Below are 57,671 nucleotides of genomic sequence, written 5' to 3' on the forward strand. Positions count from 1 at the left end.
CCTGGTCATCAACGCCATGACCCTCGGCAACGCCGGCGGCACCGTCAACGCCCAGCATGCCCTGAGCTTCACCGGCACCACTCTGGACAACACCGACGGCCAGCTGATTGGCAACGCCGCCGTGACCCTCGACCTGCTCGGCGCCCTCACCAACACCAACGGCAAGATCGCCAGCGTCGGCCCGCTGCGGGTCGAGCGTGCCACACAGATCACCAACCAGGGCGGCCAGATCGCCAGCCAGGGCCTGCTGACCCTGCTCACCGCCGGCCTGGACAACCGCAACCGCGGCACTGTCGCGGCCAATGATCAACTTGTCCTGACCGCTACAGGCACGGTGCAGAACGACGCCGATGGCCTGATCTACAGCCAGAACAGCGGCGTGCAGATCGACGCCGCCAGCCTCACCAATGGCAAAGGCACCGTGCAGAGCCAGGGCGCCATGACCCTGACCGTCGCCAACGACCTCGACAACCAGAGCGGCCGCCTCCAGGCCAAGGCCGCTGACCTGATGGTCGTTGCCCGCAACCTGGACAACCGTGGCGGCGTACTCGCCAGCCTGCAGGGTCTGCTGACCACCCAACTGAGCGGCGTGCTGAAAAACGGCTACGACCTGAACAACAACCACCAGGGCGGCATCACCCAGGCCCAGCGCCTGAACCTGATCGCCCTGGGCGGTATCGACAACTACGGCGGGCGCATCTCGGCCCAGACCGGCGACGCCACCGTCACCACCCGCAACTTCGACAACCGCAACGGCGGGCTGTATGCCAAGGGCAAGGTCAGCGTTACCGGCAACGATTTCGATAACAGCGGCGACAACGACGGTCAGATTGCCGGTAGCCAGATCGATCTGGATTTGACCGGGGCATTGAACAACCGGCTGGGCATCATCGAGAGTGACAGCACCCTGGCGATCAAGGCAGCGAGTCTGGATAACCAGACGGGGCAGTTGCGGGCATTGGGTAGTAGTGGCAAGACCGAGTTTCAGATTGGTGGGTTGTTTGACAACCGCAACGGTACTCTGGAAACCGCCAACACTGATCTGACGCTTGGTGCTGCCAGTTTCCTCAACACCGGTGGCAGCCTGCTGCACGTAGGCACCGGGCTTTTCGACATTTCCACCGCCAACGTCACCGGCGCTGGCGGCACGCTCGTCACCCGTGGCGGCCTGACCATCAGCACCGACACGTGGAGCAACAGCGGCGTCATCCAGGCCGGGCGCCTGAACGTCAACGTCAACAACTTCACCCAGACCGCCAGCGGTCAACTGTTGGCCTCCGACAGTTTCACCGGCAGCGGCGTCAACTGGTTCAACGAAGGCCTGCTTGCCAGTAATGGCAGCGTCAACATCGGCCTGAGCGGCGCCTACTGGGGCGCTGGTCGCCTGAGCAGCCAGGGCACCCTGGTACTTGGCGCTGCGCAAGTGAGCCTCAACAGCGTCAATTCCAGCATCGCCGGCGGCGGCAACACCACCCTCAATGTCAGCGGTCAACTGGACAACGCCGGCCGGCTGACCTCCGCCGCCAACCTGGTGGTCAACGCCGGTGGGATAAACAATTTCGGGACGTTGGGCAGCGCTCAGGGGCTGACCGTCACGACCGGTTTGCTGACGAACAATCAAGGGTTGATCTTCAGCGGTGCCGACATGGGCCTGCGGGTCGACACACTGAACAACCTCGACGCCAATATTTACAGCCTCGGCAACCTCAGCGTTGATCGCAACGGCCAGGGCGCGCTGGCGAGCAGCATCCTCAACCGGTCCGGCTCGATCCAGAGCGACGCCAGTATGAGCCTGGCGGCCAGCACGATTCAGAACATCCGCACCTTGTTGACCGTGGGCAACGGCGGTATTTATACCGCCAAAATCTACGAAATCGCTTGTATCGAGGGCTATAACGCCGGGGATTGCAGCGGCAAGCAGAACCATGTCTGGGAGTTGCTGCAACGCGAGAAAACCGAAGTCACTGCAGCCAGCGCGGCTTCCAGCATTACAGCGGGTGGCAACCTGACCCTGCGTGGCGGCAATCTGCTGAACCAGAGCAGCACCATTGCCAGCGGCGGCAACCTGAGCGCGTCCCTGGCCAACCTGACCAACAGCGGCGTCGAAACGGGTGAAACCGAAACCTCGCGGACTTACATGTCCGAACGGACCCGAAATGCAGGTGGCTGGTACAGCGCGGCGAGCAACTTCAACAACCAGTACTGGTTCGAAAGCGCGGGTTACAACGCCAACAACCTGGGCGGCATCGAAGGGGGCATCGCTAATTTCATCGGCATGACCGAAACGGAGCTTGGGCAATTTCGCAAGACCACCCAACTCGCCGGCGGCGACCAAAGCTACGCAGCCGTAATCCAGGCCGGTGGCGCGGTCAACATCTCGACCCAGAACAACATCGACAACAGCGTCGTACGCCCGGGCTACAGCTACATTGGTAGCGGCCCACGCACCAGCACGGCGGCGGCAGGCAGCCAATACTCGACCCGCATCACCCTCAACCAGCAACTGCCCCCCAACCTGGCGCAACAGCAGGTCAACCCGGTCGCCTTGCCCGGTTTCAGCCTGCCCACCGGCCAAAATGGCTTGTTCCGCCTGAGCGGACAGGATGGCAGCGCTCCGGCCAGCAGCGGTCCACAAAGCTGGACCCTGGGCACCGTAAGCCTGACTCCGGCCCAGAGTCAGCAGACACCGCCCACTGGCCAGGCGAGCACCTTCGACACCAGCGCTACCGTGGCAGGGACCTTGCCCGGCCGTAGCGCCGACTTCACGCTCAACCGCGTCCAGGGGCTGCCTACCAGCACCGTGGCGGCCAACCCGCACAAATACCTGATCGAAACCAATCCGGTGCTTACCGACCTCAAGCAGTTCATGAGTTCGGACTACCTGCTCCAAAACCTCGGCTACGACCCGGACCAGAGCGCCAAGCGCCTGGGCGACGGCCTCTATGAGCAGACCCTGATCCAGCAAGCCGTGGTCGCCCGCACCGGCCAGCGTTTCATCGACGGCCAGACCTCCAACGAGGACATGTTCAAGTACCTGATGAACAACGCCATCGCCAGCAAACAGGAACTCGGCCTGTCGCTGGGCGTGAGCCTCTCCTCCGAACAAGTCGCGGCCCTGACCCATGACATCGTCTGGATGGAAAACGTCGAGGTTAACGGCGAGCAAGTGCTGGTGCCGGTGCTGTACCTGGCCAACGCCAACAACCGCCTGGCCGCCAATGGCGCGTTAATCCAGGGCGCCGACGTCACCCTGATCGCCGGCAAGGACCTGAGCAATGCCGGCACCCTGCGCGCCAGCAACAACCTGTCGGCCAAGGCCACCAACGACCTGGTCAACAGCGGTCTGGTGGAAGCCGGCAACCGCCTCGACCTGCTGGCGAGCAACAACCTCGTCAACAAGGCCGGCGGCATCATCGTCGGACGCGACGTCACGCTTACCGCCACCAACGGCGACGTGATCAACGAACGCACCGTCACCACCCACGAAAGCGACAGCGGCTACCGCAGCGAACGCACCGACTTCATCGACAGCGCCGCCCGCATCGAAGCCGCCAACAACCTGACCCTCAACGCCGGGCGTGACATCAACAACGTCGGTGGGGTACTGAAAAGCGGTGCCGACACGGCCCTGAGCGCCACCCGCGACATCAACCTCACCTCGGCCGAACGCATCGCCGGCGGAACGCGCGGGCTGCATCGCGACGAAACCATCATCCAATATGGCTCCAGTCTGGACATCGGTCGCGACCTGACGGTCAAGGCTGGGCGTGATCTGACGGCGGTTGCGAGTCAGATCGAAGCCAAGCGCGATGTCAGCATGAGTGCGGTGGGTGATCTGACGTTGGCGTCGGCGGCGGATGAGCAGCATTCGTATGGGAAGACCAAGAAGGTTACCAGTCAGGAAGACCACGCCCAGCAGGTAGCGACAACGGTCAACGCCGGAGGGGACGTGACGCTCAGTGCGGGCAAGGACCTGGGACTGATCGCCAGCAAGGTCAATGCTGGGGACGAGGCGTACCTGAGCGCTGCCGCGAACCTGGTGCTGCAATCGGCTGAAGATTCGGACTACAGCTTCTACAGCAAGACCAAGAAGTCGTCTTCTGGTAAGAAGTTTCGGCTGGATGAGACCAGTTCTGTTACCAACGTGGCTAGTTCGGTTACCAGTGGAACGAAAAGCACCTTGCTAGCGGGGCAGGACCTGGCGATTGAAGGAAGTGCGGTCAGTTCCGAGAAAGGTGGCGTGACGCTGGCAGCCGGTAACGACATACAGATTACTGCCGCTACCGACTCCACCAGTGCCCGTCACGAACGTAGCCAAAGCAAGAGCAGTTGGGGGGGCCTGAAGTCGAGCAAGGTTCAGGACAAGGTTGCTGAAACCCAAACCACGGCGGTGGGCAGCATCATCTCGGGAAATACCGTGGATGTGGCGTCGCGTCGTGATGTAACCGTAACCGGTTCGTCATTGGTCAGCACCCGGGATCTGAGCGTTCAGGCAGGACGCGACCTGAAGATCGACGCGGCTGAAAACATCTTTACCCGTGACGAAATGCACAAGCAGAAGAGCCATGATCTGACCGGTGTGTTGACGGGCAACAACCTCGGCATGGATGACATCACCGGTAACCAGCACCTGTCGATCAGTAAGGGAAACCATACAGGCAAAGCAACTCAGACAACGTTGACCGGCAGTACCGTAGGTTCAAGCGAGGGCAGCATCAATCTGTCTGCCGGCCGCGAACTGAGCGTAATAGCCAGTGACCTTGTCAGCACCAAGAACACCAACCTCTCGGGCTCCAACGTTACCTTGGTTGCCGGTATGGAAAGTGCCAGCCAGAGCAGCACGGACAAGTCCAGCAGCCTCGCCGTAGGACGCGTGGTGGGTGGAGCGATTGTCGATACGGTGAAGAGCATCCGGGACAACGCCAAGGCTGCGCAGAACGCCGATGATGGTCGTCTCAAGGCCGTGAAGGGTGCACAGGCCTTGATGGCGCTCAACGGCATGGGCGATCGGGTTGACGATCTTGCGGCGGCCGCCAGCGGCAGCCCAAATAGCAGCGGTGCCGTGTTCAAGATCGGGACGGAGCTGGCCAGTACCCACAGCAAGAGCACTACGCAGTACGAAAGCACCACTGCCAAGCAGACCACCGTCAACAGCGGCGGGAACCTGCTGATCGTTGCGTCGGGCCAGGCTGCCGGCACTGCCGGGGGTATCCATGTTGTCGGCAGTCAGCTGAAGGCGGCCGATACGCTGCTGCTGGCTAAGAACGACATCACGTTCGAGAGTGCACAGAACACCGAAGATCGTGAGAACCATAGCAGCAACAACAAGACCGCCATCGGCGCCAGCTTCAACATTGGCTCGCAGAACGGTTTCACCCTCGACCTCGGAGCCCAGCTCGCCAAAGGCAAGGGGAGCGGTCATGACGTCACGCAGGTCAACAGCACCCTGGATACGGGCTCGCTGAAACTGCAGAGCGGAAACGACACGACCCTGGCTGGGGCACAGATTCATGCCGACAACATCCTGGCCTTGGTGGGTGGCGACCTGAACATCGCCTCGCGACAGGACACGTCCGAACACAAGAACAAGCAAACCAGCGGCGGCTTTGGTGCCAGCATCTGCATTCCGCCGTTCTGTTACGGCGAAACGGTGACGGCAACCGCCAACATCGCCGCCAGCAACATGAACAGCAAGTACGAGGCGGTGACGGATCAAAGCGGTCTGTTCGCCGGCAAGGACGGCTACAACATCACCGTGGGCAAGAACACCGTACTGCAAGGTTCGGTGATTGCCAGCGAGGCCACGGCCGACAAGAACAGCCTGAGTACGGACAGGCTGATCGTCAGCGACATCAAGAACGTCAGTGAGATCAAGAGCCAGTCCGCAGGCTTCAACGCTTCTTATGGCAGTGGTTATGGCGAGTTGAAGCCAGGTACCACCTTTGGTGGCAGCGTTCCGCTGTCGCTCAAGGATTCCGACCACAGCACCACGCGCAGCGCTGTCAGCGAAGGCACGATCACCGTCCGTAATGCGGCCGGGGCCAATGACCTTGTGGGACTGAGCCGGGATACCGACAACGCCAATTCCCGGTTGGACCGTCCAGATGAAAAAGCGATGGAGGAGCGGATCGAGCTGATCCAAAGCACCGTTGCTTTATCCAAGACGGTCATCTCCGAGGTCGCCAGCGCGCAGCAACAGGCTGCCAATGAAAGGGCTCGAACTGCGTCGACCGAGCAAGAGCGCAACGCTGCGATTGCCGATGCCAAGAGCTGGGACGTGGGCGGTGACAAACGTTTCATGGCTGATATCGCTGCCGGCTTGATTGCGGCGGGTCTGGGCGGCGTTGGGGGCAGTACGGCGGTGGGGTTGGTGGCTAACACCACGGCGGCCGACACGTACAAGAAAATTGGTGATTACGCTGATCAGCAGTTGGCAGAAGCCACACGGCAGAAAGATAAGACGCTTCAGGCCGCCTGGGGCGAGGGCGGTGCAGCGCGCGTCTTGCTCCATAGCTTGGCCGGCGCTGCGCAAGGCTTGTCCAGCGGCATCGCCGCAGGGGGCGCGCTGAGCGCAGGAGCTTCGGCCGCCATCATGCCGGCCCTGGATAAGGTGCTTAAAGACAGCGGTGTAGGTGTCGACAGCCGAGATGCTTTCGATGTCTTGCTGGCAGCAGGTCTGGGGGCGGCGGTAGGCAAGGGCGGCATCGCACAGGCGAGCGGCGCGACTATTGCGAGCAACGTAGAAAGATATAACCGCCAGGTCCATCCCACCGAAGCGCGCTTGATCGAGCAGGAAGCGCCAATGCTGGCTGCCCGGCTTGGCATCAGTCAGGCCGAGGCCGAGCAGCGGATGGCGCGGGCGTTTGCGTTTTATACCGATGCGGACTGGAACAAGACGATTGGTGGGACAGACGGCCAGTTTGATGCTGTGACATTGGAGTACCTGGGGAAGGCGTTGGCGCCGTTGGCTGAGCGGTATGACACCACTGTCGGAGCTCTGGAGAACGATAACAAGGGTTACACCTCCAGCGAAACGCTGGCCCTGATAAAGAACTACAACAAGACGCACTCATCGGAATTCAAGAATGCAGATATCAATATTGCTTACCTCGGTGACCCGGACTCTTATGGCACCACTGATCTGGTTAATTTCTACAAACTGAATCTTGATTTCAGCGGCAGAAAAAATGGCGCGTTTGACGGAGCCAAGGGATCGTTAGCCGGTTTGGGTGGAAGCGTTTGGTCCACGGTTCAATCAATGGCTTCGATGGGGAACGACCTTCTTTCGGGCCACGTGCTGGAAGTTGCGAACAACGCGCTGGACCCGTTTATAGAGCCACAGGACTTCGTTGGTGGCTGGATGGTCACTCAGGATGGCCAGGACTTTGTCCTCAAGCTGCAAAACAATAGCTATGGTCAGGCGCTGCAAACGACGAAGAACGCTGTTGACCTTGCTACGTTGATTTTGCCTGGGCCTGGTGAGGTGGGGGCGGCTGGGAAGGTCAGTGAGCTGGGGCAGTTTGAGGCCAAGCTTGCGCAGCAGTTGGAGGCTCTGACTCCGGCTACTTCCGCTATAATACGGATCGGACTACGGGAAGACCTTGCGGCACAAGCCGGGATTCCACGGAATATGGTGGAAGCCCCGGCGAATGTCTGGGGGAAATCCATTGATGATATTCAGCAGTCGTTCCAGATGGATGGTGCTAAGCTAATTTATGAACCACCCAGAGCTGGGTCATCGGGCAATGCTCAGGTCTATAGGGTTGAAGGTGGTACAACTGGGATCAAAGAGATTCAATATAGTCCATCTACTGTTGGGGGAGTTAAGCCGTCAATTCATATAGGTGAGTATTATAAGGTTACCTATTTTGATGGCAGTAAGGCCAAGGTAGTTGATCCCTCCACTTATAGGCCGACCTTCGAAAAAGGCATGCCTATTTATGATAATAATACTGTTTACTATAATCCGCAGGGGCAGAAAGTTGTGTTTAATTCAGCGAAAAACTTATGGGAGCCAAAATGAGTGATTTTGTTATCAGGTGGTCGGCTCCGATTTTGCCATCTCACTCACTTGCTGGAATCCCCTTGGGAGTTCATGTTGATGAGTTTGAAGCGGTGCTTAATAAGTATGTTGTCGACGATGCGAAGGGTATATATAAGTTTGTAGACTCTCCCGCTCTAAAGATGGAAAAGCATTTCGACTCAAAGGGAGAGGGTGGATATGGATTTCATGTTGTTGATTTGGAATTAACTAATTGGCGCTTGTATTACGATAGTCCGGAGCATTTAGGTGTTGAGACAAGAGCGCTCCATGTGCTAACTCGCAACTGGAAGATTTATGCCGTTAAAGTGTGGATGTATGAAAATCTTGCCGATGGTCAAAAACCAGTCAGCTCATATCAGGGTAAGTTGCCAGAAAATATAGGGCTTGGGGATTTTGTAAGAGAGCTATTGCCTTATACGGATCTTGAGTTTGATAGTGCAGAGGAATGGTTTTATACAGATAGGGAATATGGAGGGCTGGAGGTGACAGGTTATTGCTGCGATCTGAATGAGAGGCCAGATCAAGTAATTATTGCTTTAGCGGTTGTTGGCTAGCAAAGCAAAGTGAGAAAAAGCGCGAAGTAGGGCAAGGTTTCTTAGGGGAGAGCACGATTGTGAGTTGACTGGAATCGCTCGCCTTTTAGTCGTGGCTATCCTGAGAAGCTCTTGGATAAACTCATCAGGTTCACATCATTCTTTATAGAGATGAGACGATTGAGTGTGGTCCCCTCCCCTGTTTTCATTTAGCTATTAATAATGTGTCAGGAGCATCCATGAAAAAAACCACACTGCTGATATTGAGCCTGATCTTGACGTTACCAGGCTGCAAATCCAACGTCCGAGATTCTTCCCCAACCCTGCTCAACAACGGCATCCAACTCCAGCAAAATAAAGTAACCGTCGACGCCCAGCACGCCAAGGTCATCATGAAAGCGACCGGCAACGTCGTCCCGGTAGAGTTTTCGATCAGGCGCGCAACGGACCCCGACCAGCGCCTGGATGTGCAGGGAACCGTAGTGGACTCCGGTCGTGGCAAAGTGTTTGGCTGGATAGCCAAGCTTAACGAAGCGACTCACAGCGCGACCTTGAAGCACTTCCCTCAGTTGGAGGTACAAGCTGACCCCGATCAGCCATTCGAGGTATCGGGTTACGCCAGTGGTGCGAGTATCAACCGTGGCTACCGCTGCGGCCCGATCAGCACTACATTCACGCCGGAGAAAGGTAAGGTTTATCTGGCGGAGTTTCAGTTTGTAGGTGAAGGCTGTGAGCTGCATGTCTATGACACCACTCAGCCTCAGCAGCGCGTTCCTGTTGCGAGCGCACCTAGCCGCTGATTCAGTTTACAAATGCTAAATGGGCGACCCACAGGTCGCCCGTTTTTATTACTCCGCCGCCTGCGCTCGCAGCCGCCGTCCAATCACATCCATCACGTCGCACCCATCGCGCAACGATATCGTCAGCATTTTGCAGAAGTCGGAAAGCACGACTGTGTCGGAGCTGATATCCGAACGAAACGCGATGTTCTCCAACACCTGAGTCACGGTGCGAATACGGTAATCGGCAGTTTCGAAGAGAACATCGAGCGGGACTTCGGTGTCGATGAGCAGGGTGGCGGGCGTGCAGTCGATGCCAGTAATGGGCATGTATCGTTTCATGTTTAAGTCTCGGTCAATGGTAGTGAAGACCGTCACCCATTATCGTCGCCAAACGAATGGGTGACAGCTGTACGCAGGTTGGCGAACCGGGACCGAGTTCCGGCAGACCCGAGGGTCTCCCGCGCACAACTGCCATAGAGCAGTGATGCGGGTACGAAAGTTCCTGCAAGTAAGCGGGAGCTTTCGCACACGGTCAACGGATCGCCAAATCCGATCGCCATTTGGGCGACGGGCGGACTATAAGCTTCATCCTTCGAATGCCGCAAGGCGCTTGTTTCCTAGGTTTGCGTAGGATTTTGTGGCAAGGGCGCCAAACAGGAACTCACCCTGTCCATCGGCGTGAGCCTCACCTCCGAACAAGTCGCGGCCCTGACCCATGACATCGTCTGGATGGAAAACGCCGAGGTCAACGGCGAGCAGGTCCTGGTACCGGTGCTGTACCTGGCCAACGCCAACAGCCGCCTCGCGGCCAACGGCGCGTTGATCCAGGGACGCGATGTCAGCCTGATTGCGGGTAAGGATCTGAACAACGTAGGCACTTTGAAAGCCAGCAATAACCTGTCGGCAGCAGCGGGCGAGACTCTGGCCAATAGCGGCCTCATGCAGTCCGCTGATCGTCTCGATCTACTGGCCGGTACCAATGTGATCAACAGAGCGGGCGGCATTATCACTGGGCGTGACGTCTCTGCAACGGCGATTCTGGGAGATGTGGTCAACGAACGCACGGTTACTACCCATCAAAGTACAAGCGGCTTCCGTAGTGAGCGCACCAGCTTCATCGACAGCGCGGCTCGTATCGAAGCCGCCAACGACCTGAGCTTCTCGGCGGGACGGGACATCAACAATATAGGTGGCGCTCTGCAAAGCGGACGCGACCTGCTCCTTAATGCCGGAAGCGATGTCAACCTCGTCGCTGCGCAGACCATCGACAACGAGCTACATGGCACGAACCGAAACAACAGCACGACCACTCAATACAGCGCGAGCGTCACCGCCGGACGAGACCTGTCGGCGAAGGCCGATAACAACATCAACGTCATCGCCAGCCAGATCGACGCCAAGCGCGACATCGACATGGCCGCGACCGAGAACATCACCATCAGCTCGGCGGCGGATGAACAGCACTTTTTGTACAAGAGCAAAAAACTGACGGTGCAGGAAGATCATGTCAGTCAGGTCAAGTCCGAGATCAACGCGGGTGGCAGTATTGACCTGAACGCCAAGAAGAACCTGACGATGGTTTCCAGCCGGATCACGGCGGGCGACGAGGCCTATCTGGCGGCGGGGGAGAAGCTTCAGTTGCTGGCCGCGCAGAACAGCGATTATTCGTTGTTCGACGAGAAGAAGAAAGGGAGTTGGGGGAGCAAGAAGACGCAGCGTGATGAAGTGACTGATGTGAAGCACATTGGGAGTGAGATCACGACTGGGGGGGATCTGACGTTGGTCAGTGATGGGGATCAACGCTACCAAGTTGCAAAACTCAATAGCGGCAATGATCTGACTCTCGACAGTGGTGGTTCCATCACTTTTGAAAGTGCAAAGGATCTGCATCAGGAGAGTCACGAGAAAAGCAAGACCAGCGCCGCCTGGTTCAGTATGGAAGGCGAAGGTCGCACCGACGAGACCTTGCGCCAGAGTGAGCTGACTGCCCGGGGCGATCTGGTGATCAATGCGGTGGGCAAGATTCACGCAGATGTGCTGCAGGTCAATAAGCAGACGGTGAGCGAGTCCATCGATGCGATGGTCAAGGCTGACCCGAAACTGGCGTGGCTCAAGGAGCTGGATGCGCAAGGCGGTGTCGATTGGCGACAAGTGCAGGAAATCCATACCAGCTTCAAGTACGCGAACTCCGGTATGGGGCCTGCCGCGCAGATGATCGTCGCCATCCTGATGACGGTGATGCTTGGCCCTGCTGGTGTCGGTCTGAGCGGCGCATCCCTTGCGGGTGCTGCCAGTCTCGCTACTACCGGTACGGTGGCGACCATCAATAACAATGGCGACCTAGGCGCCGGGTTGAAAGCGGTCATCAGCAAAGACGGCCTTACCGACGCTGCGATTGCGACTATCACTGCAGGTGTCGCCGATAACTATCTGGGCGACATGACCATGACCAAACAGGTCAATGGCAAGACAGTGATTGACCTGGGGTCGATAGAAGCCGTCAGCCATTTTGCCGGTCAGCAGTTGATCAACAACGCGTCCGCTGCCGCGATTGCCAAGGCCTTTGGTCGAGACGTGACGCTTGCGAGCATCCTGCAATCGACGGTCTACAGCACGTTGTCGGCTTACTCCTTCGATCAGGTGGGAAATCTTGGGCTGAAGACCGGTAGCCCGGAAAAAATCGCCCTGCATGCGTTGGTCGGCGGCATGATCGCTGAAGCATCGGGTAGCGACTTTGCCGTGGGCGCGATGGCGGCGGGTGTGAACGAGGCGTTTGCCAATCAGTTGCGGCGGATGTCGGCTCAGATGGCCCCGGAAAATCGCGACCGCCTGATGCTCGCAGCCTCGCAATTGTTAGGCGTTGTAGCTGCTGCGGCCGTGGCCGGCGATGACACGGATGCCCTCCAGACGGGTTCGTTTGTGGCTGGCAATGCTACCCAGTACAACAACCTCAACCATGATGACATGCGTGACTTTGTCGGGGACATGAATGCCTGCGGCAGCAACGAGACTTGCCAGAAAAACACGTGGGTAGGGGGAAAGTACGAACAGATCAGTAACGAAATCACCGATTGGTCGGAGCACGCCGTCAGTGGGGCATTTGCCAAGTCCCTGTTGACTTCGATTCAGGGCGGTCTGACCGCGCTTAAGGATCTCAATTGCACGACTGCCACCTGCACGCAATACAAGGACACCTTGACCGAGCGTGCATTAGACAATCTGACGAAATTGGCCAAGGTCACTACCCAGTGGGAGATCGCAACCAGTGTGGCCTCATTGGTTCTACCGAGTTCGGGCGGTGCACGCGGAACATCGGCCACTGTTGAGGCGGCGCTTGATCGCTTCATGCAAACCAAGGCTACGAGTACCGGAGTTTCTACGGTTAGGCAAAAAACCGCTCTGCCTGACGGTTATCGTGAAGGTAGTTCAGCAGGAGCTGCCTTCAATGAAACGGGTGGTTTACCCGACGGCTATCGTAGAGTCATCAATACCAAGACTGGCAACACAGAGGTTTTGGCAGCGGATGGCAAGCTCTATTTTGAGACTGATAATGGACTGAAACCGAAGGCTGGGGGTAATCTTGCCGGGTTGGTTGAGATAGAGAAGAGCATTACAGGTGCAAAAGGCATTCTTACACCTGAAGACTTTCCAGAGGTGGCTAGCAAAATCAGTCAGAAACAGCTTCGGCATATCGCTGGAAGGCCTGAGCTTGAGGCTCGAGGGGGCGGAGGGTTCTTGAATAGTGTTGATGATGCTCAAAAAGTACTAGATGCTTACCGTACAGGACAGGTCGAGATTTTAGGTAAGAATGCTCAAGGGTTTCCGGTCGTGAAATTTGAAGGTGTAACCGGAACCAACGTTAACGCTGGCGTTGGCATAACCGGCCAGCCAACCAATGTTTTTATCATCAAAGGTACAAAGAGCCCAAGTATCGTCCCTGCTAATCCTAATTGGACTCAGAAATGAATGCGGCAGCTGAATTGAAAGCTTGGAATTTCCAAGTGTTAATGCTTGTTCAAGCAATGCTGGGGGCGGTTACTCCAAACTTCAGGATGGTGGTATTGTCTCGTGAAGATAATATGTGGGTAATAAAATTCTATCTTGAGAAGCATGTAGAGGATGATATTGACGAGATAGAAGATGTCATATGCCAATATACTGCGTATCAGGACTCGGATTTAATATGCAAGTCAGAAATTTTGGTTGGCAACGAAAAGCTACCTAGCCTGTCGGAAACTGATAGGGTTATTTATCGTCGAAAGGAGTGATTTTTGATTTGGGGTAAAAGTAACTTCGCCCGGTACAACAGGTCTAGGGGGAGTTTCATTTGACGCTGCTAGCGGGGTCGGCACTACGTACTCTCCGAAAGTGGCGATGAATGCCGGTAAGGTTATATTTGAAGGCTTTGCTGTTGGTACATCGAAAGGTTTTGTTGGCTATGGTTTGGTTGGGGCAGCCAGTTATTGGGACCGCTAAAAAAGCTCCTAGAATACACTCGATCTCAAGGATGCAGGAAAGGCTATTATGCTTCAGAGAAGGGCGCAGCATTAGGGGCGGGGAAAGTAGGCGAGAGATCTTTTAGTTTTCCTGCTACCAAGGGAGGGCTTAGAGTTTTTGTCAAAGGGCTAAAAAATGAGTTATCAAAAAGCCGCGAGAAAATATCTGGAAAGTCTCAATGCGTCTGGTTATGGATGCTATATACCCTTGTGTAGTGATCCCGGACTCGGGCAGGGAGTATATGAGATTGATTTGGTTGGCGGAGCATTGAGACTTTTTGAAAAAGGCTTGGCTGTCGAGCTTAAGCAAAAGAAAGTCGATGTGCTTTATGGTGATATTTCCAAAATCACTAGTCATCTCTCCGCTGCGGTATTTTCAAAGGCATCGGCGACCCGAAGCGTGAATGTTTCAATTCCGTTAGAGATTTGTTTTTCGGAGGAGGTCTTGGTTTTTGAGGTGCATTTGTTGATTTACTCTAGGATGGTAATTGTTTTAAATGAATTGTGGCAAGGTTCGAAAAGCTAAGTAGTCAACACGTTGGAGTAGACGGAATGTTGAGGGCGAAAAATTTCAGCGGATAAGATACTTAGGGTGGCGAGGGTACTTACTCGGCAAGAAACGGACAGGCCACGTTTTCAAATCGATCCCGAGACGAGTAAGTGGGAATGAATGATGATTTTTTAGAATTGAATGACTTAGATTGGTTTGCAGTTTTTAATGATGGGTTACTTGCGCATTTTGCAACCGGGGGGAGAGGCGTTGTTCCTGAGATGATCAGGGAGTCGATTTCTAATTACGAAATGGCTTATGATTATTTTTATTCGTTAAGTGATAGCTGTGAGTATGAAGTGGTTGAGGAAAATGTTCCGGTTTTTAACACTGAAGCTCAGCGTGATCGATACGTGCAATCGTTTGCCATAATGGCTCGGAAAGGATTGTTTAGTTACGATATTTGTGATTTTGGCTATAAGTTAATAGCGCTTCCTAAGAAAGGGAGAAAGAGCTCTGAGTTGCCATTAGGTATTAAGGAGGTTTTGTACAGGATTCCGGCTAAATGCTTTGATAATGATATAAAGTGTATCAAGATTCCCTTGGGGGATGTGGGTGGTCTCTGAGGCTCTCCAGTTTTTCTGCATGAAATCAAGAGGTTGGATTGTTGAAGTGGTCAGAATTTTTCGACTTTTCACTGAGTGTGGTTTGCCTTACTTTATGTGACTACTGATACTGTGCTGGGAAGCCTTTATGAAAAAAACTCACTGTTGAATGTTGAACCTGATCCTAAGAGCTTCCCATTTCTCTAGTTGCCTTGTAGAACGGCGCACACACGAAGGAAGCCATCTCCGCTCTAGCCAACCATCCGTTCTAAATTAATAGCCTAAGGAAAACCAATGCGTCATTTCTGCTCCTATCTCCTCCTATCAACAGCAATGCTCCTCTCCGCCTGCAATACCACATCCTACGACAAGGCGACGATCTACTATGATCGCGCCCAGTTCCCTTCGCAACTTGTCAAAGATTATCCAGAGCTGACCGATCCCATTCTCCAGCACGGTCGTTGTTCCTTGGTTGTTTCAACCCCAGGCTCGAATACGGGCACCTATTATTTCTGCACCTATGCGCTGACCTCCAAGGGGCTTTATATGCAGGGATGGGACGCCAAGGCGATGAAATACGTCGAAATCGCCCATGTAGATCTAACGGCGCTGAAAGAAGTTTCGTTATATACCTTCGTGCGGACCAAGCAGCTCCAACTGACCGAGGAGCGCCGTCAGTTGGCGCTCAGTGCATCCATTGACGAAGGGGGGTATGTCGATGGAGCGGCCACGGAAAGTCTGTTCGAAAGCATCAAGCGCAAAGGCATGCCGGTGGTGGAAAGCCAAGGCATGATCAACCCACCCGCGCCGCCTTCGCCGATGATCATTCCTGTCGTTGTTCCTAGGTAATCGAAACAGGGAAAACAGGGACAGGCAAATCTGAGAATCATCTGGCCGGCCTCCCCACCTCACAGAGGTGGCGCAAAATTCAAGGTGCGAACTTAGACTTTTGCTGAGGAGGCCGTGATGAAATTCTGTGGCATAGATCTGCATTCGAACAACAGCGTTGTGGTGGTAACCGACGAAGCGGACAGAGTCCTGGTTAGCCGACGCTGTCCCAATGAGCTTAAGCCGATTCTCTCACTCCTCGAACCACACCGTGACGAGTTGGTTGGCGTGGTGGTTGAGTCAACGTACAACTGGTATTGGCTAGTTGACGGCCTTATGGTTGTGGGTTTGGACGTCAAATTGGCGAACCCGGTAGCAATGAAACGCTATGACGGTTTGAAGCATTCGGACGATAAAGATGATGCGGCATTCCTCGCGCATTTGCTGCGCCTAGGGATTCTGCCGACGGGCTATATTCATCCACCGCACGAACGAGCGCTACGAGATTTGGCGCGTAAGCGAATTCAGTTGGTACGTACAAGAACCCAGCACATCCTGGCCGTTGAAAACATTGCGGCGCGCCAGTTTGGGCATAGTTTTAGCTGTAATGAGGTCAAGGGCTTTTCGGCTACATCCGTTGACAGGCTGGGCCTGTCAACGGATGTAGCCTTGGCGATGAAGGCCAATGTTGCCGTTATCCAGGCGCTTGAGGTCCAGATCGCCAGCTTGGAGAGTCGATTGCTTCAACAGGTCAAATTACGACCTGAGTATTCCTTGCTGAAAACGATGCCGGGGGTAGGTGAAGTGCTCGCGACGGTGATCATGCTGGAAACGGGTGATATCGGACGCTTTGCGCAGGTAGGTAACTTTGCTTCCTATGCTCGGTGTGTGGAGAGTGCCCATTACTCCAACGGTAAAAAGAAAGGTGAAGGCAACGCTAAAAACGGCAACGCTTACCTGATTTGGAGCTTCATCGAAGCGGCCAATTTTGCCCGGCGATTCAGCGAAGATGCCAAACGATTTTTCGAGAAAAAGAAAGCCAAGACAAATGGTGTGGTGGCGACCAAAGCACTGGCTCACAAGCTGGCGCGTGCGAGTTACCACATCCTGAAGGAGAAACAGCCTTTCGACGCCAAACGCTGTTTCGCCTGAAGGCGAGTGGGGTGATGATCGGCCAACCAAAAAGGGACTGGGCATGAACCACGAAATCTGAGTGGCGTCCGATCATCACCGCCTGAGTGTGTTGTAACCGGGTCGTCTGCCAAGAGAGTCAACCGAGACTGGACGTGCGTATTGCGCACGAGCCACAGTTCTGTGACACGTTTTGGACACATTGGCGGCACCAACGTTTCTCTGGGGCAGTTTACTGCCAGGGCGGTGCAAGTTTTATCGCTACCGCTTGATCCATATGGGTGTCAGGCACGACTCGGTCGTAGCCATTGATGAGAAAACGGGTACGACGGGTTCAACCAGGCAGGTTGGGGCAAGGGGGAACCCAGCAGTTAAAAGCTGCAGGGCGAGTTGGCTTTTAGCCTTGACTTGAGACCGGCTAATGGGTGTCCCCTTTTTCTCCTCTTTTTTTCTTATTGAAGTGTCCAAAATCATTAGGCCAGTTCAGCCTGCCCGCGATAGCGGTGGGTCAGCTTGCATGTGCTCATGCTTTTTAGCAGGGGCCCTTTTCGTCTAGAAGGTTTCCAGGTCCACAGGGGAATTTTCGTACTTTTGTACAGGATACGTCTGATTTCAGGTAACCAGTTCCGACAATAGGATCGGGGAAAAGGGGTCCTGAGACTTGCTGCTTCCAGCATCTCCATTTTTTAGCTGGCAGCCGACGGTTATGACCGATTATCAAGGGCTGCACATTCATGCCGAGAAGGGTATTGTATGTACATAGGTAAATACAGGATGTCCCATGGGGTTTGAATGGGACGAAGCCAAGAACGAGGCCAACATCCGCAAGCACGGTATCGATTTCAACGATGTGCTGGATGTCTTCAACCACCCGCTGCTGACCTTGCGCGATGACCGGGTGGGCTACGGCGAAGAACGCTGGATCAGCATTGGGTGGATCAAATCGTTGATTGGCGTGATCGTTTACACAGAGCAGCAGGGAGATGTGGTTCGCATCATCTCCGCCCGAAAAGCCACCAAAAAGGAGGCCAAATATTATGTCGAAAGCATCGAAGACTGACTGGGAGCGCCTGGCCAAGATGGACGACCAGGACGTCGATACCAGCGATATTCCTGAGCTGGATGAGGATTTCTTTCGCCGCGCCGAGTTGCGTGTGCCGGTCAAGAAGGCTGTGACTATCCGCCTCGATGCTGACGTATTGGAGTGGTTCAAGGGGCAGGGTGTGGGCTACCAGACGCGTATCAATCAGCTTTTGCGCCAATACATGCAGGCCCAGCAAAGTCATCGTAACTGAACAACTTAGCGCCATGAAGCGGGCGACTCCCTGAGTCGCCCGCTTTCATCATTCCGCCACTTGCGCCCGCAACCGCCTCCCAATCACATCCATCACATCACAACCATCGCGCAACGCAATCGTCAGCATTCTGCAAAAATCAGAAAGCACCACCGTATCCGAGCTGATTTCCGAGCGAAACGCAATATTCTCCAACACCTGGGTCACGCTACGAATACGGTAGTCGGCAGTTTCGAAGAGGACATCGAGCGGTGCTTCGGTGTCGATGAGCAGGGTTGCCGGCGTGCAGTCGACGCCGGTGATGGGCATGTATCTGGTCATATAAGAGCCTCAGTGAATGGATGACTCTCTGTAGTGCAGGTCGCCAAACCTGGCCGCACTTGGGCGACGAGAAAAATATAGACCTCCCCGCCAAAGCACTACAAGCCACCACTTTCCCACCTTCACGTAGGAATTTGGCCTGCTTGCCGGTGATGTTAGTTGATGTTGTGTAGGCCTCGGCAAAGCACACGACTGCTGCGCAGCCGAGCGGGAGCGAGCTAGCTCGCCACAGGGGGATCAGCGGTCTTGCATGGGTGTTGAATGTGCTGCCGCCATCGCGAGCAGGCTCGCTCCCACAGGGATTGGCGTCGTAGCCGATGCTGTGATCAGCCCGAGATCAGGGTGGGAGCGAGCCCCTGCTCGCGATAGCGGTATTCCAGCAGCTTCGGGCTCGCCCGCGCGGTTTGTGATCTATAGTTTCCAGCGAACCCATCGGCAATCTGCCGCGCACGGACGCCGCAAGCGGTTCCTGGCATCTCCTTGAGGCCAAAACCCGGCGGGGGTGCCCGCTAATCTGAAGTGCTGATACAACGCAGGGAGCACAGCATGCAGTTTCAACGGCCCCATGGATTGAGGTTGGTCACCGGTATCAACCCGTCGACGGACACCGCGTCGGGGGGCGTGGGGCGTGGGCTTCGACGGGGGCTGGCTCATGTCAAGGAAGCCTACGTCCTGTTTCCGTTACTCGCCGTCCTGCTATTGCTGGCGATCTGGATGACGACGTTCTACCTCATCAACAGTGAGTTGGCGCGTGCCCGGTACAACGCCGCCACGGTCAGCCAGGAAATCAGCGCGACCTACGAAGCGCAGATGTTGCGCGCGGTTCACGAAATCGACCAGACCCTCAAGCTCGTCAAATACACCTACGAGGCCGAGGGCAAGCGCAATCCATTGCCCCGCCTTAAGGAGCGGGCTTTGTTGCCGCCGGCCCTGTTGTTTGATGTGAGTGTGGTCAGCGCCGATGCAAAGCTTGTAGCCAGCACCCGGGCCAACGAAACGGGGGCGGTCAGCGACCCGGAGGAACTGCGAACGCTGCGCAACAACGATGCGCTGCTGATCAGCCCCCCCTGGAAAGACCCTTCGACGGATGAGTGGCGACTGCGTTTCAGTCGTCGTCTCGATGCGCCGGATGGATCGTTTTCGGGTGTTGCCAGGGTCGAGGTCGATGCGGCCTATTTCGCCAGCAGCTATGACACCTCGAAACTGGGGGAGCGGGGTATGCTCGGGCTGCTGGGCACCGATGGGGTCTTCCGGGTATGGCGTACCGGGGAGTCGATCCAGGCCGGCGATGCGGTCGATTATGGGGCGCTGGTCCCGGACAGCGAGGACACCCAGGCGCAGCTGTTGACCAACAGTTGGGACGGGGTGCGGCGCTACACCAGTGTCCGCCAGCTCTATGACCTGCCCCTGGCGGTGATCGTCGGGTTATCCGAGGAGGAGCAACTGGCCGCCGTCACCGAGCTGGCCCACATCTATCAGTGGCGGGCCGCAGGAGGCAGCTTGTTGTTGGTGTTGCTGGTTGTTTTGTTGAGCCGAACGAGCTGGCAGCTGGCACAAAGCCGTTTGCGCACCGCCGAAGCCCAGACCCAATTGGTGGCTGTCGCCCGTCAGGCCGGCATGGCCGAGATCGCCACCAACGTCCTGCATAACGTGGGGAACGTGCTCAACAGCGTGAATGTTTCCGCCGAGGTCCTGACGCAGAAGCTACGCACCAGCAAAGCCTTGGGGCTAAGCAAAGCGATGCAGCTGATGAACCAGCATGCCGCGGACCTGGGCCAGTTTCTCTCTGAAGACGAGAAAGGCAAGTTGCTCCCGGGGTATCTGAATCAGGTGACGGAGGCGTTGGCTGCGGAACAGAAAAGTATGTCCGACGAGCTCGAACAGTTGGCCAAGAGCATCGATCATATCAAGGAGGTCGTCGCAGCCCAGCAGTCGTACTCGGGCGTGTCCAGTCTCTGTGAGAGCGTGCAGGTCGAGCACCTGCTGGAGGACGCGTTGCGCATGAACGCGGGCATTATCAAGGCCCGTCGGGTCACGGTGGCGAAGGAGTTTTCCGCAATGCCCCCCGTGCAGCTGGACAAGCATCGAGTGCTGATGATCATGGTCAACCTGATCAAGAATGCCAGCGGTGCGATGGTCGACATGTCGGATCGGCCGCCGCTGATTACCCTCCATGCCGAGCTGACGGCGGAGCAGAAGCTGATCATCCAGGTGATCGACAATGGCGAAGGGATCGCCGAGGAGAACCTGACGCGAATTTTTGCCCATGGTTTCACCACGCGTAAAGAGGGCCATGGTTTCGGTTTGCACAGCTGTGTCCTGGCAGCGATGGAAATGGGCGGTGTGCTAAGGGCCCAAAGCGACGGGCCGGGGCAGGGGGCTACGTTCACCCTGGAGCTGCCCATCAAGGGCTTGAGCCAGGCGGCCCTTGCATGATCCGGGCACGGGGATTTTTGTCGTCTACAATTCGCTCATGGTATTGAACCGACGTCATAAGGATTGGAACGAATGGTGGCAACTCCTTCAGGCAATCTCGAACAAGATCCCAGTACCACGGCCTGCCTGGATAGGTGGGTTCTCCTGTCGAGGCTGCACTGACTCCATGGCGCCTCGACTCAATCCGCTGGCCCTGGCCGTAGTGTCGCTTTATGCGTGCACGGCCAACGCCGTCGATACCGACGGACCGACGTTTTCCGTGAGCAGCTTCGGCACGGTTGGTGTGGTTCATTCCAGCGAGAAGAAGGCCGACTTCACCTCCAGCATCTACAAGCCCAACGGCGCCGGACACGCGCGCAATTGGAGTGCCGATGTCGACAGCCTGATCGGTGCGCAAGTGACGGCACGTTTCACCCCGGAACTCTCGGCGGTGGTGCAGGTGATCTCTGAGCAGCGTTACGACAACAGCTACCGTCCCTACGTCGAATGGGCGAACTTCAAGTATCAGGTCACACCCGATTTCAGCCTGCGTATCGGCCGCACGGTGCAACCGGCCTTCCTGTTCTCCGATAGCCGCAAAGTCGGCTACACGCTTCCCTGGGTGCGCCCGCCGGGGGAGGTCTACAGCATGATTCCGGTCACGGCGACCGATGGCATGGACCTCAGCTACCGGCTGCACATGGGCGATATCATCAATACCGTGCAAGGCAACGTCGGGCAGAGCACGGTCCGGATGCCCAACGATACGGGCGAGACCCGGGCCAAGGGCTCATGGGGTGTTTCCAACCTGACCGAATACGGCGCCTTGACCACCCGCATTACCTATCAGCACACGCGCTTGACTTACGAGCCGTTCAATCCGCTCTTCGAGGGTTTCCGGCAGTTCGGCGAGGAAGGCAACGACATCGCCGACCGCTACGACACCAAGGGCAAGGACTTCAATTTCGTCGGCGTCGGGGCCATCTATGATCCCGGCGACTGGTTCGTCCTGGGCGAGTGGGGGCATTTCGACAGCCATGCGGTATTTGGTGAGGTGAGTGCCTGGTATGTCAGTGGTGGATACCGGATCGAGGCGTTCACGCCTTACATCACGTATGCGCGGTCAAAGACCCTGAGCGACACGTCCAGCGAAGGGTTGGACACCTCGACGTTGCCGCCGGGCCTGGCCGATGCCGCGGGGGAGCTCAACGGAACGCTCAATGCCATCCTGGGCGCCGGCAGCCGCCAGCAAACCCTGTCGCTGGGTGTCCGCTGGGATTTCACGAAAAACATGGACGCCAAATTGCAGTACGACCACACCCGGATGGATGGCATCACGACGGGGCCGTTGACCAACTTCCAGCCGGGTTTCGAGCCGGGTGGCTCGTTCAGCGTGCTCAGCCTCGCTGTCGATTTTGTTTTCTGATGAGGCCGATCATGCGGTTTCTCAAGGGCACGGGATGTACCGTGACGGTAATGGTCTTGTATGCGGCCAGCACGCTTGTAATGGCTGACGTGGTGGTGGTCGTCTCGACGGCCAGCCCGGTGAGAACGTTGGCGAGCAATCAGGTGGCGAATATTTTCCTGGGCAAGACCAGTCGTTTTCCCGAGGGCGGTCAGGCCATTCCAATCGACCAGCCTGAGGGCTCTGCTGCCCGCGATGAGTTCTACACCACATATACCGGCAAATCTGCCGCGCAACTCAAGACGCACTGGTCAAAAATCATATTTACCGGCCGGGGCCAGCCCCCGGAGACGGTTTCGAACAGCGCGGAAGTGAAGAAGCATGTCGCCGGCAATCCCGCTGCCATCGGCTATATCGATGCGCGCGAAGTGGATGACAGCGTCAGGGTAGTGCCGTCCGATCCGCAATGAGCGGCTATACGTCCGTGTTGGTACGCACCGTCTGCGCTTGCAGCAACAGCTTGAACTGATCGGCAGGTACCGGCTTGTTGAAGTAGAACCCCTGGAATTCGTCGCAGGCATTGTCCCGCAGGAACTCGGCTTGCTCTCTGGTTTCCACGCCCTGGGCAACCACGGTCAGGCTGAGGCTCCTGCCCATGGTGATGATGGCTTCGGTCAAGGCTCTGTCTTCTGCCTGGCTGGTGACGTCGCGGATGAACGAGCGGTCGATCTTGATCGAATCGAGTGGGAACTGCTTGAGTGCCGAGAGGGAGGAGTAACCAATACCGAAGTCATCGATGGCGATCCGGATATCCAACTCCTTGAGACCGGTCAGCACCTGCAGGGTCTTCCTGACGTCCTGCATGAGCAGGCTTTCGGTGATCTCCAGCTCCAACAGGCGGGCGTCCATGCCGGTGTCTGCCAGTATCGTCGCAAGGTCGCCCAAAAGATGTTCATCGACAAACTGACGGGCTGTCAGGTTCACGGCGATGCACAGGTGTGGCAGGCCCTGTTGTTGCCAGGCCACGTTTTGCTCGCAGACCGTCCTGAGCACCCACTTGCCAATAGGGACGATCAGGCCGGTTTCTTCGGCCACCGGAATGAACTGCATGGGGGCCACCAGCCCCAGGTCAGGATGCTCCCAGCGCAGGAGAGCTTCCATGCCGGTGATCTGGCCGCTGCGAATATCCCGCTTGGCTTGGTAATGCAACCGGAACTCGTTCCGTTCAAGCGCATGGCGCAGGCCGAGTTCCAGCGTCTGCCGTTCCAATGATTCCGCGTTCAATTTTTCAGAATAGAACTGGAAGGTGTTTTTTCCCTGTTGCTTGGCCTGGTACATCGCGATATCGGCGTTTTTCTTCAGGGTTTGTTCGTCCTGGCCATCCCGGGCAAAGAGACTGATCCCGATGCTGGCGGTGACCCGGAACTCTTTCCCTCGAAGATTGAAGGGCCGGGCAATGGCGGAAAGGATTTTCTGCGCGGTGGCCGCCGCATACTTTTCATCGGACAGTTGCGGCAGCAACACCACAAACTCGTCGCCGCCCAATCGGGCAACGATATCGCTTTCGCGCAGGCAACCCTTGAGGCGGTTCGCGACTTCTTGCAGCAACTGGTCGCCGGCATCGTGGCCGAGGGTGTCGTTGATTTGTTTGAAACGGTCCAGGTCGAGGAACAGCACGGCCATTTGTCGCTGATAACGATGGGCTTCGTGGATGTGCTGAATCAACAGCTTGCTGAACAGGCTACGATTGGGCAACGCCGTGAGGGCGTCGTGATAGGCAAGGTATTCGACGCGCTCGGCATAGGCCACCTTGGCTTCGGCGGCCTGCAGCCGGCTTTGCGCAAGCTGCCAGCTCATTCGACTCAACAGGCCGGCGAGCAGCACCAGCAACAGGCTGGCACCCGCTGCCCGCCGCAGATGGGTCTGGGCTTGTCGGTTCACGGCAACCAGCTGTTCTTCTTCGGATAAGCCGACGATCACCGCCAGGGGCAGGTCATAGAGTTGCCGGGCACTGGTGTAGCGCCGCACTCCGTCCCAGCTGTTGGTCAGCAACGATGTCTGGATGTCTTCGGTATCCGGCACCAACGCCTCATAATCGACCGTATCGCCGGCCCGGATCGATTCTCCGGTGCGCCATACCCGAAAGACGCTGTCGGTCCCCAGCAGCCCGAGCACACCTCGCTCACCGAGTTTCGCCGCGTCGTAACTGCTGGTGAAATACGCGGCATCCACGTCGACCCTGACGACACCCGAGAACACGCCATCCGGCGCATTGAGACGACGACTGAAGCGCAAGCGCCATTCCCCGGTCAGGGGATCCTTCCAGGGGCGGCTGATCAGCAGCGTATCGTTGTTACGCAATGTCCGCAGCTCATCCGGGTCGCTGGCAGGTCCCGTCTCGTTCGCCCGGGTGCTGGCGATCGGCTTGGCATCGGCGTTGACCACACTGACATCGAACAACAGGGCTGGCGGCAACAGCGCCCGCTCCTTGAGCCGCGGCAGCGGGTTGCGCTCGCCCTCGGCCTCGTAGGCGTATTTGACGAGCTTGAGGGTCTGGTCGATTTCACGCACCGCACGCAGTATCTGCGCTTCATACGTGGCGCCGATTTCCTGGCTGACCGTTGCTGCGTTGCGCTGGGCACGGGTCTGTTCGACCTTGATGAGGTAGAGGGTGGCGGACCAGAGGGTAAGCAAGAGCAGGGCGGACAGTAGCGGAAGCAGGATATAGGCTTCCCTGAGGTGGCCGAGCCGATCTCGGAAGACATGGCTCGGTGCCTTGGACGTGGAGTCTTCGGATGCCGTGATACCGGGAGCCAGTCTCAGTCCACTTGTCCGTTGGATCGACATGATGTGCTCCCTGAATGACACCTGCGCGTCCCTGCGAAAAATATCAGTTGCCTGAAGGGAAACTATAGACCAGATATTCTCCTTGCCCCGCACGAAACAGCGGGGCGGTGCGACGTTTCGCTAAATCCCCTCGCCACAATGAATCAAGCAAGCCTTAAGTGACAGCATTGCTCGCCAGGGGACTCAAGAGTTATCAATGCCGCCATGCCCCATCAACGCCGCCCAACCCGCGTACTCACATCCACCCACACCGCCAGCACCAGGATGCTGCCCTTGACGATCATCTGCCAGTAGCTGTCGACGTCGAGCATCGACATGCCGTTGTCCAGGCTGGTGATGACCAGCGCGCCGAGGAGGGCGCCGTAGACGGTGCCGGAGCCGCCGCGCATGGAGGTGCCACCGATGAAGCAGGCGGCGATGGCGTCGAGTTCGCCCATGTTGCCGGCCGAGGGTGAGCCGGCTGCCAGGCGTGCGGTGTTGACCAGGCCGGCGAGGGCGCACATCACGCCCATGATGCCGAAGATCCACAGTTTCACGGCCTGCACGTTGATGCCGGACAGCCGCGTGGCCTCCATGTTGCTGCCCACTGAATAGACACGGCGTCCGAACACGGTCTGACTGGTGACGTAGCTGAATACCCCCAACAGAATCAGCAGGAGCAGTACTGGAACCGGAATGCCGTCGTAGCTGTTGAGCGTATGGACGAACCCCGCCAGCACCGCGCCAATCGCCACCACGCGCAACACGTCACGCACCAGGGAATGTGCCGCCAGGCCATGGAGGGCGCGGTTGCGACGCTGTTTCCAGGTCAGGAAAACAGTAAGGGCGAACAGCAGTACGCCCAGCGCCACACCCACGGTTTGCGGCAAGTAACCCTGGCCAACGTAGACCAGCTCCGGTGAGACCGGGGCAATGGTGGTGCCGCCGGTAATGCCCAGCAGGATCCCGCGAAACGCCAGCATGCCGCCCAGCCCCACGATGAACGAAGGGATGCGCAGGTAGGCGGTCATGAAGCCATTGGCCAGGCCGATGACCAAGCCGCACAGGGCCACCAGGCTGAGGTTGGCCAGCAATGGTATGTGATAGACCACGTCGAGGATCGCCGCCAGACCGCCCAGCAATCCGAGCAATGAGCCCACCGACAGATCGATTTCCCCGCTGATGATCACCAGCACCATGCCGCAGGCGAGGATGCCGGTGATGGACATCTGCCGCAGCAGGTTGGACAGGTTGCGCGGGGTCAGGAAACCGCCGTCGGTCTGCCAGCTGAAGAACAGCCAGATGATCGCTACGGCGATCACCAGCGCGAGCATTTTGTAGCGGGTGAAGAGTTGTTTGACCTGATTCATCTACGCGGACTTCCGATCATTATTGTTATGGCCATCGGGGTGGCTGAGCGCGGCAGCGAGCACTTGTTCCTGGGTGAGTTCGTGGTTGATGAAGTTCCCGCGCAACTGACCTTCGCCGATCACCAGCACGCGGTCGGAAACCCCCAGCACTTCGGCGAGTTCCGAGGAAACCATGATGATCGACACGCCCTGGGCCGCCAGCGCGCCCATCAACTTGTAGATCTCGTACTTGGCGCCGACGTCCACGCCGCGGGTCGGTTCATCGAGAATCAGCACACGGGGCTGGGTCAGGAGCATCTTCGCCAGCACGGCTTTTTGCTGGTTGCCGCCGGAGAGGCTGGTGATCGGCAGGAATGGACTCGCCGTCTTGAGGTGCATGCGCGAGATTTCCCGGTCGATGCTGCCCAGTTCGGCTTCGGCGTCGATGCGGGTCAGCTTCGAGAAGTTCTCCAGCACCGCGAGGGTAATGTTCTGGCCCACCCCCAGGTCCGGAATGATCCCTTGGCGCTTGCGGTCCTCGGGGACCATGCACAGGCCGGCGCGGATCGATTTGAGGGGGGTACGGGTGTCGATCGCCTGGCCATCCAGCCACACCTCGCCTTCATGGCGTCCAGGGTAGGCACCGAACAGCGCCGACACCAGTTCCGTGCGACCGGCACCGACCAGCCCGGCGATGCCGAGGATTTCCCCGCGCTTGAGGCTGAACGAAATATCGTCGACCCGTTTGCGCCGGGGATTATCGACGTCGTAGCACGTGATGTGGCGCGCCTCGAAAATCACCTCACCGATGTCATGGGGTTCGGTGGGGTAAAGGTTGCTCATTTCCCGTCCGACCATCTGGGTGATGATCTGTGGGATGTCCATGTCGGCCATGGCGGTGGTCGCAATGTGTTTGCCGTCGCGGATCACCGAAATGGTGTCGCACACCGCCGCCACTTCATCGAGCTTGTGAGAGATGTAGACGCAGGCAACCCCCTTGGCCTTGAGGTCACGGATGATATCCAGCAGCACCTCGATTTCCGAGCGGGTCAGGGCCGATGAAGGTTCGTCGAGGATCAGCAGGCGCGCCTGTTTGTTCAGCGCTTTGGCGATCTCCACCAGTTGCTGGTAGCCACCGCCATACTGCGACACCGGGAGCGAGACGTTCATGTCCGGTACCTTGAGCTCACGCATCAGGGCTTCGGCGCGGTGGATCATCGCCGGGTAGTTCATGCGCCCGCCGGGCAGGGTCAGCTCATGACCCATGAAGATGTTCTCGGCCACCGAAAGATCGGGGACGAGGGTCAGCTCCTGGTGAATGATGACGATTCCGGCGGCTTCGGTTTCGCTGATGGACTGCGCCCTGAGCGGCTGGCCGTCCCAGAGGATTTCACCGTCCCAGGTACCATAGGGGTAGACCGCCGAAAGGACTTTCATCAAGGTGGATTTGCCGGCGCCGTTCTCGCCGCACAGGCCAACGCATTCCCCTGGCCGGACCTTGATGTCGATGCCATTCAGGGCTTTGACACCGTCGAAGGTTTTGACGATGCCGTTCATTTGCAGCAGGTAGTCGGACATGGCGAAGGCTCGAAGGAAAGGGCTTATAGCCGCAGAGTCAGTCTGGCGCAGTCCTGTGGGAGCGGGCTTGCTCGCGAAAGCGGTGTGTCTGCACCATCAATGCTGACTGTTTCACCGCCTTCGCGAGCAAGCCCGCTCCCACAGGTTAAATATCACTGCGTCCTGTCACTGCCCGGCGATCTGCGCCTTGGTGTAGAACCCATCCTTTTCCAGCAGGTCGATGTTGTCCTTGGTCAACGGGGTCGGGGTGAGCAGGATGGTGTCGACTTTCTTGCTGCCGTTGTCGTACTGCGAACTGAAGGACGGCTTCTCATTGCGCGCCAGTTGCACCGAGAGTTTGGCAGCTTCGGAGGCGATCAGCTTCAGAGGCTTGTAGACGGTCATGGTCTGGGTGCCGTCGATCACCCGCTTGACCGCTGCCAGGTCGGCGTCCTGGCCCGAGATCGGCACCTTGCCGGCCATTTTCTGCGCGGCCAGGGCCTGGATGGCGCCGCCTGCGGTAGCGTCGTTGGAGGCGACGATGCCGTCGATCTTGTTGTTGTTCCGCGTCAGGGCGTTTTCAACAATGCTCAAGGCTTCGGTGGGGTTCCATTCCTTCACCCACTGTTGGCCGACGATCTTGATATCGCCTTTGTCGATGGCCGGTTGCAGCACCTTCATCTGGCCTTCGCGCAGGACCTTGGCGTTGTTGTCGGTGGGAGCACCGCCGAGCAGGAAATAGTTGCCCTTGGGCGCGGCTTTCAGCACGCCGCTGGCCTGCATTTCGCCGACCTTTTCGTTATCGAAGGAAATGTAGGCGTCGATATCGGCGTTCAGAATCAGCCGGTCGTAGGACACCACCTTGATCCCGGCCTTCTTGGCTTCGGCGACGGCGTTGGTCAGCACGGTGGCGTTGAATGGAACGATGACGATCACATCGACGCCGCGGGAGATAAGGTTCTCGATCTGCGAAATCTGCTTCTGCTCGTTGGCATCGGCTGATTGCACGAAGACCTTGGCGTCCATTTTTTCCGCCGCCGCAACGAAGTAGTCGCGGTCCCGGGACCAGCGTTCCAGGCGCAGGTCGTCGATGGAGAAACCGATCTTCGGGTGCGCCGCATCGGCCATGACCGGAAGCGACAGCAGGGCCAGGGCGCTGGCGAGTAACGTGCGTTTTAGGTTTTTCATTGTGGTGCGTCCTTTTATTTTTGTTTGAAAGACACTGCCTGACGATGAGCGTGATGCCGGTAGAACTGTAGAGAGTCGCGTGGCGCTGCGGGCAGAGATTTGTCGTGAGAATGTAACAGCCTCGCTGCGCCAGCGATTTCTACGGGGTCAGGGATAGATGAACCGGTTGACGACGCTTTCGAGCATCTCCTGCCGGCCGCTGACTGCCTGAGGATTGAGCTCGTTGACGAAGGCATGCTCGGCCAGCGAGGCGAGGCTGAACTTGCCCGCCAGCACCGCCTGGCCGAACGGTTGTTGCCAGCCGGCGTAGCGTTGATCCTTGAAGTGCTGGAGCCGGTCGTTCTGCACCATGGCGGCTGCGCGCTCCAGGGCCAGTGCCAGGACGTCCATCGCCGCGACATGGCCGTGAAACAGGTCGAGCTCGTCCACGCTCTGGCGACGGACCTTGGCGTCGAAGTTGAACCCGCCATTCTTGAACCCGCCGGCCTTGAGGATCTCGTAGGTGGCGAGGGTCATCTCTTCGACGCTGTTGGGGAACTGGTCGGTGTCCCAGCCGTTCTGCGGATCGCCACGGTTGGCGTCGATGCTGCCGAAGATTCCCAGCGAGGTGGCGGTGGCGATTTCGTGATGGAAACTGTGCCCGGCCAGGGTCGCGTGGTTGGCCTCGATGTTGACCTTGATCTCGTTCTCAAGGCCGAATTGCTGCAGGAAGCCGAAGACCGTGGCACTGTCGTAATCGTATTGGTGTTTGGTTGGCTCCTGGGGCTTGGGCTCGATCAGCAGGTCGCCCTTGAAACCGATCTTGTGCTTGTGCTCGACCACCATGCCCATGAAGCGGCCCAGTTGCTCGCGCTCGCGTTTCAGGTCGGTATTGAGCAGGGTTTCGTAACCCTCACGACCACCCCACAAGACGTAGTTGGCGCCCTTGAGGCGCAGGGTGGCATTCATGGCACTGAACACCTGGGCGGCGGCGCAAGCGAAGACTTCCGGGTCCGGGTTGGTGGCGGCGCCGGCGGCAAAGCGCGGGTTACTGAAGCAGTTGGCGGTGCCCCACAGCAGCTTGATCCCGGTCTGTTCCTGGTGGCGCTCCAGGTGGTCGACCATCAGCGCGAAGTGGTTACGGTATTCCTTCAGCGAGCTGCCTTCCGGGGCGACATCGGTGTCGTGGAAGCAGTAGTAGTCGACGCCCAGTTTGGAGAAGAACTCGAAGGCGGCTTCGGCCTTGCCGATGGCCAGTTCCATCGGGTCCCCGGCGTGTTGCCAGGGGCGCTGGAAGGTGCCGGCGCCGAACACGTCGGACCCCGGCCAGACGAACGTGTGCCAGTAGCACACCGCCATCCGCAGGTGCTCGCGCATGGGTTTGCCGAGGACGAGCTTGTCGGCGTCATAGTGACGGAAGGCGAGGGGCGAATCGCTGGTGGGGCCTTCGTAGCGAATCTTGTCGACACCGGGGAAGTACGGCATGGGCGATATCCTTTTTTATTCTTGGCGGTGTCTCGATACTAACGCTGGCCCTGGGGGTGATGATTATGAAAATCACCAAGGAGTCGTTCGATTTTGTATTGAGCTTGGAGCTTCGCACGCCTAGTCTGTGTTCACCGGCCCAGGGTGAAAAACCATGAAAACCGTCCCCCCCGTGCACCGTATTGCGCTGTTGTTCAACGGCAGCAAGATCTACGACCGCGGCATCATCAGCGGCATCGGCAACTACCTGAGCAGCACCCGTGCGTCCTGGGACCTCTTTCTCGAGGAGGATTTCCTGTGCCGGTTGAAGGGAATCGAACGCTGGCAGGGCGACGGGATCATCGCCGACTTCGACGACCCGCTGATCGGCGAGGCGTTGGCCGGAATCCGCTTGCCGGTGGTGGCGGTGGGCGGTTCCTACCAGGATGAGCGCGCCTATCCCAGGGGCATTCCCTATGTCGCCACCGATAATTTCGCGCTGATTAAGCTGGCCTACGAGCATTTGATCGAAGCCGGCCTCACACGTTTCGCCTGCTTCAGCCTGCCCGAAGCCCAGGCCAATCGCTGGGCTCAGGAGCGGGAAAAAGCCTTCCGTTCGCTGGTGCAACGCGATGGCCTGCCGGCCGAGGTCTATCGCGGTATGGGCACCAGCGCGCCGCTTTGGGACAGTGCCGTCGAACAGCAGATCGCCTGGCTGCAGAGCCTGCCCAAGCCCATCGGCATCATCGCCGTCAGCGATGCCCGCGCCCGCCAACTGCTGCAAGCCTGCCTGACCGCCGGCATTGCCGTGCCGGAGCAAGTCGCGCTGATCGGTATCGACAACGACCCTCTGACCCGCAGCCTGACCCGGGTGCCCCTGAGTTCAGTGATCCAGGGCACTGAAACCATGGGCCGCACCGCCGCGCGCCTGCTCCACCAGATGCTGCACGGTATGCCGTCCACGGGCACGCAGATATTGATACCACCGGACGCGATCAACGTGCAGGCCTCGAGCCTGCATCAACCGTTGGGTAACCCCTATGTCATGCAGGCGCTGCTGTTCATTCGCCAATACGCTTGCCAGGGCATCAAGACCGCGCAGGTGGCGGGGTACGTGGGGGTGTCGCGGTCATCGCTGGAAGCGCATTTTCGCAAGGAGCGAGGGTGCAGCGTGCATGACGAGATCTTGCGGTTCAGGTTGGCCGCGGCTGCCAGTGGGTTGGAGAGGACGGATTTGTCGATCGCTGACATTGCCCGCAATTGTGGGTTCAAGTCGGCGCAATATCTGCACACAGTATTTCGTCGGGAGTTTGGCTGCACACCCAGGCAGTATCAGCAGGAGGAGCGCGACCATTTTCCAGAGAGCGCTCCTTGACCTTCACCATTGCCGAAAAATTCCGGTTGTGAAAAAACACAACTGGAGTAGCATCCGACTCAAGGACAGGGAAGCCTATGGATATACTCAAGCCATCGCGTTTTGACGCCGCCGCCATTTTGTACCCGAACGACAAGGCCGGGCTCGATCGCTGCCGGCGCCTGTTGAAGATGGCCCGTCCGACAGCGTTCGCGGACCTGCAAAAACTGTTCGGTACCCACGGTATCGACCTGTTCAAACCGAGGGCCGCAGCGAATTGGGTCGTGATTGATGTAGGTGGCAACAATCTCAGGGTGATAGGGGGCGTCCACTACATCCGACAGAAATTCTACGTCAAACACGTCTGCACACATGCCGATTACGACGTTGCCAACGTCTGGCATGCAAGAAACAAAGGAGTAAAACGATGAGCGCAGTCAGGAATGACTTTCAGACCGTGATCGCAACGCTTGGCGAGCTACACGCGGTGCTGGAGCGTCTGCGCGGCGAGTTCGTGCATGGCATCAGGACGCCCGCCGACTATGAGCGTGCGACCGATCTGCTTGACGAACTCACCGACGGGCGTGAGCTGAGCAAGGTCGAGGAGAAAATCCTCGTCGAGCTCGAAGACGAAATACTGGCCTACCAGCGCGACTCCGACCAGTTTCGCGAATCCACCGCCGCTTTTGAAGCGACATGCACCCCGGTGCAGTTGATCCGGGACCTCATGGAGACGCTCGGGCTCACGGGTTCGGACCTTCCCGAAATTGGCGACAAGACGGCGGTTTCCAAGGTGTTGAGTGGGGATCGGCCCATCAGTCACAAGATGGCGTATGCGTTGGCACAGCGGTTTGCGATGGAGCCGGGTGCTTTCCTGTCGGCAGCCCCGGCCAAGCCGACCCCTATTGAAACCGCTCGCCCTACGTCCAGGAAGCCGGCTAAATACAGCGCTCGCAACGAGCCGCTGGTCGCACACCTGGCAACAGAGGCCGGTACCGGTGAATACAAGGTGGCTGCTTCCAAAAAGCGTAAACCGACAGCCAGGGATCCCGCCAAAGAGTAGGGCAGTCTGTTCAGAGCCCGGATGCTGTGGCGATCACCCAGTCATCTGCGGGAGCTGATTGCAATGGCAGCGCGTGCAATACCGCAGGTCAAAAACCGCTTTCCCGAATCAGAATGGACAGCGCATCGGTAAGCAATCCGGCAACCGGACTTACGTGGGCGCCCTCGATCGAGACTTTTCCCAGACGCATCATCGTTTGAGCGGGCGGAGTGTCCAGGCTGATCCTGACCCGGTACAGCGCGTCACGTACCTGCAAGCTGCTGTCCGGTTTGCCAGAGACAGGAATCGGTCCGCCATAGGCGGTACTCAACATCAGATGAGGAACGTTCTGGGTGCGCGAATCGTCAATGCTGACAACCTGTCCTCCAAGCGCTGTGCCTGCGTCGCCTTCGGCATAGAAGCGTGCACGGGCGCCGATGCTCAGGCGTGAAAGGTCCTGTTGCCGGACGAAAGCTTCAACCGTCCAGCTGGCGGGATTGACCAGTACCCCCAGTGGTTGATTCGGCTTGACCCAGACACCAGGCTGTATCGAGGGATCGATGTCCGTGAGTACCCCCGCCATCGGGGCGCGTAAAGACAGGCGTTGCAGTTCGGCTGATTGCGCCGCCGACTCGGCTTGCTGTCGGCTGAGTTGGCTGGCAATCGAGGCGTACTTTTGCGCACCATCCACCGCCCCGGCAAGGCCGTCCAGTTGCGCACGCAGCGCCAGGGCGGCCTTGTACGACCGTTCGGCTTTATCGCGTATCTGAGGAGAGTCGAGAACGGCCAGGACCGAATCGGCTTCGACTCTTTGTCCTGCTGCGGACATTTCCATCAACCTGGCAGGCAGCGGGCTATAGAGCGTGTATTGAACCTCCGCATGCAACCAGGCCGGTGCTTGCACATGGGTATTGAGCGGCAGGACAACCACCAGCCCCAGCAAACATGGCGCGAGCAACAGCACGCGACCACGGCGGGCAGGGATTTCCTTGCGACGGCGCCACCAGACCTTGAGTTCACGTTGGATAGGCATGATGACGAACCAGGAGATTTCAACCAGAAACAGGAAGATGCCCAACGCCTTGAAAAACAGGTAGTACACGGCGACGGCGATCCCGAGAAACACCACCAGGCGATAGATTCGGGTAATCAGGGCAAACGCGATGAGAAAACGACGCAGACGCGGCGCCACGACTTCGGGGTCTGGCTCGTTCCAGGCCAACAATCGGCGACGCATCCAGGCTTGCGCCAATGCCCCCGAACGTTCGTGCAGGTTCGGCAGGTCGAGCCAGTCGGACAGCAGGAAGTAACCATCAAAACGCATGAACGGGCTGGCGTTGAGTGCCAGCGAGATCATCCAACTGGTGGTTGCCAGAAAGAACAACGCACTTTTGAGCATCGGGTTCTCGCATAGCCCCCAACCCAGCGTGGCGATTCCCGCGATCATCAGTTCCACGAGGATGCCAGCGCCGGCGATATGGAAGCGTTGGCGCCGGTCGGCCAGTTTCCACGACTCGCTGGTGTCCGTGTAGAGCACCGGCCACAGCACCAGGAACGCCACACCCATATGTGCGACACGCACACCATAACGGGTAGCCGTGTAGGCATGTCCCAGTTCATGAAGGCATTTGGTCACGGCCAGTGCTATCAGGTAGCCGACCATCCCTTGCGGCGAGAGGCTTTGCTTGAAGCTGGCAACGAACTCGTCCCATTGTTGTTCAACGAAAAACAGGCCGAACAGAATGGCGACGGCAACACCTGTCAGCAAAGCTCGGCTGAACAGGGGCGCGACCCACGGCAGGGTTTTCTGCAGCAGGCGTTGCGGGCGCCAGAGCGGCACCCGCATGAACAAATAGTTGTGAAGCAGCCATCGCCAGCCAGTGTGTCCGCGCTGCCTGGCCATTTCCTCCAGGCTGTGGGTGCCATTGACATCGGTGATATGCAACAACTGGTGGCGACTCAGAAACAACAACAGGGCCGCCAGCTCCCCACGGCTGACTCGCAGCGGCGTTTCTGCCGCCAATGTATCGAGCAAGCGGGTCGGGCTGCCCAGGGGCCAACGTGACAGCATCTCGAATTCGAGCCAGCCGATGTTGAAAAAGCGGTTGCCGACCGGATCCTGGATCATCCAGGCCGGCGATCCATCGCGCTGCGTCGCGCCCGGAATCAGACGCAGATCCTCGCGTATCGCTGGCAGCTTTTCCGGTAGCTCGATGTCCGAGTCCTGGGTTGTCAAGCCGGTGCAGGGGCTTGAAGGCACGGCCGCAAGATCCAGTTCACTCACAGGCCGCTCCATTCACGCAAGGCGGCCAAAGGGCGTCGCAAAACGTAATAGATCAACGGTACCGGTTCGCCATACAGCTTGGCGGTGCCTTTGAGACCGATGCGTGCCAACTGGCTGACATCGCCCTGGAACTGCCCGCGAATCCGGTAGGAAGGGACATTGTCCGGCGACAGGGTGGCCTGATAGCTGGTCTGGATCAGGTGGGCGGTCAGGGGCGACAGGGGGGGCACATGCAGGAACAGGCGAATCTGCGAGCCAGTATCGAGATTGATGGCATTGGCCACCGGCAGCCAGACCAACACGCCGGCATCTTGCGGGTCGGCCAGTTGGATGATCCGTTCGCCAGTGACCACTGGCTTGCCAATCCAGTCGTTACTGTCGCCGAAGATCGCGATGCCCTCGCGGGGGGCCCTGACCACGTTGCGTTCGAGCATTTCGTCGAGCCAGGCGACCTCGGCCTGCTTTTCCTGCACCTGCCCGTTGAGCGCGGCCAGTTCGCCTTTGCTCTGGGCATTGTCGAACGCCTTCTGGGCGGCGAGCAGGGCTTCGGAGCGGGCGACTTGCAGTGCCTGCAAGGCCACGGCCCGGCGATTGCGCAGGGTGGTGTCATCGAGGCTGAACAGCGGCTGGTCTTTTTGTACCAGCTGGTTGGGTTGCACCAGGAACTCATGCACCACCCCGTCCTGGGGGGCGGCGATTGCCATGGCGTTGTGCGCTTCGATTTCGGCTGGGGCCAAGGCACTCAGGCGGACCGGGAACAGAAACGCCAGGGCGACGGCACAAGCCAATCCGGCCATCCGCAACGGACGCCGCCGCCAGACTTGCCAGCGAGCGCCAAGCGTGGGGCGTTTGTTGGTCAGCGCGGCGAGGCAATAGGCATAGGTCTGGCTCAATCGGGCGAGCAGAGCCTGGGTGTGCTCGTCCGGCTCGGTGTCACAGGCCAGCAGCAACATGCCCCGGCGTGAATGGTCGCGACCGGGCAGTTGGATACACAGCAGGTGCGCCGGCATCCACTCGGCCCAGCCCTCGGCGAAGCTGTCGGGGAGCGACTGTGCTTGCCAAAGGCTTGGTACAGAAGCCACTGCCGGGTCGTCCGCCGCCATGGGCGCTGACCAGAGATGATGAGCCAGACCCTTGAGCCAAACGGTAAACGGTGACTCCTCCGCGAGCGTCGCCAGGCTTGAGACATTGCTCAGGGCGGGTTTGCCCAACACATCACTGACGAAGAAATACCCCTGGCGATACTGCAGAAGCTGCCAGGTTTCGTTGACGATCACAAAACCCAGCTGTTCGGTGCTGCGCGCTTCTTGGGCACGCTGCTCCAGATGCAGCAGCGCCGCGACCGGGTTCACTGGATGGGCCTGGGCATTCATGGCGTGGCTTCGAACAGCGCAGTACCACTCATGCCTGCCAGCAGATCCTTGGGTTGGCCTTCGATCACGCCCTCAAGCTCGATGGTCTGGCTGACGGCATCGACTTGGGCGTTGATGGCTTTGACCTTGGCCGGGTAGCGTTTGCCGGTTTCACCCAGGTCAACCTGGAAGGTCTGGTCGGGCTGGAGCCAGGCCAGCCATCTGGAGGGCACGTTGACGCGCATTTTCAGCGGGCCGTTGCTGATGATGTCGAGCAATGGCTGGCCCAGGTTGACACCCTGGAAGGCTTTGACCTGGACCTTGACTACACGCCCATCGAACGGCGCAAGGACCGTGCACTGCTGTTGCTGGGCGCGGTACTGAGCGACCTGGGCGGCGGCTTTTTCCGCCGCGCTGGCGGCCAGCGACACTTCCACTTCGCCGGCCGATTGCAGGCCTTGCAGACGCAGTTTGGCGTCGTGGGCCTCGCGCGCGGAACTCAGGTCGGCCTGGGCCATTTTCAGGCGGGCGGTCTGTTCGTCGCAGTCAAAGCTGACCAGTACGTCGCCCTTGCGGAACGACGAGCCCAGCGACGCATTGACCGCACGCACGCGCCCCACCAACTGGCTGGCCAACGTGGTTTCCTGATCGGCCACCAGCAGCACACGCACCCCGGCGTCGGTTTCATTCTGTGCCCAGGCCGATTGACCCGCCAGGGCCAGGCCAAGCAGCGGGCCAGTCAGCATGAGCAATGGACGACAACGCATGGGAAGACTCATTTGGAAGCGACCTGTACCGAGGCCGATTTCAACCATTCGCGCAGGTTCGGCAATTCAGCCACCGTGGCGGCTTCGCAGAAGGCGTTCAATGAGTCTTTATCCGGCTGGGCCCGCAACGTGCTCTGATAATGACTGGTGCCCGCCACGCTGCCGCCCGCACGGAGCAGGCTGACGCTCCACTGACCGCGACGAATGCCATCCTGGACGTCGGACACCTGTAGCCGCATGACCAGCGTAGGCACCCGTGGGTCGTTTTCGGCAAGGACGAACAGGTTACGCTCCAGCGCCTTGCGCGCTACGTTGAGCATTGCATTGGCCGCCTGGGCATCGCCCTGGTACTCGATACGAACCGCTATGGGTTGCTGCGAGGGGCGCTCACCGACCGCTGTGGTGAATGCCTGTCGTTCCGAGTTGCCGAGGCTTTTCTCCAGTTGCTGGGAGAGCTCTTGCAGATTGCTGGAGTCGTTGACGTTTTCGGGCAGTACGTCCAGGCCCAGGGAGTTGTAGATGCGTCCAAAAGCGGTCTGTGCCGTGGCATAGGCGGAGTAGCGCTGGAACTGAGCGAGCAGGGCGCGGGTCTCGGTGCGGATCACCTCCAGTTCGGAGTCGGTGCGTGAGGTCAGTGAGGCCCGGGCGAATTTTGCCATGCGCTGATCGACCTGGCTCGACTGGTCGGCCAGATCGTAATCGACCAGGGCCAGTTTGTAGCGTTCGACCGAAATGCGTACCTGGGTCAACACTGCCATCGACAATGCCAGACGGCGAGCGTTGTCGGTCTTTTCCTGGGAGTCGCTGGCTTTTTGCGTGGCCGGAATGGCGGCCAGCTTGAACAGATTGGCGCTGAGCTGCACGCCACTGTCGACCCAACTGTTGTTATAGAGGTATTTGTTGGAGTCGTACTGGCTGTTGATGTTGATGCCCAGGCTTGGCAGCAGGGCCAGCAACTGGCGGCGCGCTTCGTCGGCTGAAATGCGCTTGCGGTAATCCTCTTCGCGTAACTCGGGACGTGCCTGCAAGGCGATTTCTTCAAGCTTGGCAATATCTGCGGGAACGCCTGGCAACGACGGTTCGCTTTCTTCGGCCAAGGTGAACTGAGTACCCGGTGGAATGCTCATCAGCGCCGCCAGCTCGCGCTTGGCAAACTCCAGATCCTGCCGGCGGGCGTTGAGCAAGGTGGTCGCGTCCAGCAGGGCACTTTGGTAAGCCAAGGCCTGTGCTGGAGGCAGCAGCCCCTGTACTTCGGCTTCGCGGGACCTGCCCAGGGCGACGCGTACACGTTTGAGCAGATCGTCGGCCTGGCTTTCGAGGCGCTGGGCTCCCAGGGCACGCCAATAGGACGTGCGCAGGTCTTGCAGGACGGTCTGCATGACCCGTCGCCGGCGTTCTTCGGCAATCAGATACTGGTCGGCACTTTGCTTGGCCCGGTAATAGCTGACGCCAAAGTCCAGCAGGTTCCAGGAAAACTCGGCGCTGGCCAGGGTGCGGTCGCGCTCGACGGAGGAGGAGGGGATCAACGAAACGGTGTGGGTCTCGATACCTACGCTGGTACCGCCTGATTCGTTGTTGCGCGAGGCATAGCCGGCCGAGACCAGCATCTTGGGCAACATGTCGTAGCGGGAAACGTCATGCAGGCCGGCGGCGAGCGCCGACTCCATCAGCTTCAGGCGATAGTCGAGGTTGTATTTGAGCGAACGCGCCAGGGCATCGGCGAAGGTCAGCGGCCCTTTGATCGGTTCCTGGTCCGCATAAAGCTGGAGCTGGTCACCGGCCACGCGCTGGTGAACTTCATCATCTTTCAACGGCTGCGGGGCAACGGAGCAACCTGCCAGGCCCATGAACAGGGCGGTCAGGAACAATCCGGGGACCAACACTGAACGATTTTTTTCCATCAAGCGCATGTGGGTACCGTTTTTATTAGAACAGAAAAGTGGTTCAGCCTTTGCGTTGTGGCGCGGGCGGGCGGTTGTTTTCATTGAATAGATGGGGTTGGCGCTGCATCGCGGCCTGGTTCACCTGATCACTGAACGACACCGCAGCCTGGGGCCCGGAGGCAGGCTGAATGCCTGTCGCGGAAGCTTCGTCGACACGCGGTGCCCATGCGCTGAAGTCATCGAACAGACTGTCGCCACCGGTGAAGTACTCGCTGTCCTTGAACCTGAGCGATGGCTCCTGGTAGTCGACGGTTCTTTGTGATGCCTGGACGGCCTGAGTGACATGCAGGTCAGGGACGAAACCGAGCCCCAGACCAATCGACTCCGATTGTATTTGCCCGCCGACCGCCGTGTTATAGCTGGACAGGAGCGGATCGAGTCGGTCGCTGACCTGAGCCTGGGAGTCAATCACCGGAAGGGTGACGAACAGCCCGGGTACCATCGAACGCTGGACGCTCAACAGATCCAGATGCCAGTCCGGATAAACGTGACGCTCGACGTCTCCCGGTCGTTGGGATTGATCTGCTGTCACCTCGGAGGCCGGCGGCGGTGGCAGCACCGAGGAATCGATGCGTAACCGCAATTGCGCGCTGGAGAAGCCGCCATGATCATCGGTTATCCGGTAGGTGATCGTCGGTACCGTGCCAGTGAAGTTGTTGTCCGGCACGAACTGGTAGGTGCCGTCGAGCGCCAGCGTGAACGTCCCCACGCCGGCAATCAGCACGCTGCTGCCTGTCGCATGGGTGCCGGCTACCCCATTGATGCTGAAGTCGACCACGTGAATCGCGTCGTGCTCCGGATCGCTGTCGTTGCCGAGTACGTTGCCGTTGACGGGATCACCTTGAAGCCCGGTCCGCACACCATCGTCGATCGCCACGGGAGGCTCGTTGATGTGAATGCGCACCTGGGCGGTGTCGCTGCCGCCGTGGTTGTCGGCGATCACGTAGGTAATGGTTACATCACCGGTGACTCCCGCTGTCGGCGTGAAATTCAGGGTGCCGTCAGGGTTGATCGAGACGCTGCCGTCCGCGCTTTCGGCGTGGGTGACGGTCAGCGGGTCACCATTCGGACTGCTGTCGTTGCCCAGCACGTTGATGGACTGGATCGGTGTGTCGCGGTCCGTGAGCAAGACGCCGTCGTCAGTGGCGGCCGGCGTAGAATTGACGCTGATTGTCAGGTCGGCGCTGTCGGAGCCGCCGACGCCGTCGCTGAGGGTGTAGGTCACGGTCGGTACGCTGCCGAAATAGCTGGCGAGCGGGGTGAACAGGTAGCTGCCATCGGCATTCATGGTCAGGGTACCGACACCGCTGATGGTCGCGGTGTCGCCAGGGTTGAAGCTGCCGGAAACCCCGGCCACGGTGAATCCGCTGACGCTGAGGGGGTTGCCTTCCGGGTCGGAGTCATTGGGCAGTACGTTGCCGCTGGCCGGATGACCTTGCTGGACCGTTTGCAGGCCGTCATCCACCGCAACGGGCGGCGCGTTGACGCGCAGGGTCAGGTCGGCGCTGTCACTGCCGCCCACGCCATCGCTGATGCTGTAGGTCAGCACCGGCACGTCGCCGTGATAGGTCGAGGTGGGCGTGAACAGGTAGCTGCCGTCGGCGTTGAGGGTCAAGGTGCCCACGCCCGCGATGGTCGCGGTATCGCCGGGATTGAAACTGCCGGAAACCCCGACGATGGTGAACCCGCTGACACTGAGGGCATTACCGTCCGGGTCGGTGTCGTTGGGCAGTACGTTGCCGCTGGCCGGATGGCCTTGCTGGACCGTTTGCAGGCCGTCATCCACCGCAACGGGGAGCGCGTTGACACGGATGGTCAGGTCGGCGCTGTCGCTGCCGCCTGTGCCATCGCTGATGCTGTAGGTCACCACCGGCACGTCGCCGTGATAGGTCGAGGTCGGGGTAAACAAATAGCTGCCGTCGGCATTCATGGTCAGCGTACCGATGCCGCCGATGGTCGCGGTGTCGCCAGGGTTGAAGCTGCCAGAGACGCCGGCGACGGTGAATCCGCTGACGCTGAGGGGATTGCCTTCCGGGTCGGTGTCGTTGGGCAGTACATTGCCACTGGCCGGATTGCCCTGCTGGACGGTTTGCAGGCCATCGTCCGTGGCGACCGGTGCGGTATTGAGGTGGATGGTGATCGACTGGGTCGCGGTTTTCTGCCCTTCGGCGCCCTGGTCCTGGCCAGTGCCGGCAGTGCCGCTGTCGGTGGTGTTCGGGTTCTGGTCATCCAGGACGAAGTCGACTTGCACATCGGCGCTGGAAGACGTCGAAGGATCGGTGTTGCTGTAGGTGACGGCGCCCATGACCCTGCCAATCACCGCGCTGTCGGCATTGCCATTGAAGGTGATCAGCAGACTGCCCGAGCCATTGCTGAGGGTGCCGACGGTCACGCCGTCGACGATCAGGTCGCTGCCGTTGGTCTGGACACCTGCCGCATCGTTGCTGATGTCACTGTCGAAAAGACCAAAGACATCGTTGGCGTTGCTGGCGCCGTGACGGGCGATGGTCAAGGTTGCGCCCATCCAATTGTCCGGGCTCAAGTCCAGCTCGGGATCATGCACCGTCACGATGCCATCGCTGTCCAGGCGGACAGGGCCGCCCCCTTTGGTCGCGGTCTGGACGGTGCTCAGTCCCGAGGTGTCCGGCGTGTCGTTGACAGGGGTCACTGTCACATTGATCGTACGGGTCGTGATCAGTTGGGCGCTGCTGGAATCCGCGTAGTCGTAGTCGCCCGGGTTCTGGCTGGCATCATTGGTATCGCCGCTCAAGACACCAGGACGCTGGCCGATGCTTCCACCGTCGTTGACCGTGACCGTCACAGTGAAATTGCCGGTGTAGTCGGCGCCCGCCGGAGCGCCCGCGGCGGTTGGATAAGTGATGGTCAAGGCTTGCAGGCGCGCATTGACCTGAGCTTCGGTGGCCCCGGTGATCGTGATCGTATCGCTGCCCAGGCCGCCAAGGGTACCGCCGCTGCCGCCCACGCCGGAAATGACGCCTTGGCTGACGTGGACGGTCGCAGAGAACGTATTGGCGCCGTTGGCATCCGGGTCGCTGATCGAAAACCCACCCACGGCGCCGGTCAGGTTCAGGGTCGCCGAGCCTTCCTTGACCGTGACGTCCCCCGCGGTGATGGCGGTCGGGTCGTTGATGCTGGAGACGAACAGGTTGCGCGTGTTGCTCGCCACATTGAGCGCCAGTGAGCCAGGCAGTGCTGCATAGGGATCGATGGCGGTGGTGGGCGCGCCGACGACCGAGGCTCCCGACGGATTCAGACCGCCGTTGGCCAGGCCGTCAGGGTCCAGCGTGCCGGTCGCCACGTCACGGACGCGATCGTCGGCGATCACCTGCACCTTGTAGCTGGTGTCGGTGTTGGCCAGGCTGCCACTGAGCGTGACTTGCAGCCCCGCGAGGTAGGCGTTCACATTGTCCCGGCTGCCACGAATGACCAGGGCATTGCCCGCACCGGATTGAGTGTCATCGATCTCGAAGGTCGTATGGTCTTCGGTCGGTGAGCTGGTTGAATCGATAACGATGTCGGCATACGTCGCCTGGCTCAATGGAACGCCACTGGCGTCGGTCAGGCGGACCGTGACCTGGATGAAGTCTTGTTCCGGTGAAGCCGTTTCACCCGCGGGCGCGGTGATACCGCCGCCATCGACATAATCCGGATCGGCCACCGAGAAGCCCGGCACTGCCACCGCTACGCCCCCTTGGCCGACGGCCAGGTTGCCGCTGCCTGCCGCCACGGTCGGCGCATCGTTGGTGGCCTGCAGGGTAATAGCGAGTTCACTGGTCTGAGACACAGGTGCAACGCTGCCGCTGCCCGTGTCACCACCAATGGCGGCGGCGCCTTCGTCAATCCGTACACTGAGCGTCACGTCGCCCGCCGCCACGCCGTTGGCGTCATGGTTGGCATTGCTCGCGCTGGTATAGGTCAAGCCGTTGGTTGGGTCGTTGAGCAGCGTCTGAATATCGTCGGCACGTCCGACCAGCGTCAGGCTGGCGCTGTCATCGGCGCTGATGGTGACGGTACGACCGGAGGCCAAGGTGATGGAGGTCTGCGTGCCGGTGCCGGCAATGCCCAGTATCCCTTGGCCCGCTGGAACGCTGACCGTGACGGAGACCGGGACACCAAGTGCGGTGGATTCGGTGTCTTGCACCGTAATGCCACTGATGGGGGTTTGCCGGTCTTCGTTGATCTGCTGGCTGGCCGGGATCGTTACGGCAGGCGCGTCATTGAGGGTCGAGACGCGAATCAGCACGCTGGCCTGGGCGAGGTTCAGATCAGTGTTGGCGACCGTATCGGTATAGCCATTGAACTCTACAGAAGAGATGGGCTGACCGCTGCCGCCCGGGGCTGCCGCCTGGTTCACGGTACCACCATTGGCACCGGTCGTCAGGTTGCCACCGGCGTCACGCAACCGGTCATCGACGATGACCTGGATGCGGTACTGATGATCTTCGTTGCTGGGATCATTGACACTGGCGGACAGGGTAGCCAATGCCGCATTGACTTCGGCCCGGGTCCCACGCAATACCAGATAGTCGCCATTGCCGTCTTTATCGGCATCGCGAGTCGCGCCGCCGCCGAGACCGACCGACAGCGTGACGCCGGTATAGTCGCCCGCCGTAAAGGCCGTGCCATCGGTCTGGGTCAGGCGCACGATGACCTGTACCGAATCAGGTGTGTCGGAGCTGCCGCCCAGATCATCGGTATCGGCCACCACGAAGCCACCGACTGGGTTGTTGCTGGCGGTCGTACTGTCGAGGTTGATGGCGCTACCCGGAGCGGTCACCGAGGGCTTGTCGTTGGTTGGCAGGATCTCGATGTTGTAGGTCGAGGCCGTGGCGGCGGTACCTTGGGCAAACGAGCCGTTGTCGTTTGCGCTGAAATCGCCGTCGCTGACGATATAGGAGAACGAGTCGTTACTGGTTTCGCTACCGTTGTGCTGATAAGTGACGCGACCGGCATCGAGGTCGGCCTGGGTAAAGACCGAGCCAAGCCCTAGCACGCCGCCATTGAGCATCAGATTGCCGTTCTGTGGAATTGCAGTGAGGCGGTACTGGCGCTGCAGGCTCGAGTTGTCGTCATCGCCATAGAGCAGATGCGCACCCGCCACCGGGCCGTTCACGGCCCCTGAGCCATCGGCGTTGGCATAGCCGGTGGCACCGCCGATAACGGCGGATTCACCTTCATGGATGGCGCCGGCTTCGCCCGCGATCAGTTGGGATTTGGAACTCAGCGCGGGGGCGTCGTTGACCGGTGAAATGGTGACCGGTACGACCAGTGCCGCGCCTGTGCTCGATTGATTGGTGCCGGCTCCGATGGCCACGCCTTGGTCGTCGACCGGGACGACAGTGAAACTGTCGGTGAAATGTTCGCTGCCGTCATGGACATATTTGAGATCTCCCGCGGCGAGTTGCGCCGCGGTGACGGTCTGGTTCAACGTCACAGTGACACCGTTCAGGGTCAGCTCGCCGAACTGCGGCAATGAGGTGACTTGCAACACCACATCGTTGGTCGTGGCGTATTGGGTGCCGCCGCTGGCATCGGCCTGTCTGTCGGTGTCCGCGACCACAATATTGCCATTGGTGATGGTGACGGTGCCGCCTTCGGCGGTGAAGACCCGGTCATCAGTGACGGCGGTAGGCGTGTCGTTCTTCGGAACGATGTTGAGGCTGAAGTTTTCGGTCGCGGTGGTCAGCGTGCCGTCGGAGACAGAGAACTGGAAACTGTCGACGAAATGTTCATTACCGCTGTGCCGGAACGTGACAAGGCCGTTGTCCACGTCCGCCTGAGTGAAGGTGCCGAAGGCGCCGATCGCGACACCATTGACCAGCAGTGTGCCGCTGCCTGGTGTGACAAGGACCCGGTAGGTCAGCCCGTCGGCCGCGGTAAAATCGTCGCTGGCGCTCAGATCGGCGGAGGTGAGGATGTAGGTAGCCGCCTCATCCAGCGTCGCGGTCTTGTCGCCGGCGACGACGGGTGCGGTATTGGACGGCGGATCGGCTGGGATCGCGCCAGGCAAACCGGCCGGTTCGGGCGGTACGTTGACGCTGAAGGTATTGACCGTCAGCGGACTATTGGCGGTGTCGGTGTCGTAGATGCCTCCATCCCGCGCGCTTGGATACAGGCGAACGCCACCATCCTTGACGGTGAAGCTGATGCTGTCGGTGCGCGCCGAACCGGTATAGACGCGGACGTGGTACACGACGTTGCCGGCGTTGACATCGGCTTGGGTGAATTTTGACCCGACCACCAGCAAACCACCGTTCAGGGTGAAATAGCCGACGTTCTTGTCGGGCACCGCCGTGAGCGTATAGGTCAGGCTGGAAGTGAAGGAATCGCTATCGGAGACCTGCAACATGCCGCTGGTGACGACGCGTGTCATTTCCCCCGGGTCCAGGGTCTGGGTAATGCTGTGATCGAGCACCGGATCGTCGTTGTTCGGCAGGATGGTCAGGTTGACGGTCAGCGTCGATGTCTTTGGAACAAGGGTGCCACCGCCGTCGTCGGTGACCTTGAGGTTGAAGCTGTCAGTCGTGCCCGTTGTGCTGGGCTCGCTGCCGTCGTGACTGTAGGTCAGCTTGCTCAGGTCGCTGATGACGAACGTGGTGTTGGTAATCGCCACGCCGTCATAGAAGAGCGTGCCATGGGTGGGCAAGGTGTCCAGGGTATAGCTGTAATCGACACACCGGGGGCCTGGTCCGGGTCGTTGATCTGGATAGCGCCACGCGGAGTGCCGATCGGTGTGACCAGGTTGCCGTTGTCGGTCAGGCTGACGCTCTGCTCACCTTCGATGATGGTGATGGTGCCGCTTGATGTCGGTGCCTGATCGACCGGATTGATGTGAATCTGCACGATCTGATCGCGCAGCACGCCACCGGCACCGTCATCGATGGTCACGGTAAAGGCATCCGTGAGGCCGGCGGGGTCCGTAACCTGGTTGCCGTTATGGCGATAGCTCAGGTTGGCGATCTGGTCGATGGAAAAACTCGATCCGATCCCCAGCTCCTTGCCATTGAGCAGCAGGGTACCGTCGCTGGCCAATGCCGTGAGCTTGACGATGACCTGTTGCTGCACGTTATCGACCTCGTTCAGGCCCAGGTTGCTCTGGACGAACCCCTTGCCATCCGCGGTGTCGGTGGCCGCCGAGAAGTTCGCGGTGCCACCCTCGTCGACTTGCAGTGCCGGGCCGCTGCCGCTGATCACTGGCGTATCGTTGACGGGGGTTATGTTGATGCTGATGGTCTTGCTAGTGATGTTGCTGCCGTCGTCGCTGGTCAGGGTAAACGAGGCGCCACCATTGAAGTTCTGGTCGCCTGTGAACGACATGCCGTTCAAAGCCGCATTGATGTCCGCCAGGGAGCCGCTGAAGCTGACCGTCGCACCACCATTGCCGGTCAATCCGGTGAGACCGTTGGTGGTGGCCAGGCTCAATGTGCCGTGACTGGCATTCAGGGTGATGTGCTGAGTGGCAGTGTCGTCGCTGACACTGACCCCGCTGATCGCCAAGTGGCTATCCTCCGCACCGCTGCGTGGCACGATCGCGGTATCGGCGATGACGGCTGCCGCGCCGTCAAAAAGCATTCTCTGTTCGAGGGCGAACAGCCTGTTACGTGACACGGAAGACGCATCTGTACGGGATGGGATGCTTTTCATTGGTTCGTCCCTGGATTTTTGGTTTTATGGTTTACGCGGCGCGAACGGAGCCGCTGCTATGTCGGGCCGCAAGCAAGAACCTTGAGCCACGACAGCATTCTTTTTATCCATGGGGGAGCCGGGCTGAATCGGTGCCATCCCCTGCACCATCTGGCGATTAGAACGCCAGTACCTCGAGCCCGATGAGGGTTATACCGTGATTGCATGAAGCTATCAATGGCGTTTTGAGCGATCGATCACCGTTTTGCTGAATCCTTTGTGCGCAGCCCCGTTGGCTCGCGAAGCGGCCCTGTAATCAGGCATGTCTGAGTTCGGGACTGCTTCGCAATCCAGCGGGGCGGTGCGCCGGTTAAGGGGGGGGGTGACCGATTTATCGGCTCTCGCTTGACATCGCTGCTCGGCAATCCCTACCGCAACGGCACATAGATGTCCGTCTCCCACTGATCCTTTGGCGTTTCTGGGTATACGCTCAAGTAGTGAAAGAACAGCGGTTGGTCGCGAAGCTCTTCTGCGCTGTTTGGCAGCCAGTCGCGGTAGATCGGGTAGATGCTCTCGCTGATGAGATCTGTCGAGCCCACGTGTCGTACCACGGCGTAGCGACCGCCGGCGATGAGGGCGTCCCGTACACCGAAGGTGTTCGGCGTGACTGCCTGGTGTATCTCACCGCAAATGGCAAAGCGAAACGCCTCCGGCGGTGTGGTATCGGGGTTACTGAAGGGAATGCCGAAAGTACGACTCGATGCCACTGGCGATTGTCCGCTCTGCATGCGCCACTGGATGAAATGGCGCACGCTTTCATCGAGAAGCTGTGCCGGCCCGCGATGCTCGAGTGCGGCGACCCTGACTTCGGCAAAGTCCACGATATGTAGTTGCATGATGACGCTCCTGGAAAAGTGGGGAACTTCAAACGCCGCATTCCAGAGTTGCCAGCTCGGCCGCTGCCTGAAGGTACTCGGCGCCACGCCGAACGCTCGCCTGAAGGCTCTGCTGAACGCCTCGGGGCTTTCGAAACCGGCATCGAGGGCTGCCTCCAGCACTGCATAGTCCGCACGCGACGCCAGGCGATTGGCCGCCTGCCGCAGGCGCATCAATTGCACATACCGTGCGACAGGCAACCCCATGTATGCAGTGAACTGCCGATGAAAGTGAAACGTCGAGAAGTTCGCCACTTGGCTCAGCGTATTCACTGACAGGTCGCCCTCGAGATTGGCGTCGATGTAGGCGAGTACGGTGTTGAATCGCTTTATATAGGCAGCATCGGTCGATTTGGCTGGCACCGGGTACAGGCTCCTGGAAGGACGTTGGGCAACAGGATCGGTTATGCCGATAGGTGTTCGCCTAGCCGCATTTGCTCAAGGTCGCGAGCGTATTGGGCGCCAAACCCGGCAATCAATACTGCTTCGCTACCGCCATGTTGTACCGCGTTTGCAACTCGTCGTAACCGGCCCGGGCGGCGGCCAGGTCCTGGTTCAGCTCTGCCGCATCGGCTGCGCTGGTCCAGTGTTGTTGCAGGCGGTTGAGGGTGGCCAGCCATTCCTCGCCCGACAGACTGATCTGGCTCCAGACGGGCGGGCCGTCATTGGCTGAACGCAGGCGTGGCCGTGCCTTTACGAAGGCATCGGCGTCTGACCAGCTGTTTGCCAGGGATTGCTGCAGGCTGGACAACTGCTGCGCAGTCAGTGACGCGCCATTGGCCATCGCGTCGAGGGCATTGATGATCTGGCGGGCGCGAATCATGAAGCGCAGTGTGTGCCAATGCTGATCATGTCCAAGGCGTTCTTCGATGGATGCCAGTTGCTCCTCGCGGATGAGTAGCTGCGGCTGCTCCAGGGCTTGGCGCAGAGGTATCGCCTGGTCGCGTGCGTCCTGCAGCCGCAGGTTCAGGGCTCGCTCGATGGGTTCGAAGGGAGGCCGGTCTTGCACCCGAGTCGCAAGCCATCGTTCAGCGGCCTCGGCATTCGGTCGCAGGTTGTCATACGCCCCGAGGTAATTTTTGGCCAGGTTTTGCAGGCCACCGGGTTCGCCGCCGCCGAACCACCGATAGCAGGGTGATGGTTGTGCTCCCTGGGGGGGAATGACATCGCCCGAGCCCATGCCGAAACCGGCAAAACCCTTCCAGGGCCCATTTTTTTCGCGGGATTGAGCAACGAGGTTGCGGTAATCGCTGTAGCGCTGTTCCAGCAGGTCCGCGCCGTCCACCAGGCAGGTATTTATTTGCTGGACTGCCTCCCAGCGCAAACGGATCCCGTAGTCGATATTTGCTGTGTCTATCTGTTTGACCAACCAGCTCAGGCCCAACGAGGCGAGCACGGCGGTAGCGAACGCTCGGCTGCTGATCATGGCTGGCCTGCCTTGGTCGCGTCGGGCACGTGCCACTGGTCGGCGGACAACCGGGACGGACAGGGGGAGGCCGTGAGCTGGCGGGCGGCGCAGGTTCGCTGCGGCCAGGCCTGCAGGCCTTCATTCGCGGCGAGGGATGCGTTACCGGCCAGAACGCTGCCCAGCAGGAGCAGGGGAACAAGGATGCCGAGAAGGAGCCCGATCAGGATGTCCCCAGGCACCCGCTTATGGACTCGGGACAGAAAGGACGCACGACGTTCGGAGAACGTTTTTCCACTCAGGACCGCCGATACGGCGAGACTGCTGAAGTACGCGACTGCGCCGAGCATGCCTGCGGCCAGGTAGATGACCCCACCCAGCAATCCGACCCAGAGGCTCTCACGGATCGGCAGCGGGGCGGGACGTCGCAGGCTCAGCCAGTGGCCGAGGCGCGCATGAAGCTGTTGGTCCAGGCGCCAGGCGATACGGCTCAGCGGTTTGCAGGCTGCGTTGAGTCCCCAGGCGACGACGCCGAGCAACATCGCGCGAAGGAGCATGTCGACCACACTGGTATAGAACGAGCCACCCAGGCGATATTCCAGGAACCAGCTCATACAGGCGGACGTGCTGAGGATCGCCAGCGGCACGGCCAGGACCGGTGGTCGCCGGCGCAGCGGTCGCCAGTTGTCCGGGGCCAGTTGCGGCATCTGATACAGCAACTGTGAATAGCGAAGCTCGACGGTGCGATATAACGCTTCGCAAGCCTTCCAATCGGCATCGCTGAAGGTCAGGCTCAAGCGCATCCGGGCGTCTTCGTCGGCGGCTCCAAACAGCATGCGCGCTGCTTGAGACTCGTTGCTGTCGAAGAGCCCAGTGAGACGCTCCTGTTGTTGGAGAAACGTGTGGCAATGGCTGCGAGCCAGCAGTTGACTCCACCACGGCTCGGGGCAGGGACTATGGTGGCCGGTCTGCTTCCAACCCTGCTGCGCACACATGGCGTCGAACAGTTGTTCCGACCAGACCGGTGCTTGCAAGAGCGCGATGGCCAGGCTCTGGTTCAACCACTGGCGCGCGTCCAGCCCTTGCAGCCACGGACTGGCTGCCAGTTCACGGGCCAGTTCGAGGAAGCGTCCGGTGTCGGCGCAAGCTGCATTCAGGCGGGCCTCGGCCCATTCCATGAGCTTGCCGCGCAGCTGTTCGAGCGCTGCACGGGGCAGGTCCGCGTGTTGCCAGGGTGTCAGCCAGTGCAGGTGTCCGATGGCGGTCTCGGCGAGAGCGTAGTGGTCCTCGTCGATCAGGCAATGCTGCAGCAGGCCGTGTTCGAATTCCCGTGCGCATCCGTAAAGGCGAGCCTGGGCCAGGCGGTCCGGGAGGTTGGTCGCCGTGATCGCTTCCAGGCATTGCGCAGCCAGGCGCCGGGCTGGGGAGGGGGCTTGTGATGCCTGCGGCTGGGACAGCGACTGCGCAAGGGGTAAGTCAATGGACGCGGACGGTAACTCGACGACCACTTCCTCCTCCTCCTGCCGCCATTCACTCCACTCCAACGCCTGTTCATAAGCCTCTCGCAGTCGCTGGAAACCCTCAGGGTCTTCGTCAGGCCGATGGCGTTTGAGCAGGCTGGCATACTGGCGCTTGACGCTGCGCTTGTCGGCATCCTCTGGCAGACCCAATATTTCCCAGCAGCTCATCGCCAGACATCCTGCTCCAAGGCTTCGAGCTGCTCGGAGATCTGCGTGCGCAGGGCACGGATATCGTGCAGTTCCTGGGTGTCGAGCATTTGCGCGAAACGCGTGGCCAGGTCGTCGACCCGATGACGCAGTTCACCGCGGCTTTCCTGGTAAAGGCGTTCAAGCCGGGCGATCAACAAGGTGTTCGGCTGTTCGTCGCGGGGATGGACCTTCAACGACTCCAGGGCCTTGAGGCGCTGGGCGATCTCTTCTTCACCGAGCACGCCGGCGTTGTTGGCGATCACCAGATTGCGCCGTTCCCCGGTCTGCACGGTCAGCGCATCGGCTTCCAGCAGGCCGTTGGTGTCATAAGTGAAGCGCACGTCGATGCTCACTTCGCCCGCCGGCATGGGCGGCACGGCAATTTCCAGTTCACCGAGGAGAATGTTTTCGCTGACCTGGCGGCTTTCGCCCTGATAGACCTTCAGCAGAACCACCTTCTGCTGGTCACGCAAGGTCACCACGCGCTTGACCTTGCTCACCGGCACCACGCAGTTGCGTTCGATGATCGGCAGGTAGTGGCCGGTTTCGAGTCTGTTGCCGTACTCGACGGAAATCTCGATCCCCATCGAATACGGGCAGACATCCGTGAGCACCACTTCTTCGAGTGCCGCATCGCGGCTTTTCAGCCCAGCCTGCACGGCGGCGCCCAACGCCACGGCTTCGTCGGGGTTGAGCTGGATCGAGGGGAAGCGTCCGAACAGGCTGGCCGTCAGCTTGCGAACCAGCGGCATGCGGGTGGTGCCTCCCACCAACAAGACTTCGTCCAGTTCGCTGGCGCGGATACGTGCATCGCGCAGCGCTGTCTCGATGGGGGATCGAAGTCGGGTCAGCAGCGGGGCGTAGAGTTCGGCCATTGCCGCCTGGGTGTATTCATGGCGCCATTCGCGTTCGCCCTGGCGCGCCGAGAACGTGGCGCTCGGCTCATGCCCCAGGACTTTGCGCACGCGTTCGGCTTCACGGCGCAGGCGGCCGAACAACTGCGCGTCGTCCAGAGGCACCGGGCCTGCGGCAGAGCCGGCCTGGGCGGCGACGAAAGCCTGGAGCAGCAACGTGTCGAAATCTTCCCCGCCGAGGTAGTTGTCGCCGGCACTGGCCCGCACCTCCATCACACCTTCGAACAGCTCCAGGATGGACACGTCGAAGGTACCGCCGCCGAGGTCGAACACCAGGAACGTGCTGGCGTTGTCGCGCTGGTGCAACCCATAGGCGAGGGCGGCGGCGGTGGGCTCGTTGATGAGTCGTTCGACCTTGAACCCGGCCAGCTCACCGGCGATGCGCGTGGCTTTGCGCTGGGCATCGTTGAAATAGGCCGGGACACTGATGACGGCTTCCTCGACCGGCTCGCCGAAATGCCGTTCGGCATCTTCGCGCAGACTGCGCAGGACCATCGCCGACAGCTCCTCGGCACGGAACTGGCGATTGCCGAGCGTGGTGAGGCGGGCACTGCCCATGTAGCGCTTGAACAGCGAGGTCGTGACTTGCGGGTGGGTTTGCAAGCGTTCCAGCGCCGCGCGGCCGACCATCATCCGACCTTCATCATCCAGGCCTACCACGCTGGGAGTCAGCCATTCGCCGAGCGCATTGGGTACCAGCTGTGCAGCGCCATCGCGCCATGCCGCGATCAGGCTATGGGTGGTGCCCAGGTCAATGCCCACAATCATGTCCGTCAACTCTCCTTAGTCGTTGTTATGCGATGGCGTTGCGTGCGAGCCGGCTAGCGTATCAGACCTGTGTTGGTAAAAAGATGGAAACCTTTGGGGGAGGCTTACCTCATGACAGTCAAGCCTGAAAACTGTGGGAGCGAGCCGGCTCCCTCCCACAGGGCTTGCGTCGCCTGGTGTTTAGCGCTCGTCCCGCATGATCCGCGCCACTTCCCCTGACGCTTCCAACTGCTCGAAAGCATGCTGCGCCCGGGCGATGATCTCATCCGGTGTGCTCAGGCTGAACGCCATGTAGACCCTGGCGGGCCGTTCATCGAAGGCGTAGACCTCCTCCAGGTCGGCGAACGCCACGTGCTCTTCGTCGCAGATGATCCGTGCCGCGTTCTCCGGCATCGGCAAGAGCTGGACCTGACGGTTAAGCAGTTTCCGGAAGTTATCGCGACGATCCGCCGATACCACCAGCCGGGTAAACCCCTGCTGTTGCATGAGCAACTGCTTGGAGTCGTTACGCACTACGCCTACTGTATAGCGCTTGGCATCCTCGAGGTTGGCCAGGGTGATGTCGTTGCGTTCGCGCAGCTTGTAGAGCTTGATGGTCACCCGTTCCAGTTCGCCCACCCACTTGAACAACGGCTCGCGCAGCACGGTGCGGTCCATGGGGTAGATCAGTACATTCGGCTCGTGCAGGGCCTTGTCGTAAGCCCGGGCCCAGGGATATAGCAGGATATGGTGGTCGGTCAGCCCGGCTTTATTCAGCGTCTCTTCGACGACACGGGTGCCCGGCCCGACGAGCTTGCCGTCGCGCAGGTACGCGTAGAGCGAGTCTTCGGTGACGACTTCGATCCCCTCGGCGTGACTGTGCAGGCTGGTCAAGGCCACGAACAAACATAAGCAGAGCGTCAGGCGATAGTGCATACAAGCCTCACTGGTTTAGAAAGCAACGCAATTACGTCCTTGATGTTTGGCCCGATACAACGCCTGGTCGGCACGTTGTAGTAACAGGTCGAAGTGATCCATGGTTTGCGGGTCCAGCTCGGCGACGCCGATGCTGAGGGTGACAAAGGGGGAAATCGCCGAGCCGCTATGGGGCAATTCGCGCTTGGCCAGGCTGGCACGGACCCGTTGGGCAGCGTCGTAGGCCTGCTTTGCGTCGATGTTGGGCAACATCACGACGAACTCCTCGCCACCTACCCGGGCGGTCAGCTCGCCGGAGCGGCCGAACACACCGCGAAGGGTTTCGGCGATCTGCTGCAGGCATTGGTCTCCCTGGATATGGCCATAGGTGTCGTTGTAGAGCTTGAAGAAATCGACGTCGCACATGAGCACCGACAGTGGGGTCTTGTGGCGAAGCGCACGGCGAAATTCGATTTCTTTCAGTTCATCGAAATAACGACGGTTGGGCAGCCCGGTCAACGGATCGTGACGTGACAGGGCTTCGAGTGCCTGGTTGGCTGCCTTGAGTTCCGCGGTACGCGCCTCGACCAGTTCGGCCAGTTGGTCGCGGCTGGCCTCCATGGCCAGTTCATCCAGGCGCTGGCGTTCCAGGTGAGTGTGGAGGTTGTCCTGGAGCTCGTTGAGCTGGGATTCGAGCAGGCTCAGTTCGTCCTGGCGCCGTACCGAACGCTGCAGCTTGAAGTAGTGCCTGAGGGTCTGTGGCGTGAGTTGGCCCAGGTGCCGGGCAATGTGGATGACATGCACGGTCACCAGGCGATTGAACACGGTCATGACCAGCCCGGCCAGCAGCAGCGATTGGATCACTTGGGCGATAACGATGCTGCGTGCCTCGCTCCAGAGTCGTTCCCACAGCAGGTTGTTATCGCCTTCGATGGTCAGCTCACCGACCTTTTCGTTGGCGCCTTCGTAGGGTTGCGCGACGAGTTCATGTTGCAGCACGGGCGCCGGGCCGGACATGACGACGGCGTATCGATTGAGTTCGATGATCTCGGGCGATTGACCGGGCCGCAGGATCTTGAGCACCACGCGGCCCACCGGCGCGGCCTTGGCAACGCTGGAGAGTTGCTTGCCCAGGGATTCACGGTCCAGCTCCCAGATGGCGTGGGACAAGGTGTTCTGGAACACCTGGTCGATCAGGACCAGTTCCGATTTCATTTCTGCCAGGTTGTTTTCCCAGGCAAGCCAGGTACGCAGCGTGACCATGGCCAGGGTAAAAAGAAGACAGAACAACAGTGTCGCGAGTACCAGGCGACGCCCCAGGGAGCTGAACGCCTTGACTTGTGGCTGGGTTGCGGGAGTTTCGGAGTTTCGCGCCATCTCACAGCCATTTGTGCAGGATGGCGTCATAGACGCCATTGCGGCGGATGGCTTCCAGGCCGGCGCGGAATTTCTCCACCGTTTCGACTGGTGTCCTGCGACTGAACGCCATGCTCAGCGCTTCATCGCTGCTCAGGTCGGAAATCGGCAGTGAACGCACCAGCACCTTGGCCGGATCTTCGCCGTTCTGGCGAACCAGGTACTGTGCGTTGAGCTCGTTGGAGATCCACATTTCCACATGGTCGACCTTGAGCTTGCGGTAGTTGTGCTCGTACTTGGTGCTCGACTGCAATTGTTCGCCTACGCGAAACCCCTTCGAGATCAGGTACTGCTCGCCCACGTCCTGGTTAACGGTAGCGATCTGGTAGGCGCGGGCTTCGTCCAGCGAGTTGAGTTTTACCGGCCGGTCAGCCAGCGAGTACAGATACCAGTGGGTGGGGGCAATGGCCCCCACCCACTGGAACAGCGATTCGCGCTCCGGAGTACGGGCGATGGAGTAGATCAGCACGTTGCTGTCATTGAGCGCCAATTCGTAGGCCCGTGCCCAAGGCATGGACTGGATCGACGCCTGTACCTTGATTTCCTTGAGCACGGCCTGGACTACCTCGGTGCTCATGCCGGTCATCCGTCCATCCTGGGTCATGTTATAGGGCGGCAGTTCCTCCGTAACAATGCGCAGGGCAGGCTCTGCCGCGGCATTCGGCGAGAATCCGCTTGCAGCCATGAGCATCAGAACGCCAAACACCAGCAAACGGTCAAGCGACAGGACCATCGACAATTACCCTATGAAACCGGCAGGACACGGTGGGGGCGAAAGAGCCCTCTTCTCGATAGTTATCGGCTGGATTGACTCAGGCTTGAGTGTCACCTGTCGTCGTTCGTCGCCGGCGCAGGGTTGAAGGCTCGTTTGACAGGTTTGGGCGAAACTCACCTGGGAAAGCTCCCGCCCGTGGCGGTCGAGCCGATATAGCCGATAGGCGCATTGGCGCTGGCCAGATGTTGGATCGGAGAGTAAGAGATGCTGCAAGAAGCCCCAGGATTCACATCCAACAAACGCTCACTCACTGCCCGTGCGTTGCGTCTGGCGGTCTTGCGGATCGGCCTGGTTTCGTTGTGTGCCGGTGCGATTTCCTATTATGTGAACCTGTCCTCGCTGGAAAAAGCGATTACCACGCAATTGTTGCTTTCCACCGAGCAGACGTTGCAACGCGAGTCCTTGCCGTTCAGCGAAATAAAGGACCTGCAGCGAAATTTTCTGAATGAGTTCAAAAGTGTCCTGGCCAATCCGGAAAGCGGAGCTGCGCTGGTGCGGGACTTCGACCAGATCTTCTACCGGCACGAGGACGGCTCCTACACCCAGCGACCGATGCTGTTCGAAGGCGAACCCCTGCCGGATGGTCGTCGATTTGCCGGAATGTCAGCCACCTACGCGCCTGACATTCCACTCAACGACGACATCAAGGCCCGCTTTGCGCTGTCATATATCCTCTCGTACAAATACGGCTCCAGTGTCCAGGGGCGGTTGTTCAATTTCTATGGCGTGGTGCCGGAGAAAGGCTTTCCCATCTACCAGCAGGCCGATATCGCCAAAGTCTTTACCTATTCCGGGCCGGATGCCCTGAAGCTGGAAACCTATGAGTTCTATGCGCGTGGCTTTGCCAGCCCCAGCAGCGAAACGCTGTTCACCCGGATGTATTGGGACGCTTCCAACAACGCCTGGATGACCACCGTCGCCACGCCTGACGTGGCCGATGCTTCCGGCAAGCATCAGATCCTGGCTTGCGTCGATGTACTGCTCGATGAACTCATGAAGCGCACTGCCAAACCCTTCGTGGATGGCGCGTACAGCACGATGTTCATCGCCGATGGCGACGGCACGCTGATTTACTACCCAGGCAAGATGGATCAGGTCAAAACCAGCGAAGGCAAGGCTTCCATTCGTTCGCTCGGGCTGGATGGCGACTATCCGCTTCTTCAGGCCTTGCCCTCTCTGGCGCCCGGCCAGGCAGTGGTGGTGCAGACACGCGACGACATTGTCGCGATGGGCATCGTTCCCGGTACGCCTTGGGCACTCGCCGTGCATTTTCCCCGGGCGCAGATGGTGCCGGCGATTCTCGACAACTTGCTGATCGTGGTTGCCCTTGGGCTGCTGACCCTGTTGGTGGAAATCTTCATCCTGCGTTCCATTTTGCAAAAGCAGGTGGCCATTCCGCTGTTTCGCCTGATGCAGGCGACACGGTCGTTGGGTTTGTCCAAGGAGCGCCTTAGCCGCGACAGATTGCCGATCCGCTCCGCCGACGAAATTGGCGAACTGGCTCGGGACTTTGCCTCGATGGCGGACCGCATCCATGACGCCCAGGAGCAATTGGAACTCAAGGTCAAAGACCGGACTGCGGCGCTTGAGGAAGCCAATCGCCAATTGGTTGTGCTGAGCACCACTGACGGCTTGACGGGAATCGCCAACCGCCGGCATTTCGATGAGGTCCTGGCCAACGAATGGCGGCGTTCGGTACGCGCGGGAACCCTGTTGTCGTTGATGCTGATCGATGTCGACATGTTCAAGAGCTATAACGAC

The 57,671-nt window shown here is 59.4% G+C and carries 38 protein-coding genes (1 of these 38 running past the window's edge); 18 read left to right on the forward strand and 20 right to left on the reverse strand.

Annotated features, from left to right (window positions below; all coding sequences use genetic code 11):
- The 3 genes from FBY02_RS18365 to FBY02_RS18375 form a co-directional block, all read left to right on the forward strand.
- Nucleotides 1-8,023, forward strand: an 8,023-nt coding sequence (locus FBY02_RS18365; protein WP_178115372.1) for a hemagglutinin repeat-containing protein, incomplete at its 5' end; no start/stop codon positions are given.
- A complete protein-coding gene (locus tag FBY02_RS18370; protein ID WP_144929659.1) occupies nucleotides 8,020-8,598 on the forward strand; it encodes a hypothetical protein in 579 nt (192 codons plus the stop codon). The genes FBY02_RS18365 and FBY02_RS18370, both read left to right, overlap by 4 nt.
- A gap of 218 nt (nucleotides 8,599-8,816) precedes the next feature.
- A complete protein-coding gene (locus FBY02_RS18375; protein WP_144929660.1) occupies nucleotides 8,817-9,377 on the forward strand; it encodes a hypothetical protein in 561 nt (186 codons plus the stop codon).
- A 48-nt stretch (nucleotides 9,378-9,425) separates the two neighbouring features.
- Here the strand turns inward: FBY02_RS18375 and FBY02_RS18380 are convergent, their stop codons facing one another.
- Nucleotides 9,426-9,698 carry a hypothetical protein gene (locus FBY02_RS18380; RefSeq protein ID WP_144929661.1) on the reverse strand — a complete coding sequence of 91 codons (273 nt, stop codon included), beginning with the start codon at nucleotides 9,696-9,698 and terminating at the stop codon, nucleotides 9,426-9,428.
- A 339-nt stretch (nucleotides 9,699-10,037) separates the two neighbouring features.
- Between FBY02_RS18380 and FBY02_RS18385 the strand changes: the two genes are divergently transcribed.
- The 8 genes from FBY02_RS18385 (at nucleotide 10,038) to FBY02_RS18420 (ending at nucleotide 18,204) form a co-directional block, all read left to right on the forward strand.
- Complete coding sequence (locus FBY02_RS18385; protein WP_256662534.1) at nucleotides 10,038-13,325, forward strand: hemagglutinin repeat-containing protein; 3,288 nt, start codon at nucleotides 10,038-10,040, stop codon at nucleotides 13,323-13,325.
- On the forward strand, nucleotides 13,322-13,627 hold the full coding sequence (locus FBY02_RS18390; protein WP_144929662.1) for a hypothetical protein: 306 nt from the start codon (nucleotides 13,322-13,324) through the stop codon (nucleotides 13,625-13,627). The genes FBY02_RS18385 and FBY02_RS18390 overlap by 4 nt, the downstream gene beginning before the upstream one ends.
- Before the next feature lie 364 nt (nucleotides 13,628-13,991).
- Complete coding sequence (locus FBY02_RS18395; protein ID WP_144929663.1) at nucleotides 13,992-14,381, forward strand: hypothetical protein; 390 nt, start codon at nucleotides 13,992-13,994, stop codon at nucleotides 14,379-14,381.
- A gap of 140 nt (nucleotides 14,382-14,521) precedes the next feature.
- A complete protein-coding gene (locus FBY02_RS18400) occupies nucleotides 14,522-14,971 on the forward strand; it encodes a hypothetical protein (RefSeq protein ID WP_178115373.1) in 450 nt (149 codons plus the stop codon).
- Between the two features lie 273 nt (nucleotides 14,972-15,244).
- Entirely contained in the window at nucleotides 15,245-15,799 is a 555-nt protein-coding gene (locus tag FBY02_RS18405; RefSeq protein WP_144929664.1) for a hypothetical protein, read from the forward strand.
- 117 nt (nucleotides 15,800-15,916) lie between these two features.
- Complete coding sequence (locus tag FBY02_RS18410; protein ID WP_144929665.1) at nucleotides 15,917-16,930, forward strand: IS110 family transposase; 1,014 nt, start codon at nucleotides 15,917-15,919, stop codon at nucleotides 16,928-16,930.
- A gap of 760 nt (nucleotides 16,931-17,690) precedes the next feature.
- On the forward strand, nucleotides 17,691-17,969 hold the full coding sequence (locus FBY02_RS18415) for a BrnT family toxin (RefSeq protein ID WP_144929666.1): 279 nt from the start codon (nucleotides 17,691-17,693) through the stop codon (nucleotides 17,967-17,969).
- Nucleotides 17,947-18,204: a BrnA antitoxin family protein gene (locus FBY02_RS18420; RefSeq protein ID WP_144929667.1), complete on the forward strand. Its 258-nt coding sequence runs from the start codon at nucleotides 17,947-17,949 to the stop codon at nucleotides 18,202-18,204. Before FBY02_RS18415 ends, FBY02_RS18420 begins: the two co-directional genes overlap by 23 nt.
- 48 nt (nucleotides 18,205-18,252) lie before the next feature.
- On the opposite strand, the gene FBY02_RS18425 is transcribed toward FBY02_RS18420, so the two are convergent.
- The gene (locus FBY02_RS18425; protein WP_144929668.1) at nucleotides 18,253-18,525 is read right to left on the reverse strand and encodes a hypothetical protein; all 273 of its coding nucleotides are present in this window, start codon (nucleotides 18,523-18,525) and stop codon (nucleotides 18,253-18,255) included.
- 546 nt (nucleotides 18,526-19,071) lie between these two features.
- On the opposite strand from FBY02_RS18425, the gene FBY02_RS18430 reads away from it, so the two are divergent.
- The 3 genes from FBY02_RS18430 (at nucleotide 19,072) to FBY02_RS18440 (ending at nucleotide 22,815) form a co-directional block, all read left to right on the forward strand.
- On the forward strand, nucleotides 19,072-20,961 hold the full coding sequence (locus FBY02_RS18430) for an ATP-binding protein (protein ID WP_144929669.1): 1,890 nt from the start codon (nucleotides 19,072-19,074) through the stop codon (nucleotides 20,959-20,961).
- A 166-nt stretch (nucleotides 20,962-21,127) separates the two neighbouring features.
- Entirely contained in the window at nucleotides 21,128-22,366 is a 1,239-nt protein-coding gene (locus FBY02_RS18435) for a porin (protein WP_144929670.1), read from the forward strand.
- A gap of 11 nt (nucleotides 22,367-22,377) precedes the next feature.
- Nucleotides 22,378-22,815: a phosphate ABC transporter substrate-binding protein gene (locus FBY02_RS18440; protein ID WP_178111973.1), complete on the forward strand. Its 438-nt coding sequence runs from the start codon at nucleotides 22,378-22,380 to the stop codon at nucleotides 22,813-22,815.
- Between the two features lie 4 nt (nucleotides 22,816-22,819).
- Here FBY02_RS18440 and FBY02_RS18445 read toward each other — a convergent pair whose 3' ends face one another.
- From FBY02_RS18445 to xylA, 5 genes are all read right to left on the reverse strand, one after another.
- On the reverse strand, nucleotides 22,820-25,192 hold the full coding sequence (locus FBY02_RS18445; protein WP_144929671.1) for a bifunctional diguanylate cyclase/phosphodiesterase: 2,373 nt from the start codon (nucleotides 25,190-25,192) through the stop codon (nucleotides 22,820-22,822).
- Nucleotides 25,193-25,404: 212 nt separating this feature from the next.
- On the reverse strand, nucleotides 25,405-26,541 hold the full coding sequence (locus FBY02_RS18450; protein ID WP_041021525.1) for a sugar ABC transporter permease: 1,137 nt from the start codon (nucleotides 26,539-26,541) through the stop codon (nucleotides 25,405-25,407).
- A complete protein-coding gene (gene xylG, locus FBY02_RS18455) occupies nucleotides 26,542-28,098 on the reverse strand; it encodes a D-xylose ABC transporter ATP-binding protein (protein ID WP_144929672.1) in 1,557 nt (518 codons plus the stop codon). It abuts the gene before it with no gap.
- 165 nt (nucleotides 28,099-28,263) lie between these two features.
- Nucleotides 28,264-29,265: a D-xylose ABC transporter substrate-binding protein gene (xylF, locus tag FBY02_RS18460; RefSeq protein WP_144929673.1), complete on the reverse strand. Its 1,002-nt coding sequence runs from the start codon at nucleotides 29,263-29,265 to the stop codon at nucleotides 28,264-28,266.
- Between the two features lie 147 nt (nucleotides 29,266-29,412).
- Nucleotides 29,413-30,729 (reverse strand): xylose isomerase, encoded by a 1,317-nt coding sequence (gene xylA, locus FBY02_RS18465; RefSeq protein WP_144929674.1) that lies wholly within the window; start codon nucleotides 30,727-30,729, stop codon nucleotides 29,413-29,415.
- Between the two features lie 154 nt (nucleotides 30,730-30,883).
- On the opposite strand from xylA, the gene FBY02_RS18470 reads away from it, so the two are divergent.
- From FBY02_RS18470 to FBY02_RS18480, 3 genes are all read left to right on the forward strand, one after another.
- Nucleotides 30,884-32,083 (forward strand): XylR family transcriptional regulator, encoded by a 1,200-nt coding sequence (locus FBY02_RS18470; protein WP_144929675.1) that lies wholly within the window; start codon nucleotides 30,884-30,886, stop codon nucleotides 32,081-32,083.
- Between the two features lie 77 nt (nucleotides 32,084-32,160).
- A complete protein-coding gene (locus FBY02_RS18475) occupies nucleotides 32,161-32,493 on the forward strand; it encodes a type II toxin-antitoxin system HigB family toxin (protein WP_144929676.1) in 333 nt (110 codons plus the stop codon).
- Nucleotides 32,490-33,125: a type II toxin-antitoxin system HigA family antitoxin gene (locus FBY02_RS18480; RefSeq protein WP_144929677.1), complete on the forward strand. Its 636-nt coding sequence runs from the start codon at nucleotides 32,490-32,492 to the stop codon at nucleotides 33,123-33,125. Before FBY02_RS18475 ends, FBY02_RS18480 begins: the two co-directional genes overlap by 4 nt.
- Nucleotides 33,126-33,213: 88 nt before the next feature.
- Here FBY02_RS18480 and FBY02_RS18485 read toward each other — a convergent pair whose 3' ends face one another.
- The 13 genes from FBY02_RS18485 to FBY02_RS18545 form a co-directional block, all read right to left on the reverse strand.
- Nucleotides 33,214-35,388, reverse strand: a complete 2,175-nt coding sequence (locus FBY02_RS18485) for an HlyD family efflux transporter periplasmic adaptor subunit (protein ID WP_178115374.1) — start codon at nucleotides 35,386-35,388, stop codon at nucleotides 33,214-33,216.
- On the reverse strand, nucleotides 35,385-36,761 hold the full coding sequence (locus FBY02_RS18490) for an efflux RND transporter periplasmic adaptor subunit (RefSeq protein ID WP_144929679.1): 1,377 nt from the start codon (nucleotides 36,759-36,761) through the stop codon (nucleotides 35,385-35,387). The genes FBY02_RS18485 and FBY02_RS18490 overlap by 4 nt, the downstream gene beginning before the upstream one ends.
- Nucleotides 36,758-37,519 (reverse strand): efflux RND transporter periplasmic adaptor subunit, encoded by a 762-nt coding sequence (locus tag FBY02_RS18495; protein WP_178111977.1) that lies wholly within the window; start codon nucleotides 37,517-37,519, stop codon nucleotides 36,758-36,760. The genes FBY02_RS18490 and FBY02_RS18495 overlap by 4 nt, the downstream gene beginning before the upstream one ends.
- Nucleotides 37,516-39,417, reverse strand: a complete 1,902-nt coding sequence (locus FBY02_RS18500; RefSeq protein WP_256662535.1) for a TolC family protein — start codon at nucleotides 39,415-39,417, stop codon at nucleotides 37,516-37,518. Before FBY02_RS18500 ends, FBY02_RS18495 begins: the two co-directional genes overlap by 4 nt.
- Nucleotides 39,418-39,451: 34 nt before the next feature.
- Nucleotides 39,452-46,117: an Ig-like domain-containing protein gene (locus FBY02_RS18505; protein ID WP_144929681.1), complete on the reverse strand. Its 6,666-nt coding sequence runs from the start codon at nucleotides 46,115-46,117 to the stop codon at nucleotides 39,452-39,454.
- Entirely contained in the window at nucleotides 46,045-47,043 is a 999-nt protein-coding gene (locus FBY02_RS18510; RefSeq protein WP_178115375.1) for a VCBS domain-containing protein, read from the reverse strand. Before FBY02_RS18510 ends, FBY02_RS18505 begins: the two co-directional genes overlap by 73 nt.
- 479 nt (nucleotides 47,044-47,522) lie before the next feature.
- Nucleotides 47,523-48,392: a GyrI-like domain-containing protein gene (locus tag FBY02_RS18515; RefSeq protein ID WP_144929683.1), complete on the reverse strand. Its 870-nt coding sequence runs from the start codon at nucleotides 48,390-48,392 to the stop codon at nucleotides 47,523-47,525.
- Between the two features lie 112 nt (nucleotides 48,393-48,504).
- Entirely contained in the window at nucleotides 48,505-49,455 is a 951-nt protein-coding gene (locus FBY02_RS18520) for a DUF3829 domain-containing protein (protein ID WP_144929684.1), read from the reverse strand.
- Entirely contained in the window at nucleotides 49,452-51,122 is a 1,671-nt protein-coding gene (locus FBY02_RS18525) for a J domain-containing protein (RefSeq protein ID WP_144929685.1), read from the reverse strand. Before FBY02_RS18525 ends, FBY02_RS18520 begins: the two co-directional genes overlap by 4 nt.
- Nucleotides 51,119-52,825, reverse strand: coding sequence for a molecular chaperone HscC (locus tag FBY02_RS18530; RefSeq protein WP_144929686.1), 1,707 nt, complete (start codon nucleotides 52,823-52,825; stop codon nucleotides 51,119-51,121). The genes FBY02_RS18525 and FBY02_RS18530 overlap by 4 nt, the downstream gene beginning before the upstream one ends.
- A gap of 180 nt (nucleotides 52,826-53,005) precedes the next feature.
- Nucleotides 53,006-53,740 carry an ABC transporter substrate-binding protein gene (locus FBY02_RS18535; protein WP_144929687.1) on the reverse strand — a complete coding sequence of 245 codons (735 nt, stop codon included), beginning with the start codon at nucleotides 53,738-53,740 and terminating at the stop codon, nucleotides 53,006-53,008.
- A 15-nt stretch (nucleotides 53,741-53,755) separates the two neighbouring features.
- Complete coding sequence (locus FBY02_RS18540) at nucleotides 53,756-55,096, reverse strand: GGDEF domain-containing protein (RefSeq protein WP_144929688.1); 1,341 nt, start codon at nucleotides 55,094-55,096, stop codon at nucleotides 53,756-53,758.
- A gap of 1 nt (nucleotide 55,097) precedes the next feature.
- Nucleotides 55,098-55,868 (reverse strand): ABC transporter substrate-binding protein, encoded by a 771-nt coding sequence (locus FBY02_RS18545; protein ID WP_144929689.1) that lies wholly within the window; start codon nucleotides 55,866-55,868, stop codon nucleotides 55,098-55,100.
- 246 nt (nucleotides 55,869-56,114) lie between these two features.
- Here FBY02_RS18545 and FBY02_RS18550 point away from each other — a divergent pair, with 246 nt between their 5' ends.
- Nucleotides 56,115-57,671 carry the 5' portion of a diguanylate cyclase gene (locus FBY02_RS18550; protein WP_218570575.1) on the forward strand. 375 nt of this gene lie beyond the right edge of the window, so only the first 1,557 of its 1,932 coding nucleotides appear in the window; its start codon is at nucleotides 56,115-56,117; its stop codon lies beyond the right edge, outside the window.

It is taken from the genome of Pseudomonas sp. SJZ078 (assembly GCF_007828255.1).
In the GTDB taxonomy this organism is placed as follows: Bacteria; Pseudomonadota; Gammaproteobacteria; order Pseudomonadales; family Pseudomonadaceae; genus Aquipseudomonas.

Coding starts and splice junctions, on each gene's coding strand:
- FBY02_RS18420 (WP_144929667.1), top strand. CDS start 17,947: ATGTCGAAAGCATCGAAGACTGACTGGGAGCGCCTGGCCAAGATGGAC.
- FBY02_RS18520 (WP_144929684.1), bottom strand. CDS start 49,455: ATGATCAGCAGCCGAGCGTTCGCTACCGCCGTGCTCGCCTCGTTGGGC.
- FBY02_RS18405 (WP_144929664.1), top strand. CDS start 15,245: ATGCGTCATTTCTGCTCCTATCTCCTCCTATCAACAGCAATGCTCCTC.
- FBY02_RS18400 (WP_178115373.1), top strand. CDS start 14,522: ATGAATGATGATTTTTTAGAATTGAATGACTTAGATTGGTTTGCAGTT.
- FBY02_RS18395 (WP_144929663.1), top strand. CDS start 13,992: ATGAGTTATCAAAAAGCCGCGAGAAAATATCTGGAAAGTCTCAATGCG.
- FBY02_RS18500 (WP_256662535.1), bottom strand. CDS start 39,417: ATGCGCTTGATGGAAAAAAATCGTTCAGTGTTGGTCCCCGGATTGTTC.
- xylF (WP_144929673.1), bottom strand. CDS start 29,265: ATGAAAAACCTAAAACGCACGTTACTCGCCAGCGCCCTGGCCCTGCTG.
- FBY02_RS18530 (WP_144929686.1), bottom strand. CDS start 52,825: ATGATTGTGGGCATTGACCTGGGCACCACCCATAGCCTGATCGCGGCA.
- xylG (WP_144929672.1), bottom strand. CDS start 28,098: ATGTCCGACTACCTGCTGCAAATGAACGGCATCGTCAAAACCTTCGAC.
- FBY02_RS18390 (WP_144929662.1), top strand. CDS start 13,322: ATGAATGCGGCAGCTGAATTGAAAGCTTGGAATTTCCAAGTGTTAATG.
- FBY02_RS18475 (WP_144929676.1), top strand. CDS start 32,161: ATGGATATACTCAAGCCATCGCGTTTTGACGCCGCCGCCATTTTGTAC.
- FBY02_RS18440 (WP_178111973.1), top strand. CDS start 22,378: ATGCGGTTTCTCAAGGGCACGGGATGTACCGTGACGGTAATGGTCTTG.
- FBY02_RS18535 (WP_144929687.1), bottom strand. CDS start 53,740: ATGCACTATCGCCTGACGCTCTGCTTATGTTTGTTCGTGGCCTTGACC.
- FBY02_RS18490 (WP_144929679.1), bottom strand. CDS start 36,761: ATGAATGCCCAGGCCCATCCAGTGAACCCGGTCGCGGCGCTGCTGCAT.
- FBY02_RS18480 (WP_144929677.1), top strand. CDS start 32,490: ATGAGCGCAGTCAGGAATGACTTTCAGACCGTGATCGCAACGCTTGGC.
- FBY02_RS18445 (WP_144929671.1), bottom strand. CDS start 25,192: ATGTCGATCCAACGGACAAGTGGACTGAGACTGGCTCCCGGTATCACG.
- FBY02_RS18410 (WP_144929665.1), top strand. CDS start 15,917: ATGAAATTCTGTGGCATAGATCTGCATTCGAACAACAGCGTTGTGGTG.
- FBY02_RS18430 (WP_144929669.1), top strand. CDS start 19,072: ATGCAGTTTCAACGGCCCCATGGATTGAGGTTGGTCACCGGTATCAAC.
- FBY02_RS18450 (WP_041021525.1), bottom strand. CDS start 26,541: ATGAATCAGGTCAAACAACTCTTCACCCGCTACAAAATGCTCGCGCTG.
- FBY02_RS18435 (WP_144929670.1), top strand. CDS start 21,128: ATGGCGCCTCGACTCAATCCGCTGGCCCTGGCCGTAGTGTCGCTTTAT.
- FBY02_RS18425 (WP_144929668.1), bottom strand. CDS start 18,525: ATGACCAGATACATGCCCATCACCGGCGTCGACTGCACGCCGGCAACC.
- FBY02_RS18470 (WP_144929675.1), top strand. CDS start 30,884: ATGAAAACCGTCCCCCCCGTGCACCGTATTGCGCTGTTGTTCAACGGC.
- FBY02_RS18525 (WP_144929685.1), bottom strand. CDS start 51,122: ATGAGCTGCTGGGAAATATTGGGTCTGCCAGAGGATGCCGACAAGCGC.
- FBY02_RS18415 (WP_144929666.1), top strand. CDS start 17,691: ATGGGGTTTGAATGGGACGAAGCCAAGAACGAGGCCAACATCCGCAAG.
- FBY02_RS18510 (WP_178115375.1), bottom strand. CDS start 47,043: ATGCTTTTTGACGGCGCGGCAGCCGTCATCGCCGATACCGCGATCGTG.
- FBY02_RS18375 (WP_144929660.1), top strand. CDS start 8,817: ATGAAAAAAACCACACTGCTGATATTGAGCCTGATCTTGACGTTACCA.
- FBY02_RS18495 (WP_178111977.1), bottom strand. CDS start 37,519: ATGAGTCTTCCCATGCGTTGTCGTCCATTGCTCATGCTGACTGGCCCG.
- FBY02_RS18545 (WP_144929689.1), bottom strand. CDS start 55,868: ATGGTCCTGTCGCTTGACCGTTTGCTGGTGTTTGGCGTTCTGATGCTC.
- FBY02_RS18380 (WP_144929661.1), bottom strand. CDS start 9,698: ATGAAACGATACATGCCCATTACTGGCATCGACTGCACGCCCGCCACC.
- xylA (WP_144929674.1), bottom strand. CDS start 30,729: ATGCCGTACTTCCCCGGTGTCGACAAGATTCGCTACGAAGGCCCCACC.
- FBY02_RS18370 (WP_144929659.1), top strand. CDS start 8,020: ATGAGTGATTTTGTTATCAGGTGGTCGGCTCCGATTTTGCCATCTCAC.
- FBY02_RS18540 (WP_144929688.1), bottom strand. CDS start 55,096: ATGGCGCGAAACTCCGAAACTCCCGCAACCCAGCCACAAGTCAAGGCG.